This is a genomic window from Kushneria phyllosphaerae (genome assembly GCF_900312995.1).
In the GTDB taxonomy this organism is placed as follows: domain Bacteria; phylum Pseudomonadota; class Gammaproteobacteria; order Pseudomonadales; family Halomonadaceae; genus Kushneria; species Kushneria phyllosphaerae.
Map to the genome: position 1 here is coordinate 398,200 of NZ_ONZI01000004.1, position 57,671 is coordinate 455,870.

The window sequence follows — 57,671 nt, forward strand, 5'->3', positions numbered from 1 at the left end:
ATGGCATGCACCGCTTCATATCGAATGATCTTTTCAAGTACCGCTGCCGGCGTGTTCCAGCCGATGCTTTCCAGCATCAAAAAGCCGCGGTTGAACCAGGAGGCGAACAGGTGGGCAAAATCGTCATCGAGCGGGGCAAGTTCGGGATTGGTCTTTAAATAGCGCAGCAGGTCAGCGCGCATGGCGACCAGCTCATAGGTGCCGCCCGGGCAGAGATTGAGACGCCGCAGCAGATGCTGACGGCGCGGTTCACAGGCGGCAAAAAGCTTCTGGAGGGTGGCGTTGTCTTCGCGCTCGCTCCAGTCGCGATAGGCCTTGTGAATATCGTCGCTGTCGGCGGCGTAGTGCTCGGCCAGCATCTCGAAAAAGGCCAGCCGGTCGGCATCATCAAGGCCGCGATAGCGCTTGAGGGCCTGCTGGGCAATCAGAATCTGGGAGGCTTCACCGCCGCGCTGCATAAGGGTTTCGCAGCTTGAAGCCAACTGCGACAGGCTCGCCTTTTTATCACCGCTGTCGCCGCCGGTACTGCGAAACCGCTCACGCGTGCGGCGCTCGATATTTGATAGCAGCTCCTGGAGAAAATTCATGTTGACGTTCATGGCAGCCCTCATCGATCGCTTGAACGGGCATCCCGGCACCCGAAGATGAATATTGCTTGTCATCAACAGGAAAGTTACTTTTCATATACATGTCACCGTCCTGTTGTATACAACGATCTGCGCACCGGCTGAGGGTGTCAACATGGGAAAAAGTCTATTGAATGAAAGTCCAGGAGGGCGGATTCCTCAGGCGCAGCGGCTTCGGGATCTGCTGGAAGATGCCATCGTCGAGGGCCACTATGCCCCGGGGGATCGCCTCGACCCTGAAGCGCTGGCACGCCAGTATCAGTGCTCGCGCACGCCCATTCGCGAGGCCCTGACACATCTGGCGGCTTCCGGCATGGTGAAGGTGGCGCCCAAGCGCGGCACCTTTGTGGCACGCCTGAGCGTGACCGAGCTGGTAGAACGTTTTGAAGTGATGGCAGAGCTTGAAGGCATGTGCGGCCGGCTGGCCGCGCGGCGCATGAGTGATGAGACGCTCTCGGCACTACAGCAGGCGCAGGCCGCCTGTCGTCAATGCATGCTCAATGGGGATGTGAACGGCTATTACTATGAAAACGGCGAATTTCATCGGCTGATCTATGAAGGCAGTCACAATGATTTTCTGGCCCAGGAGGCCAGACGCCTGCACGCCATGCTAAAGCCCTACCGACGCCTGCAGCTGCATGCAAGGCATCGACTGGAGAGCTCATGGTGCGAGCACGAACGCATTGTGACGGCACTGATCGCTGGCGACGCCGATACAGCGCAGCGGGAACTGAGAGCGCATGTGTTGCTTCAGGGAGAACGCTTCAACGACCTGGTCGCCTCGATGCAGCGTCTGGGGCAAACGCCGGCCTGACATCGCTGTCTCACTGCGCACTTGTGCCCCTGATATCTGCCCTTTTCTCGCTCAGTCCTTCTCGCGATAAGCGGTATAGGTCTGTCTGGCGCGGGAAAAGTGCTGCCTGACAGCCTCTTCGGCGCGCTCGGGATCTCGTGACAGCACGGCGTCAAGAATGGCCTGATGCTCCCCTGCCACCATTTCCAGATAGCGGCGGGCGGCATCGATGTTCAGCTCGTTGTCGACCAGCCGGGCACGCGGAATGGCTTCCTGACTCAGCGGCTCATAAAAGGACATGAAAAACGGATTGTGTGTCGCCTCGATCAGGGCGTGATGGAACTGATAGTCCTCATGACGCGCCTGTCTGCCCTGCTTCATCGCCTCCTTGAAAGCGGCGTGGGCGCTTTCAAGGCGACGCACGTCATCGTCATCATGACGCTCGGCCGCCAGCGCCGCCGCCCGGGGCTCGAGCGTCAGACGAAGCTCAAGCACATGCAGAATATCTTCCACCGTATTGGCACTGATGCGCCGGGCCGGAGATGGCACCGCCTGGCGCGTCTGGATCACGCGCGTGCCGATACCTCGCCTTGTTTCAATCAGCCCCGAGGAGCGCAGATGCGCAATCGCCTCACGCACGGCAGTGCGGCTGACGCCAAACATGTCGCACAGCTCGCTTTCGGTAGGCAGCTTGTCACCCACGGCGATCTGCCCGTTGGCAATCGAGGCCTCCAGCTGCCGGGCAATCTGTGCCGACAGGCTGCCCTGCTGAGTAATGCGTTCAAGTTTGAGCGTCTTCATATGGATCATCTGCTGTTGTGTAGTGGCAGGTGTCAGTCACGCGCGAAAGCAATCCCGTGCAGACCGTACCGCCTGCGGTCGGCCAGAGTGCATTATCCCCTATGACAACGCTACACGGGCGTTAGTGCCGACTCACCCTTCAATACCCGGTTCAGGTTATCAGCGGCCAGATCACACATGGCGTTGCGCGTTTCAAACGTCGAGGAGCCGATATGCGGCAATAGTACGGCATTATCAAGTGACAGCAGTGCTGAATCGGGAGCCAGAGGCTCACGCTCGTAGACATCAAGACCTGCGTAATAGAGCGTGCCATCCTGCAGACAGGCGGTCAGGTCTTCTTCGACCACCACCTGCCCGCGCGAGATGTTGATCAAAATGGCCTTGTCACGCGTGGCGGCCAGCAGATTGCGATCGACCAGGCCTCGTGTGGCTTCCGACAGCGCCACGGTCACGACGATAAAGTCTGATTCGCTGAAAAGCGTCTCCAGCGAGACCTGACGGGCATCAAAGGCTTCTTCAAGCTCCGGACGCTCACTGCGGTTATAGAACATGACCGGCATGTTGAAACCGTGATGGCCGCGCTGGGCAACCGCCTGACCGATGCGCCCCATGCCTACGATACCCAATGTCTTGCCGGTAATGTCGACGCCGAAGTCGGTACGGCCCAGTGACGCCTGCCACTGACCACCGCGAACCTTGCGCTCCATTTCACCGGCACGACGGGCGGCCATCATCAGCAGCAAAAATCCGGTATCAGCGGTGGCATCGGTGAGCACTTCAGGCGTATTGGTCAGCACGATATTACGCGACTGAATCTCTTCCAGCGGATAGGCATCCACCCCGACGGACACGCTGGCGATAACCTTCAGACGCGGCGAGGCGTCCAGAAGCGCCTTGTCGAATTTGACGTTGGAACCGATAAAGGCATCCGCCTCAGCCATGGCGTCCCTGAAGGCCGCCCTGTCGGCATCATTGCCAAGGCGCTGAAAATGCGTCACGTGATGCTCGGCCTGCAGTGTCGCCAGCAGCTCCGGATAGAGTTCGTGTACCACTACAATATTGTGTTGCATGTCATTGTCCTGTCAGTTTGAAACGGCGCTGGCTTTTTTGTCTCGCCAGGAAGCGCGCAGGGAAAAGACGACAAACACCAGCGCCAGTACCAGAAAGGCCACACTGATGGGACGTGTAAAGAAGGGTTCCCAGCTGCCATCAAAGGTCTGCAGTCCGCGCCGCAGATTGGTTTCAGCCACACCGCCAAGAATCAGCCCGATCACGGCCGGGGCGACCCCAAACCCGAAGCGGGCAAGGAAAAAACCAAGTACGCCCAGCGCCATCATCAGATACACATCAAAGTAATCACTGTTGATGCTGAAGACCCCGATGGCACAGAAGATGAAAATCAGCGGCAGCAGGTAGTGCTGCGGTACACGCAGGATGCGCACAAAAAGGCGGATGCCCCACCACTGCACGAAAAGCATCATGATGTTGGCCAGCAAAAAGGCCACGAAAATGCCGTATACCAGCGTGGCCTGAGTACTAAAGAGCATCGGGCCGGGCTGGATGCCCTGAATCATCAGACCGCCAATCAAAACGGCGGTCGCGCCTTCGCCGGGAATGCCCAGCGTCAGCATAGGAATCAGCGCTCCGCCCACCATGGCATTGTTGGAAGACTCGGAAGCAATCACCCCTTCAGGCGCCCCCTTGCCAAAATCTTTCGAATTTTTGGAAAACCGCTTGGCCTGATCGTAGGCCATGATCGAGGCGATACTGCCGCCTGCCCCCGGTACGGCGCCCACACCAGCACCGATAAAGGAACTCATCAGCAAAAGCTTCCAGTTGCGCAGCACTTCACGTAGCCGTGGGAAGGCCCCCTCAAGCGCGTTTTCGACCTTCATGGAAGGACGCTTCCCGTGCATCTTCTCCATATCCAGCAGCAGCTGGGAGACGGCAAAGATACCCACGATCACGGCCAGCAGACTGATACCGGTCAAAAGCGACATCTGCCCGAAGGTCAAACGCATGGCACCGGTCACCTGATCGGCGCCGACCGTGGACATCAGCATGCCGATCAGACCCACGATCAACCCCTTGATGAGTGAGCCGCCGGAGATCGACACGATGATCATCAGCCCCAGAATACTCAGGGAGAAGTATTCGGCCGCGCCGAATTTAAGCGCAACGGACGCAATCAGGGGCGAGATCAGAATCAGGATCACGGCGCTGATAATGCCACCAAGAAAGGACGCCGCCACCGACAGACCCAGCGCCTTGCCTGCTCGCCCACCGACCGCCATGGGCCAGGCATCAAAGGTGGTAGCGATAGAACCCGGCGTACCCGGCATGTTCAGAAGGATCGCGGGGACCGAACCGCCGGCAATGGCGCCACAAAAGGCCCCCAGCAGCAATCCGATGCCGGCGATGGTATCCAGTCCATAGGTCAGCGGCAGTAACAGGGCGACGGCCATGGCGGCCGAAAGACCGGGTAGCGCGCCCAGAATAATGCCCAGAAAGGTCCCGGCCAGTATGGCCAGCAGCGTCAGCGGGCCAAAAAGCTGAACGGTATCCATCAGTGTTTGCATAAAGACTCCTGATATTCAGCTCAAAACCTGACCTTGAGCAGCTCGACAAACACGCCGTAGATGATTCCCGTACCGATCACGGCAAACACAATAACCCGAGCCCAGAATGCGGGTTTTGCCAAAAGGCCCTTGCGGTCGGCAGAGATCATGCAGATAAAAACAGGCATCAGGACAAGGTAAAAAAACGTGGGAATCAGAAACCCCGCCACGCTCATTGCCCAGACATAAGCAGTGCTGAACGCGACAAATAAAATGAGATTCAAAAACCCCTGCCGCGATATTGCCGGCAGGTTATCCGCTTTTTTTCCTTTCAAAAAACAGGCAATGACATTCAAGGCCGCCAGCACAGCGATTGCGAAGGTAATGACACTGGGAAAGGCAGACGGCGCGATGGAGCCGTGCGCACTTCCCGGAATACCCATGGCCGACACACAGAGAATGGCGGCGGCGACGGCCAGCAATAGACTAAAAACGCCTTCCTGAAGATGACCCTTCATGGCAGTGCTCCTTATCTGTTTTCGCTGGCAACCTCTTGCGCCACCGGAATCAGTTCTTCTGCCAGTGTGTCCACGTACTGATCGAACTCAGGGCCAGAACGGAAGTCGACGTGAATGCCCAGCTGCTCAATGCGCTTGACGAAGGTCGGGTCCTTCGAAGCTTTCTCCAGCGCACTGACCCAGCGATCGCGGGTCTCGTCATCCATGCCCTTCGGGGCCGCCACACCGCGCCAGTTGGAAATGTCGATATCGTGTCCCAGCTCTTTCATGGTGGGCACATCCGGCAGGGACTCGCTGCGCTCGCCGCTGGTGACCACCAGCGGGGTCATCTGACCGGATTCCAGCGCACCGCGAAGATCCATTGGATCCATCACGACACCGTCGATATGTCCGCCCATGACAGCCGCCGTGGCATCAGGGGCACCCTGATAGGAGATGGTGTCGAAATCTGCCCCCAGCTCCTTGCCCACCAGCACGCTCATGATGTGCGTGGAAGAACCAATGCCGGCAAAGCCGATTTTTAAACGACGATGATGATCGCCACCGGGCAGGATATCCTCGACGCTATCAATGCCCAGCTTGCTGTTGACGGCCAGCACATAAGGCACGGAATAGAAGCTTGCCAGGTAGTCAAAGTCCTGGTATTTAAAATTGACATTCCCCATGCCCTGCTGGGTAAACACCTTGTTATCGATGGCCACGACCGTATAGCCATCGGGTCGCGACTGGATGGTTTTCATGAACCCGATCGCGCCACCGCCACCCGTCAGGTACTGGGGAATGATGTTGACCCCCAGATCCTTTTCGAGACCTTCCTGCAGCGACCGGATCAGATAATCGGAACCCCCACCGGGAGACGCCGGAGAGATGAAGGTAATATCATCATCAGGGAAGTCGGCAGCCATGACCGTTGAAGAGACTGTCGCCATGCTCACGGCCATGGCGATAGCAGCACATCCTTTCTTCAAAGCAAATTTCTTCATGACCGACCTCATCAGTGTTCAGATTTTCAAAAAGTCATACATCATACATATATGGATAATACCTGTTTTAACCAACGTGAATCTGCTCCTTTAGTTTATGCCTGGACCATCGTATAAAACCAAAAGGGGCCTGCCTTGTGGCAGACCCCTTCGATTTAACACCGGCTGATATCAGCTCGGCCGATCAGCTTTCGCGTTTGCCATCTACCAGACGGTTGAGCTGGCAGGGATTGGCATCACGCAGGGCTTCAGGGCGCAGGGCATCCGGCAGATTCTGATAGCAGACCGGACGCAAAAAGCGCTTGATGGCTGCGGTCCCCACCGAGGTGGTACGACCATCGGAAGTCGCCGGGAAGGGGCCGCCATGCACCATCGCATCGCTGACTTCAACGCCGGTCGGCCAGCCATTGACCAGGATACGGCCGGCCTTGCGCTCAAGAATCCTCACCAGCGGACGCGCACTTTCAAGGTCGGCATCGTCCATCTGGAGCGTGGCCGTCAGCTGCCCTTCCAGATGCTCGGTGACGGCCAGCAGCTCATCACTGTCCACGCACTCGACGATCAGTGACGTCGCACCGAACACTTCATCCTGCAGTTCGGTATCGGCCAAAAACGTCTGCGCCGAAGCCGTGTAGAGACCGGCCTGACACGTGTAGGCGCCCTCACCTGTCGGCCCGCGGCCCAGCTCGGTCACACCATTGTGCTGCGACAGTCGCTGAACGCCTTCCTGATAGGCATCGCTGATGCCGGGCGTCAGCATGGTCTGAGCGTTGGCATCCGCCAGCGCTTCAGTGGCGGCCTGCTTGAAGGTTTCCAGTGCTTCACCCTTGATGGCGATCACCAGCCCTGGGTTGGTACAGAACTGTCCGGCGCCCATGTTCAGTGAGCCCACGAACGCCTTGCCCATTTCGCGACCACGCGCCTTGAGCGCCTCGGGCAGCGGGAACACCGGGTTGATGCTGCTCATTTCCGCGTAGAAAGGAATCGGCTCAGCGCGCGACTGGGCGACTTTCCACAGCGCCATGCCGCCATTGCGCGACCCGGTAAAGCCGGCAGCCTTGATGCGCTTGTCACCGACCAGCGCGGTGCCGACGTCACGGCCCGAGCCGTACAGCAGCGAAAAAACGCCTTCCGGCAGGTTGCAGCGCGCAACGGCCTTTTGAATGGCACGACCGACCAGCTCGGAAGTCCCGGGGTGTGCCCCGTGCGCCTTGACGATGACCGGACAGCCGGCCGCCAGAGCAGATGCGGTATCACCACCGGCGACCGAGAAGGCCAGCGGGAAATTGCTGGCACCGAACACAACGACCGGGCCGAGACCAATGTGACGCTGGCGCAGGTCAGTACGTGGCATCGGCTGACGATCCGGCATGGCCTGATCGACGCGGACATCCAGCCACTCACCGTCGCGTACCACGCGAGCAAACAGTCTCAGCTGACCGCAGGTACGACCGCGCTCACCCTGAATACGCCCTTCAGGCAATCCGGTTTCAGCGACGGCACGTTCGACCAGCGCATCGCCAATAGCTTCAATCTCTTCGGCAACGGTTTCCAGAAATACGGCACGCGCTTCCTGCGACGTTTCGCGATACTGATCAAAGGCCTGCCAGGCCAGCGCGCAGGCCTGTTCGACCTCGTTGCTGCTCCCGCCGTTATAGACCGGTTCCAGCGTCTCGCCAGTAGCGGGATTGATGGCCTGAACCGGATCGCGTGTGCCCTTGATGGCGTGCTGTCCGATAAGAAGTTCGCCTGTCAGTTGCATCTTTCTCTCCTGATGGTTGCGTTGCGTATTGCCGGGTTCAGCGCACCAGCGCGGGGCGCTTGGGATCGAATGCCCAGCCGTCGATCAGATACTGCATGGCCGTGGCATCGTTGCGGGCGCGAACGTCGAGCGAGCGATAAAGCGCGTGCGCCTCATCCAGCTTGCCCTGATCCAGCGTCACGCCAAGTCCGGGCGTGGTGGGCACGTTCAGCTTGCCGTCACGGATCTCGAACGGCGCTTCGGTCAGACGCTGACCGTCCTGCCAGATCCAGTGGGTGTCGATGGCCGTAATCTCGCCCGGGCAGGCCGCGGCCACATGCGTCATCATCGCCAGTGAAATGTCGAAGTGGTTATTGGAGTGCGAGCCCCATGTCATGCCCCACTCGTCACACAGCTCGCCCACCATGACCGCGCCCTGCATGGTCCAGAAATGGCAGTCCGCCAGCGGAATGTCGACCGAGTTCATTTGCGCGGCGTACTGCAGCTGTTTGAAATCGGTGGCAATCATGTTGGTGGCCGTGCGCAGACCGGTACGGCGCTTGAACTCCGCCATGGTTTCGCGACCCGACCAGCTGCCCTCCTGGCCGCAGGGGTCCTCGGCGTAGCTCAGAATGTCCCGAATCGGCTCCAGTACTCGAATGGCCTCTTCCAGCGACCAGGCCCCGTTGGGGTCCAGCGTCAGCCGCGCTTCGGGGAAGATCTCGTGCATGGCGCGAATACAGTCGGCTTCCTGTTCCCCCGGCAGCACGCCCCCTTTCAGCTTGAAGTCGCGAAAACCGTAGCGTTCGTGGGCAGCACGGGCCAGCTCGGCGACGGCCTCGGGCGTCAACGCTTCCTGACAGCGTAGCCGCTCCCAGTCATCGCGGGGGTCATCGGCGCTCAAGTAAGGCAGGTCGGTCTTGTTCGGGTCGCCAAGCAAAAAGAGATAGCCCAGAGCTTCGACCTCATCACGCTGGCGGCCCAGACGGCCCAGCAGATCGGCCACCGGCGTTTCAGTCGCCTGGCCGTAGAGATCCAGCAACGCCGATTCGATGGCGGTCAGCACATGCACGGCGACGCGCAGATCAAAGGTCTGACGGCCCCGCTCTTCCGGCCCCCCCTGTGCCAACAGCCTTTTGGCATTGTTCAGCGTCCCGCGCCAGGCATTGAGCCGGGTGCCTTCTACCAGCGAGCGGCACTTCTCAAGTCCTTTCAGAATGCCTTCGCTGGAGGGGATCTCACCAACGCCCCTGTTGCCGGCGTTGTCCTCAAGAATCAACACACAGCGCACAAACCAGGGGGCATGGCCGCCACTGAGGTTAAGCAGGAAGCTGTCATGACCTGCGACCGGCACAATGGTCATGCGTGTAATGGTTGGCAGTGACATACAAGGCTTCTCCTATGAATGGGACGTCGTTTGGCGACGGTTCTGCCATAAGGTGAAAAACAAAAAGGCCGCAGAGACCAGCAAAAACACCAGACTGATCGGACGCGTGACCAGCACGCTCCAGTCACCACTGGACAGCAGCAGCGCCCGACGGATGTTGGACTCGGCGATCGGCCCCAGAATCAGGCCCAGAATGACCGGCGCCGTACCGAAGTCATAACGGTTGAGAAAGTAGCCCAGCACCCCGAAGCCCAGCATTAGATAGACATTGAAAATGTCGGCATCGACGGCATACACCCCGATTACGCAGAACATCAGGATCAATGCCATCAGCAGCTTGCGCGGTACCTGCAGCACCTTGACGAAGATCTGAATGCCAAACCACTGGATCAGCAGCATGAAGATGTTGGCGACAAAGAAGGCAATGAAGATGCCGTAGATGATCGAGCCGTTATCGGTGAAAAGCGTTGGCCCCGGGCTAATGCCCTGAATCATCAGACCACCCATCAACACGGCGGTAGCGGCTTCACCGGGGATACCCAGTGTCAGCATCGGGATCAGCGCACCGCCCACCAGCGCATTGTTGGAAGATTCGGACGCAATGATTCCTTCAGGATGTCCGGTGCCGAATTTTTCCGGCGTTTTGGACATCTTTTTGGCCTGATCATAGGAAAGAAACGAGCCGATGCTACCGCCAGCCCCCGGGATGGCACCAACGATCGTGCCGATCACCGAGCTTGAGGCCAAAACCTTCCAGTGTCGCAGCGTTTCCATCCAGCGCGGTGAGGCGTGATCCATCTCGTTTTTGCTGTGCTCGGCGCGTTCGGGACCGAAATAATCGACCACGTCCTTGAGCACCTGGGAGACAGCAAACAGACCGATCAGCGCCGGCAGCAGGTTGACGCCGGTCAGCAGCGACAGGTTATGAAAGGTATAGCGCTGGACACCGGCCACCGGGTCGGTCCCGATCGTGGCAATCAGCAGCCCGATCAGACCGGCCACCAGGCCCTTGATCAGGGACTTGCTGGACACGGACGCAATAATGACCAGCCCGAAGACGCTCAGCGCAAAATATTCGGCAGGACCAAAACGCAGCGCAAAATCGGCAATGGGCGGGGCCAGAAGACTCAGTACCACGGCACTGAAAATACCGCCGATGAACGAGGACACAATACAGATGCCCAGCGCCCGGCCTGCCTCACCCCGGCGCGCCATGGGAAAGGCATCCAGCGTTGTGGCCACCGATGAGGGGGTACCTGGAATGTTCAAAAGCGTTGCCGACACCGAGCCACCGGCAATGGCCCCGCACAGGGTGCCCAGCAGCATGCCCATGCCCATGACCGGCGGCATGCCAAACGTCAGTGGCAATAGCAGCGCAATGGCCATTGCGGCCGTAAGCCCCGGCAGCGCGCCCATGATCAGTCCCAGCAGCGTGCCGCCACCGATGACCAGCAGCACATGCCACTGAAAGACCAGTCCGAGTGCCTCTACATAATCTCCCATGTCATACCCCCATCATGCCGATGGTGGGCAACACGATTTCGAACCCCACCGAGAAGATCAAGAAGATGGCGACCGATACCACTGCAGAAAACAGCGCCAGCATGAGCACACGTCCAATGGCGATATTCTCGCCAGGCTGACGTGACAATACGCTGACCATGGCCACGCATATAAAGAGGAACAGTGCCGTGGAGATCACATAGCCCAGCGGCTCAAGCAGGGAGGCATAAAGCACCAGCAAAAGCGCCACGCCACACCAGCCCACTACCGGCACCCACCGCGGAGTGGTGGCAGCAGCATCACTGGACTCACGCGCCAGCAATGTCCCTGCCATCAGACCCCGCACCATCGAAATCAACAGCAAAATGGCAATGGCTGACGAAATGGCCCGAGGGAAAAATGCGGGGGAGAGACTCCCCCCCGCGGCATTGGCCGGCAGATGCCAGGCCTGCTGCAAAAACCAGCCCGCCAATGCCAGAAGCACCAGATGAAACAGTGCATCACTGCGTGTCTTGACCATCTTAAATGCCTCCCGCTTTACTGGCGGATCGCTTTGGCTTCTTCAATCAAGGGCTTGGAGGTTCTTTCGACGAATTGGTCCAGCTCATCGCCATACAGGGGGCTGATGTCAGAGCCCATGCTTTTTGCGGCTTTCTGGAACTGCGGATCCTCAACGGCCTGCTTGACTGCCTCGACCCACTTCGCCTCGATGGCCGGATCAAGCCCTTTCGGAGCGGCAATACCTCGCCACTGGGAAAGCTCGAAGTCATGCCCGGACTCTTCCATGGTCGGCGTGTCCGGCAGTGCGCTACTGCGCTCTTCGCCAGTGGTCACAATGGAAGTCAGACGATCACCATTGATGGCCGAAATCACTTCCGAAGGATTGAGGACCACGCCATCGATATGACCACCCATCGCCGCAGATACCGCTGCAGAACCGCTATCAAACGGAATGACTTCGATATTGAGCCCCAGCGCCTCGCCCAGCATCAGCGAGACGATATGCGTGGAAGACCCCACCCCGGAGGCACCGATACGCAGCGGCTCGCCGCTGGACTTGAGGTCACTGCTCAGACTGTCCAGATCCTGCCAGGCATCGTTTTTGCGTACGGCCAGCACATAGGGCTCTACGAGTACGCGAGCGATGTAGTCAAAGTCGTCCTTCTTGAAGGCCACATTGCCCAGGCCTTCCAGCGTAAAGGTCGCATTGGTCGGAATGGTGACGGTATAGCCATCCGGCTTGGAGGCCACGGCTCGTGAAAAGCCTACCGCACCGCCGCCACCGGACAGGTTGCGCACCACGATGGTGGCGCCCAGGGCCTTTTCAAGCGACGGCTGCAGCGCGCGTACCACGTTGTCGGCGCCACCACCGGCCGACCAGGGCACAATGAATTCGATATTCTTGGAAGGATAGTCGGCCGCCATGCTCATGCTGCTGGCCAGCATCGTGGCAGCACCCAGTACACCCAGTAATCTTTTCATGTCATCGATCTCCCTGGAGGCCCGCACAGGCCACAACCTGTACGAGCCCATGATTATGAATGATCAGCGAACGCGCTCGATCAGCACCTTGAGCTTCTCGACTTCTTCTGCGTTGGGCATGGTCAGCGGTGCACGCACGTTGCCCGCCGGGTAGCCCACTTGAGCGGCACCGGCCTTCACGAGGCTGACCGCATAGCCACGGCACGTATCGCGCATGGCAATGAAGGGGATGAAAAAGTCACTGGTCAGGCGCGCCACGGTGTCATGGTCGCCGGCACGCAGGGACTTGTAGAAATGCACGGCCATCTCGGGCACGAAATTGAACACTGCCGAGGAGTAGGTGTTCACGCCGATGGACAGATAGGCTTCGGCAAAGATTTCAGCCGTCGGTACGCCACCGATGTAGATCAGGCGGTCGCCCACGGTCTTGATGATGGTATTGAGCGACTGGATGTCCCCGCGACCATCCTTGAGCCCGATCAGGTTGGGGCACCGCTCGGCCAGCGCCTTTACGGCCTGTGCTTCCAGTGCGCCGTTGGCACGGTTGTAATAGATGACATTGAGGCTGGTGGCGTTACAGATTTCAGCAGCGTATTCAACGATGCCTTCCTGTGAACACTCGGTCAGATAAGGCGGCATCAAAAGGATACCGTCTGCACCGGCGGCTTCAGCGGCGGCAGCGTGCGCCTTGGCCATGGTGATGCTCTGACCGGCGCTGGCGATGACCGGTACGCGACCGGCGGTTTCTTCCACGGCCACCCGGACGATTTCACCGAACTCCTCAAGGCCCAGGTTAAAGAACTCACCCGTGCCGCCGGCCACAAACAGCGTGGAAATCTCGTATTCGAGCAGCCATGCAATGCGCTTGCGATAGCTTTCGGCATCGAATTGACCGGCGCTATCAAAGTCCGTGACCGGGAAGGAAAGCAGGCCATCGCCTGCGGCACGCGTAACGTCAGCTCGTGAAAACGTCATAATGGGTCCTCTGGATTGGCCTGCCCCGCCGCGCGGTGGAGCGTTGTCGCTACTTTGTCATACATCATACTTTTAAAGCCATTATACGAAGGGCATAGACTGCCCCTCGAATCAGGCCTCAATCACTAAAGATTTCGAGCACTGCAGGTCTCAAACACTACGGGTCTCAGGCACTGAAAGTCTGATGGGCGATGGTCCACTTGCGCGCCTGCTCGGTCAGGGTAATGCCAAGGCCCGGGCGGTCCGGCACAATCATGCGACCATTGCGGGTTTCAAGAACTTCATTGAACAGCGGCGCCAGCCAGTCGAAATGCTCGACCCAGGGCTCGGTGGGATAGGCCGCCGCCAGGTGCAGGTGGATTTCCATGGCAAAGTGCGGCGCCAGCTGCAGTCCGGCCTGAGAGGCCAGCGTTGCCAGCTTCAAAAACTGGGTGATACCGCCGATGCGCGGCGCGTCGGGCTGAATGATATCGGCACTGCGATGCTCGATGAGCCTGACGTGCTCGGCAACGCTTGAGAGCATCTCGCCGGTAGCGATCGGGGTATCCAGCGCCGCCGCCAGTGCGGCATGGCCTTCGGCGTCGTGAGCATCCAGCGGCTCTTCGATCCAGACCAGTTCGTATTTTTCCATGGCGCGGCCAAAGCGCAGGGCGCTGGCGCGGTCCCACTGCTGGTTGGCGTCCACCATGAGCGGCACGTTGTCACCGATGTGGGCGCGCACGGCGGCCACCCGCTCCAGATCGATGCGCATGTCGGGCTGACCGACCTTGATCTTGATGCCTGCAATGCCGCTTTCCAGCGAGTGCGTGGCATTTTTGAGCACTTCATCGATCGGCGTATGCAAAAAGCCGCCGGAGGTGTTGTAGCACTGCACCGAGTCACGATGCGCCCCGATCAGCTTGGCCAGCGGCAGGCCGGCTCGTTTGGCCTTGAGATCCCAGAGCCCGATGTCGATCGCGGCAATTGCCTGAGTGGAGACCCCGCCCCGCCCGACCGATGCCCCGGCCCAGACCAGCTTTTGCCACAGCTTGTCGATGTCGCTGGGGTCTTCGCCGATGATGGCCGGCGCAATTTCGCAGGCATGGGCATACTGCGCATAGCCACCGGCACGCTTGGAATAGCTGAAGCCAATGCCGGTATGGCCATCACGCGTGGTGATCTCGGCAAACAGAAAAGAAACTTCGGTCATCGGCTTTTGCCGACCGGTCAGTACCTTGGCATCACTGATAGGCGTGGCCAGCGGCAGCAGGACATGGGAGAAGGTAATCGAGGAAATGGCATCAAAGGACATGGTGACTCCAAGGCACATGGACCGACCCTGAACAAGGCTGCGGCCAGTTGATGTTAGCGCTATCATTGCGCTTTATATCACCTCGCCTGTCAACCGAAACCAAGGTCTAATGTCCCGGGTCATCGTTGACCCGTGGGCGAACCATCAGGTCAGGAAGGCAGTGCCGACCGTGATGCCAGCGTGGTCTGACGGGCCATGATTTCAAAGCCCACATCCAGTACCTCGCCTACCGGCTCAGGATTGGCCGCGTTAAAACGCTTCAAAAGATGCTCGGCGGTCAGGCGGCCGATTTCGGCCCCGTCAATACGCACCGTGCTCAATGAAGGCCAGGTGGCCGCGGCAAAGCTCATGTCGCCAAAGCCCATGACCGCCAGCGTCTCAGGGACCACCATGGCGCGGCTCTGCGCTTCGGCAATGACGCCCATGGCCAGCGTGTCCGAACTACACACGATTGCCTCACAGTCAGGCATGTCCGCCAGCAGGGAAGCCGTCGCGGTTCGCCCGCCAACAAGGGTTGCCGGGGTATCGGCCCAGCAGGTCATGACCGCAATGCCCGAGTCAGGACGGGCTGCCTGCTCGACTTCAATGCGCGCATTGAAGCCTTCGGCGCGCTGATGTGAGCGCGGGTCATCAGCCATGGCCTGCCCGAAGCGCTGATAGCCACAGGCCAGCAGATAGCCTGCGACCGCAGCCCCGACCTCACGATGAGAAAAGCCGATCAGCATATCGAGCGGGTCATCACTCATGTCCCACATCTCGACCACCGGAATACGTGCGGCCTTGAGACGCGCTCGAGTGGCCTCCGAGTGGCGCGTACCGGCCACCACCAGCGCATCCGGTCGCCGGCTCAGCACGGTTTCCACCACCGCGGCTTCCTCTGTTGTCTGATAGCCGGTCAGACCCAGCAGCACCTGATACCCCTCCAGGGCCAGCGTATCGGTAATCGACTGCACGACGTCGGCAAACAGCGAATGCGCCACGGTCGGCACCAGTACCGCCACCATTTTGCTGCGACTCGATGCCAGGGCTCCCGCCACGCGATTGGGCACATAGCCGGTCTCGATAACGGCACGCTGTACCCGTTCACGGGTGCGCTCGCTGACAAGCTCGGGCTGATTGAGGGCACGCGAGACGGTCATGGCCGCCACACCGGCAGCCGCGGCCACATCGCTCAGGCGCACCGCGCCGGTGGCGCGCGGGTTATCCCGGCCCGAGTGGACAGACCCGTCAGGTCCGGAATCAAAGGAACGTCCCATGTCATTCTCCAGCGAAACATCGGCAATACGGCAAGGCTCATGGTACAGGCAAGACATCGGCCCGGATAATACCGCCGCATCAATTGCACTGTCTGACCTACGCCGCGCTTCCTGTCGCGGAACTGTTCCTGCAACGATAGTCGAAATGATAGCGCTAACAAAACCTGCGTAAGATGGTTTGGCAATCCCACAACCACCGTGGGTGAAGACGACACTGTCCGACAGTCGTCATGTCTTTACCCCGAGAGGGAACGGTTACACATGAAAAAGACACTATCCGTACTGGTCATGGCCACTGCACTGCCCGCCGCCGCATGGGCCGCCGACTACCCGACCAAAAATCTCGACATGATCATACCGGCCTCTCCCGGCGGCGCCGCAGACACCCTGATGCGAGCGCTTCAGCCAGGGCTTGAGTCATCGCTTGGTCGTACCATCGTGGTGCGCAACATGGGCGCCGGCGGCGGCGCACTGGCACTGACCCGCACGGTCACCGCCAAACCCGATGGCTATACCCTGACGCTGGCCAATAACCAGAATTTCACGCTGGAAGGCCTTGGGAACGTCGATTTCAAGTATCAGGATTTTGACTATCTGGCCCGCATTACCGAGGAACCCTATCTACTGGTCAGTAACAGGAATGACCAGTGGCAGGATGCCGGCGCACTGGTCGCCGATCTGAAAAAAAGCGGTAAACCGCTGCAGGTGGGCACCTCCGGGGTGGGCTCTTCTACCTACGTGGTCGCCTCCATGCTGGGCAGTCAGCTCGGTATCCCGGTTCAGGTAGTCCCCTTTGATGGCGGCTCACCGGCCATTTCGGCCCTGATGGGCAGTCATGTGGATGCCGTTGTGGTCAACCCTTCCGAGGTGCTTTCCCAGATTCGCGGGGACCGCCTGCAGGCAGTGCTGTCGACCGGCAGCGAGCGTAGTGACCTGCTGCCGGACGTGAAGACCATGAAGGAGCAGGGTTATGACCTGGCCGTCAGCCAGTGGCGCGGCATCGCAACGCCTGCCGGCGTCAGTGACGATGTCGAAAAGGCCTGGGTTGCAGCCGTCAAAAAGGCCGTTGAAGCGCCGGAGTTCAAGCGTTTTGCCGAGAGCACCGGTGTCGAGGTCAAACCGCTGTTTGGGGAAGATCTGGATACCTACGTCACCGACATGGCAGAGGTCATGATCCCCGCCTCGCAAAAGGTCGCCGAAAACAATAATCAGTGAGGCTGTCCTGTGCGCCGCCCTGTCGGGCGGCGCTTTTCTCATTCCATCGTACGCTTTATTTTCTTGATCAGCGCACCAGCGCCGGGCGTTTGGGATCGAATGTCCAGCCATCGATCAGATATTGCATGGCCATGGCGTCGTTTCGGGCCCCGGCCGGCAGGCTGCGATAAAGCGCATTCGCCTTCTCGATGGCCTCCAGATCGATCTCGATACCCAGACCCGGTGCATCAGTGACCGCGACATGGCCGTCAATGATCTCGGGGGACTCACGGGTCAGGCGCGCGTCACCTTCTTGCCAGATCCAGTGAGTATCCAGCGCGGTCACCGAACCCACGGCCGCAGCACCGACCTGAGCAAACATGGCCAGCGAAATATCGAAGTGGTTGTTGGAGTGAGAGCCCCAGGTCATACCGTGGTCGGCGCAGAGCTGCGACACGCGTACGGCGCCGGAAAGTGTCCAGAAGTGCGGGTCAGCCAGCGGGATATCGACTGAGCGCAGCATCAGGGCATGGGCCATTTCGCGCCAGTTGGTGGCCACCATATTGGTCGCCACCGGCAGGCCGGTGGCGTGACGAAACTCGGCAAGAATCTCGCGACCGGAAAAACCTTCTTCAGCACCACAGGGGTCTTCGGCATAGGCGAGCACGCCGTGAAGATCCTTGCACAGCGTAATTGCCTCCTGCAGGGACCAGGCGCCGTTGGGATCGATGGTCGTCCGTGCCTCCGGAAAGGCCTTTGACAGCGCCGTCACCGCCTCGATCTCACGCTCGCCGGGCAGCACGCCGCCCTTGAGCTTGAAATCGCGAAAGCCGTAACGGTCCTGCGCAGCCTGTGCCAGCTCCACGACGCGTTCGGGCGTCATGGCGGCCCTGTCACGCTGGCGATACCACTCATGTGACTGGCCGGGTGTCGACTGGCGATAATCCAGCGGGGTCTGCTCGCCGTCACCGATAAAGAACAGATAACCCAGCACTTCGACGCTGTCTCGTCGCTTGCCCTCGCCCAGCAGCTCGGCCACCGGCACGCCCAGATGCTGGCCCATCAAATCCAGCAGTGCGGCTTCAAGCGCCGCGACGGCATTGACGCGCAGCTCAAAGGTCCAGGCCCCCTTGCCGAAATCGTTGAAATCGGCCCGCTGGCCGCTGGCTGCCAGCGCCGACACCATCGAGCGCAATTTGCCCAGCGACTGGCCTTCCACCACCTGACGCGCCTGCTCAAGGGAGCGCTGAATGGTCTCGCCGCCGGGCGCTTCCCCGACGCCAGTACGACCGGCGCTGTCTTCAAGAATCAGGATATTGCGCGTAAAAAACGGGGAGTGTGCGCCGCCCACGTTGAGCAGCATGCTGTCGCGTCCGGCAACGGGTATGACCCGCATGGCCACAATGGTGGGTGTCTCGGTATGTTGTGCCATGGCAGTCCCTTGATGGATGAATGATCTCGCTGAGTATCAAAGCCTTGCTGAATACGCCGTTACAGGCACCTCATGAAGCGGTGTTATATACGCTTGGCATTTTTGAAACCGCAGCGCTGCAATTTCGGGCGACTTCAATCAATTAAGGCGGGCGACAAAGATGTCATACATCATACTTTTGGAACTACGCGACCTTGGTACATTGGACTTTGGCCATATTCATCAGGCAAGCCTAAATGGATGTATTAGCCCCCTGAAAATTAAATGAAAAGCCTGCCCCAGGGGGCAGGCTGACGACGCCAAAGCCATGGTCATGAAAGACCGACCATCTTCAAAAGGCGCATTGCCGGGTACGATTTGAATCATCGGAATGGCTGGTTCAATCGTCAGGATGGCCGGCTCAATCGTCGGGATGGCCAGTGCTGGCAAACTTGCCGCCCTGATAAACCACGGCGGGGTCATCGGGGTCGAGCTCTCCTGCAGCAGCTTCGGTTTCCGCACGCCACGGTTCGGAACTGTCCTTCGGCACCCAGCCCAGAAACGAGGACTTGCGGTTGTCCCACCAGCGCTCGCTGTTGTTCGAGACACCATAAATCACGGTACACCCCAGCTTTGGCGCCACAAACGCCCGCTCCAGCAGGGCCACGAAATCTTCCACGCTCATCCACGTGGCCATCATTCGGGTATCGGCCGGCTTCGGGAAACAGGAACCGATCCGCACGTTCAGGGTTTCAACATTGAACTTGTGATAGTAAAGACTGGCGAGATCTTCACCAAAGCACTTGGAGACGCCATAGAGCGAATCGGGACGGCGTGGCGAGTCGGTATCGATATACGTCGTGCGCGGATAATAGCCAATGGTGTGGTTGGAGCTGGCAAAGACGATTCGCGGCCGGCCATGATGTCGGGCGGCCTCATAAAGATTATAAGTACCGACGATATTGGCCTGAAGAATATCCTGCCAGGGCTTTTCAACCGAAATGCCCCCCAGATGCACAACACCATCACAGTCGCGCACCAGGTCACTGACGGCCGAGGCATCAGAAAGCTCGCAGCGCACGAACTCTTCATGATCGTCGTTTACCTCAAGCTCGACAATATCGGACAGGCGTACATGGCGCGCCAGACGTGATAGATGCGGACGCAGGGCCTGACCCAACCCACCGGCAGCGCCGGTCACCAGAAGACGATTCAGCATGCATGATTCCTTGTACGAGAGAGTAAAAAGGCAACGCTACTCGATCAGTCCGGGCAGCCACATCGAGATCATTGGTACGTAGGTCACCAGCATCAGCACGACAAAGAGCGCCAGATAAAACGGCCAGATGGTGCGCACGGCCTGCTCCATCTTGATCTTGCCAATCACACTGCCCACGAACAGACATGCACCAACCGGCGGCGTACAAAGGCCCATGCCGAGGTTGATCATCATGACCACGCCAAACTGGATAGGGTCCATGCCGAACTGCATGGCGATCGGTAAAAAGATCGGCGTGCAGATCAGAATCAGGGCTGCCATGTCCATGATCATGCCCAGTGCCAGCAGTGTCACATTGAGCAATAAAAGGATCACGATCGGATTATCAGAGATGCTCAGTAGCAGATCGGTCAAAAGCTCCGGCACGCTATATAGCGCCAGCAGGTAGGAAAACGCCGAGGCACAACCCACCAGAATCATTACCAGCGACGTCGTGCGCACTGACTGATACACCGCTTTTTTGAAATTGTCCCAGCGCAATTCACGATAGACCAGAGCGGTCACCACGATGGCGTAGATGGCGCCGAAGGCGCCTGATTCAGTGACCGTCAGAATTCCCGAGAGTACCCCGCCGACAATGATAATGGCCGTCATCAGTCCGGGCAGCGCCGCTATCAGGCTGATGATCAGGGTACGCCAGCCCGGGAAGGTCTCGGCCGGGTAGCCCCGTTTGACCGCCACCACATAGGCGGCCACGGCAAGGGCCACACACATCAAAACGCCCGGCACCACACCGGCCATGAACAGCTGGGTGACCGAAATACCGCCACCGGCGGCAACGGCGTAAAGAATCATGTTATGGCTGGGCGGGATGACCACACCGGCAATCGAGGAAGTGACCGTGACATTAACGGCATAATCGGCGTCGTAGCCCTTCTCTTTCATGACCGGAATCAGAATCGAGCCCAGCGCCGAGGTATCGGCCACGGCGGAGCCGGAAATGCCGCCGAAAAGCATCGAGGAGCTGACGTTGACCAGCCCCAGTCCGCCACGCACACGTCCCACTGCCGCCGAGGCAAGCCGCACCAGCCGATCAGAAATACCACCGTGAAGCATCAGCTCGCCGGCGAAGATGAAAAAAGGGATCGCCAGCAGTGAAAAGACCGAGATGCCCGAGAGAATGCGCTGAAAGCCGACAAAAAGCGGCAGGCCTTCATATAAAAAGGTGGTGACGGCGGCCAGACCCACGGCAAAGGCCACCGGGGCCCCGATCACAAGACCGATGGCGAATACGCCAAACAAAATTATCAGACCCATGCTTTTTACACCCTTGTTTTATGGGTAAGGCGCTCGACAATGTTGGCGCCGGCAAACACCACCATCAGGACACCGCAGATGGCCAGAGGCGCTGCCCGCCAGCTCTCCGTCAACCCGATCATGGGAATCGCTCTGGTGGTGTTATCCATCACCAGGATGCTGCCCTGCCAGGCCATGAACCCGCCAAAGGCGAGTACAAAAAGATCAGCAAGATGGCACATGATGGCTCTGGGAATGGCCGGCAGGGCCTCGCGAACCATATCAATGCTCAGATGCGTGTTATGGCGTACGCCGGCGGCGGCGCCCAGACAGGTGATATAGACCACGATGAGCAGCGAGGACTGCTCGACCCATGTTGGGGTGTTGTTGAGCACGTAGCGGCCAAAGACCAACCAGCCAAACGAGACGATCAGAAAGACCAGCAGCACACCCGAAACCATGATGCACAGATGGGCCAGCCCATCGAGCATACGCCCTGCCACGCCCATGCGCGGATGATCCTCGGGTATGTCTCTGATCTGATCGGTAGAACTATCCATGGTGCGTACACTCCCGGGCCCGCCTGACTGAAAACAGTCAGGCGGGCCTTTCGCGGTGGTTGTTTTACTGTGCGTTGCGAATATCGTTGAGCAGGGGCTCAAGATCGGGATGTTTTTTGACGAAGGCGGCGTAGATCGGCTCCATTTTTGCCTGGAAGGCCGGCTTGTCCACCTCATTGATTTTCGCACCGGCCGCGAGGACGTCTTCACGACTCTTTTTGGAACCTTCCGCCCAGAGCTTTCGCTGAAGCGTTGCGGCATCAACTGCGGCCTGACGCACGATCTCCTGATCCTGATCGGACAGCTTGTCCCAGCTGCGCTTGGCGATACACAGGCACTCGGGCAGGATCAGGTGTTCGGTTTCAGAGTAATATTTAGCGATCTCGTCATGACCGCTGGATTCATAGGAGGGGAAATTGTTCTCGGCCCCATCAAGCACACCGGTCTTCAGGGACTGATAGACCTCGCCATACGCCATGGGCGTGGCATTGCCGCCGAGCGCATCGATCATCTCGACGTAGAGGTCATTGTTCATGACGCGAACCTTGAGCCCCTGCATATCCTCGGGTTCATTGATGGGACGCTTGGTGTTGTAGACGCTACGGGCACCCGAATCGAACCAGGACAGTGCCACCAGATTTTTCTTTTCAAGGGCGTCTGCAAAACGCTGACCGATCTCGCCGTCCATGACCTTGTGCATGGCGTCAATGTCCTTGAACAAAAACGGCAGCGACAACACGTCGGTTTCAGGGACGATCGGCCCCATCGGGCCCATATTGAAGTTGGCGAAATTCAGCGCGCCACTGCGCGTCTGCTCGATGGCATCAGGCTGGTCGCCCAGCACACCGTTGTGAAAGATCTTTGCCTTGATGCGCCCGTCCGTATTCTCGGTCACTTCCTTGACGAAGCTGTCGAGCGCCACGCTGTTGGGATAGCCCTGTGGGTGAACGTTCCAGCCACGCCAGTTATCGGCATGTGCCGGCAGTGTCATGCCGGCCAGTACGCCAACCACGGCCGCGGCCTGAAGACAGTGAACGGGGTTCAGAGATAATCTGATCGACATGGCATGCTCTCCTGACGGTAAGTAATCAAAGCATTTCGCCGGGCAGCGCTGTTCCCGTCACGCTGGGCAGAAGATAGCCATGTCAAAGGGGAGTTCAGCGACCTACCAGAGGTCTGCCGGCTGTCGGATAAACAATACCTGACCTGCAGGGAACGGCATGGCAGGCAACAATTTGTCATACATCATATCTATCTCACCACTATACGATGTGTCATTGAACCATGTATGTAGAACATAGGTGTTGACTTTGCATGGCAACCTGTTAGCGCTAACATATGAATACCTTCCATTAAAAAAGGGAAGGCCCTTATAGGCCCTCCCTTTTAAAATCAGTATTTTGCAGACAGTTCAACCGATCCTAGCGACGCGCGATAATCCAGATGGCGTGAATAATGCCAGGAATATAGCCCAACAGTGTCAACAGGATGTTGACCCAGAACTGAAGCCCAAGCCCAACCTGAAGAAAAACGCCCACCGGCGGCAGCAAAATAGCGAAAATAATTCTGACGATATCCATATCTCGACCTCACTTCATTTCCAGAAAGTGTTGTTAAAGCACCAGTCATGCTGGCGACCAGATGTCTTACCAGCACTGCGTCCTGCTGGCGTGGTAGATACGGATATGAGGGCTTTTGATGTCAAAACCAAGACCGACACATGATTTGACATCAGGTCTTCCTGACATTGGGTATTCAAAAAGCCCTGTGTTCATATCCCTACCAAAGGACGCAAGTGTAGACGCACATTGATTATGGCGCGATCAGCTCAACCTAGGCTGGCCGTTGGAGGCCATGATGCCGCCGTCAACCGGCAGATTCACACCGTTGACAAAGCGCGCATCATGGCTTGCCAGAAAGACGATGACGTCACCGACTTCCTCGGCTTCAGCCGCACGGCCCAATGGCATGCGATCGGCGAAGGCCTTCATGAGATCCTCATTACCGGTAATGCCGCCGGTCAAATCACTTTTGGTGATACTGGGGCATACCGCGTTGACGCGAACGCCCTCATGTCCATAGTCAAGCGCCATGGCACGTGTCAGGTTGGTCACTGCGCCCTTGGAAGCGTTATACATGCTCATGCCCCAATCACCGCCCAGCCCTGAAACGGAAGAGACATTGACGATGGACCCCTTCGTTTTCAAAAGCTCCGGAAGCGCTGCACGACTGGCATAAAACACACCGTCCACGTTGATGCTCATCACCTGTTTCCAGTCATCGATGTCGGCCTCGTGCACTCTTCCACCCGGCGCGACACCGGCATTGTTGACCAGAACATCAAGTCGACCGAACCGCTCAATCACATCGGCCACCAGTCGATTCATGGCATCACCGTCAGAGACGTCTGCGCTGAGCACCAGCGTCTCGCTTTCAATGCTGTCGGCTACCCGCGCCAGCTTCTCTTTTGTGCGACCAATCAGCACCACTTTCGCACCTTCGCTGCCAAAACGACGCGCTGTCGCCTCACCGATGCCCGAACCTGCGCCGGTGACCATGACTACCTTGCCATCAAAGCGTTTCATCGTGCCTCCTGTTGAGAGTGCATGGGTGTCAGGGCTTTGGACGTCGAACGGCCTCCGATCATGAAGCCTTTCTAACACCAATCCAAACCGGGCTACCTGCCTCCCTCGGCTATTTATTTCATCCGCCGAAGATAACGGTATACATTTAGCAGGGCGATTTCTGCAGGCTGGCCTGAGAAACGTTGCTGTGCGGTTCAACACTTCGGGTCAGCCACACATTGCCGCCGATGATCGAGTCATGGCCGATGGTGACACGCCCCAGAATGGTTGCCCCCGCATAGATGACCACATCGTTTTCCACGATCGGATGGCGAGCATGGCCCTTTTCAAGCTGACCGCTTTCATCGGCCGGGAACCGCTTGGCGCCCAGGGTGACCGCCTGATAAATGCGCACCCGATCACCAATGATCGCGGTTTCTCCGATGACCACACCGGTGCCGTGATCAATGAAAAAGCCCGAGCCAATGCTCGCACCGGGATGGATATCGATGCCCGTGGCCGAGTGCGCCGCCTCGGACACCATTCGAGCCAGCAGCGGTGCGCCGGTTGAATAGAGCTGATGCGCCAGGCGGTGATAGATGATGGCGGTGATGCCCGGATAGCATAAAAGCACCTCATCCACGCTGCGTGCTGCCGGGTCGCCGCGATAGGCGGCCATGATGTCGATATCCAGCCAGTGGCGAATGGTCGGCAGCATGGCGCCAAAATCCCGCACGATGGTGACGGCCTGATCGGAGTGATCCTGCGGAGCTTCGCCACGGCGCATGGCCGTATGATCCAGCTCGAGCAACACCTGATCGAGCAGCGCATTAAGTGCGGCATCCAGCGTATAGCCGACAAAGTAGTCTTCGCTGTGATGACGCAGATTGGAGGGCCCCAGCCGCATGGGGAATACCGCCCCGATCACGGCTTCGACCACCTCGTTGATAATTTCACGCGAGGGCAGACTGCGCCCGCCGGACTCATTGGTCCGGCCATGATCGGCGCGCCACTGCTCGCGGGCATCCCGAAGTGAATGCACCACGCTATCGAGCTGCCAGTCGATGGCGTGGTCCGCCTTGCTGTAATGATTTAACCGTGCCATGTGAGTATCCCGGAGTGCCGGACGACACCGCAGCTCGAAGACACCGCGATGCGTCACGTCATGGATCAATATGCTGTTGAGCGTAGCGCAGTCGACCTGACACGGCCCGCTGATCTCGCCCTGATGTTTATCAGAAAAAAAGCCGCGCGTCGCATCGACAGGAACAATGTGTCCTTAAGTGGGCGCTTGAGCGCCGCTTTTCAATGAAGAGCGGCGCGCATCAGGTTGTGTTCTCCACCGGCCGTGCCCACCAGCTCGGCAAGAGGGTCTGAATGTCGCCGCGTCGAAAACGATCATCAATAAGATGAATAACCCCACGATCCTCGGGCGAGCGAATCACGCGACCGGCGGCCTGCACGACCCGCGTCATGCCGGGATACAGATAGGCATAGCGATAGCCGTCGCCGAACAGCGTCTCCATGCGCGCCTTCATCTGCTCGTTGACCGGATTGAACTGCGAAAGTCCAAGGGTGGCCACAAAGGCACCGATTAACCGCTCGCCGGGCAGGTCGATGCCTTCACCGAAGATCCCGCCCAGCACGGCAAAGCCGATGCCCTGCCCTGTCATTGTAAATCGCGCCAGAAAGGCATCACGCTCGGCCTCCGACATGCGCCGGGCCTGTGCCCACTGAGGGACGTCGGGGGCATGATTGGCCAGCGCTTCACTGACCTGCTCGAGATAGTCAAAGCTGCTGAAAAAGGCCAGATAGTTGCCGGGGCGCTGGTGAAACTGGCGCGCCATCAGTTCGGCAATGGGCACAAGGGATGCACGGCGATCGCGATAGCGCGTGGAGATATGCCCCGCAAGATGGACTTCGAGCTGCCCGGCCTCGAAAGGCGAGGCCATCTCGAGCCATGGCGTCATGGCGGCAAGCCCCAGCTGATCACGGTAGTAATGCCCAGGTGAGAGCGTGGCAGAAAACAGGATAGTGGCATGAGCGGCCTCAAAGCGCGGCGCCAGCAGTGGCGCCGGCACCACATTACGCAGTGACAGCGTCGCGCTGCGCCCGCGCCGTTCGATATCGAACAGGTAGTGACCGGGATCAACCTCGCCGGCCAGTTCGGCGATACGCCCGATCTGCATGGCATCAAACCAGGCGTCCAGTAGCGCACTTTCAATGCCGATCGGCGTATCGACCATCAGATCGCCCACGCTTGTGACAAACTGCGATAGTGCATTGAAGAGCTTGCGCGGTGGTGCCTCCAGGCACACGTAATCACCGTCATGTTCTCGCAGCAACGCCTTCCACTGGCGCCACAGCCGATCCAGCGGGCGCTTAAGTGCCGCCGGGGCATCGCGCCGGGCCGCCGCAAAACGGCCCTGATCAAACTCGGCGCCGTACATGGCCCGCCCGCGCTCGACAAGATTGTGGGCTTCATCAATGAGCAGGCTGACCCGCCACTGATGCTGTCGTGTCAGGGCGTAGAGCATGGCGCTGGTATCGAACCAGTAATTGACATCACCGATCACAACGTCACACCAGTGCGCCATCTCCTGCCCCAGATAATAAGGGCAGATGCGATGGGAAAGTGCGACCGCCCTGAGACTGGCATGATCCAGCCAGCCCTGCTGTACGGCGGCCTGACGCGCAGCAGGCAGTCGGTCATAAAAGCCGCTGGCCAGCGGGCAGCTCTCACCATGACAGGCAAGCTCAGGATGCTCGCAGGCCTTGTCGCGCGCGATCAGCTCCAGGGTTCGAACGCCCGGGGCATTGCCCTCCTCCTCATGGGCCGCCTCGTCCTTATGAGCAGCCTCGTCCTTATGAGCAGCCTCGTCCTCGCAGGCAGCTGCCATGCCCAGCGTGGTGAGCGCCTCCAGCGCCAGTCGGCGCCCGGTAGTGCGAGCGGTGAGAAAAAACAGGCGATCAAGGCGCTGTCCCGGCATGGCCTTGAGGGCCGGAAAGAGCGTGCCCAGTGTCTTGCCGATACCGGTGGGCGCCTGCAGCATCAGATCGCGCCGGGTACTGATCGCCTTGAACACGCTCTCGGCCAGCGCGCGCTGACCGGGGCGAAAATCGGTGTGCGGAAAGGCGAGCTGCGAAAGCGTCCGTGAACGGGCCGCCTCATGTGCCAGTTCCTGCTCGGCCCAGTCAATGAAGTGCTCGCACTGCGCGACAAAAAAGACTTCCAGCTCGGCGCGCGCCATCGTCTCCACCAGCACGCTTTCCTGCTGCTGTTCAATATCGAAATAGACCAGCGCGACTTCGATTGTCTCCAGCGCCCGCTCACGGCACATCAACGCCGCGTAGACCTTCGCCTGCGCCCAGTGCAGCGCCCGCTGATTGGCCGGCATGGCCTCAATATCGCCGCGACGAGTCTTCACCTCCTCCAGCCGCTGGCGTACCGGATCATAGCCATCGGCGCGCCCCCGTACGATCAATGCGCCATAGCGGCCTTCCAGTGTCACTTCATGCTCGTAGTGCTCGCCCCGGCGCGAGGCCACCACCTGGTGACCGGCAATGCCCTGCTGCGCGGTAGGTGCCGGCGTAAACCGCAGATCAAGGTCTCCCGCGCGCGCGGTGAATTCACACAGTGCCCGCACCGCCACGCGATAGCGCGGCGTGTCGTCGCCGTTTGATGCTGCGATGGCCCCCTCTGTGCTCAAGTCATGCCCTCATCATCGCCCCAGCGCACATGACAGACCGTGACCGGCATATCGTGACGGCCACAAAAGGCAATCCAGCGCTTCTGATTGTCCTGCAGCCGATCCCCCGGGCCTTTCACCTCGATCATTTCATAGCGAAGCGTGCCTTCAGGCGCATGCGGGTAAAAGCGAATCAGATCCGGCATGCCGGCGCGATTGGCGCGAATATCGGTCAAAAGCCGTTCAAACCAGCAGCGCAAATGCGCCGGCGGCAGGCATTGCAGCGACAGTGCCAGCAATTGATCATCCAGCGCGCCCCAGTGCACAAAAGGCGACTGGATGCCCTGTTTCTCACGGTAGCGCTGCACAATAATCTCGCGCCAGGAGCCCTCTTCAAGCCGCGCCAGACAGCGCATGAAGTGCTGCTCGCGCTGCGGATAAAACTCCGGGCGCATCAGGTCGGCAGGGCCACTCTGGAACGGGTGAAAAAACGCCCCCGGCAGCGGGGCAAAAATGGCCTCCCAGCACAGCAGACCAAAGAGCGCATTGATCAGTGTGTTTTCGACATAAAACACCGGCGCCTCGGGCGATGCCAGATGCCCACGTACGGCACGCTCCACGCAGCCACTGCGTGGCAGGATCAGATCACACCGTCTGGCAGAGGTTTCTGCCTCGCTCGGAGGCTTTTCCAGGCCCAGAGTGCGATGCAGGCGTGGCTGAATACGGGCGGCCTGTTGACGCTCGGCTTCACTGGTCGGCGCCTGTTGCGCCGCAATGCACAGCGCCAGCGCCTGATCATGTTCCGCCAGCTGCTCCAGCACCCGTATGTGACGAATACGCGCCTCGCCGTGGCCACTTTGCGCGTAGAGCCCGGCAGCGCGAGCAAGCTCTCCCTGACGCTCACAGTGTCGTGCAATGGCATAAATGACCCGCCCTCGGCGGGCCTCCAGCCAGAGGCTGTCCTCAAGGCGCACCGGCAACGCCGCCAGCACCTCATCCATGTCGTGGCCGGCATCGAAACGTTCCCGGCAGTCATGAATCTGCCAGTAGCGCTCGATATCCTCGCGCCGCTGAAACGCGCGGGACTCAGGTGTGAAGGGCACCACTTCAAAACGATAGATGCCCTGATCCGCCAGCACGAACTCGGAAAACTGCTGGCGCAGGTTGCCAAAAAACATCAGGCGCAGGCGTTCACACACGGCCATGACGGTCAGGCGAACCACCTCAGAGGTCAGGGGCTGCCCTGTCAGCGAGTGCCAGCCATCAAACGTCAGCGCCTGATCAAACACCGGTGTCAGAGCTTCTTTTAAAAGCGCCTTGCGATCGCGGGGCCTGGGGAGATGGTCACGGAACATGCCCACCAGTTCATCTCGTGTAAAAAGCTCGAAAAGCTGATCCAGCGTCAGGTCGGGACGAGCGTCCACCAGCGCGTGCTCGACCAGCGGGGCAAGCGCGGCACGAGTCTCTCCGATCTCGTCGTAAGCAAGACGATCGATGCGAAAAAGCTCGCCCTTGCGCATGACCATGCGTACCAGCAGTGCTCTGGAAGGCACGGGCAGCGCCTGAAAACGTGCAATGAAGTCACGCTCATCCTCATCAAGCAGATCGTCGTAACGCTCGCTGACCCAGGTCAGTACGTTGTCAAAATTGACCAGATAATAGCGCGGGTCGTTGAGCGAATCCGCAACGCTCAATAGGGGGGTATCGCCGGATGAGGTGACGGCAGGAGTACTGTTCATGTATCCATGATATCAGCGTGCCCGGGCCGGTGGCGAGAGATGTGACCCTGCACTGTTGCGCCCTGTCACGGCGGGTATACACTCGCTTCTCATGTCGACAATGGTATCGGCTTCACAACAAGGACAACGACAATGAAAAGACTGTTAAGCGCCACCTGTATGGCTACCCTGCTGATCTCGGGTGGCGCCATGGCCAAAACCCCGGACAACGTTAAACTGGCCATCGATGTGCCCTATGAACCCTTCGTGTATCGCGCGCCCAATGGGCAGCTTGAAGGGTTTGAGATTGACCTGGGCAACGAACTCTGCAAGCGCGCCAAACTCGACTGCAGCTGGGTCGAGCAGCCCTGGGACGGCATCATTCCGGGACTGATGGCACGCAAGTACGACGCGATCCTGTCTTCCATGGCGATCACACCCGAGCGCGAGCGTCAGGTGCTCTTTTCGATTCCCTATTACAACACGCCAAGCATCTGGATCACGGCCCGTGACCGCGATATCAGCATTGAGGATCATGACAGCCTCAAGGGGTTGAGCGTAGGGGTACAGCGTGGCTCCATTCGCGACGTCTATGTCACCGAAATGTACGGCGATGTGCTCGACATCCGCCGCTATGGCTCCTCTCAGGACGTTGAAAACGACCTTGAAAACGGTCGACTGGATCTGGCCTTCGAGGACTACCCGCTGGCCATCGAGAGCATTGACTTTCGCGATGATGACAGTCCGTTCAAACAGATTGGTCCTGAAATCAGTACGCCCAAACGCATTTTTGGCAGCGGCGCTGCCATGGCCTTTCGAACGCGAGACAAGGCGCTGGCCGAAACCTTCAATCAGGCCATTCGCGATGTCTACGCCGATGGCACCTTTGACAAGCTGATGCAGCAGTATTTTGACTATGACCTGTCCACGCCACCGGACAGCGCCAAACCCTGAGCCCACCGGTTTTGCGGTATTCACTCCCTGTATCTGGTGGCGCCCGGCGCCACCTTCATGAAAAAGGCCTCCGGACAATATCGTGGAACATCGCATTCATGAACTGAAGTCGGCCGTGCCCGGCACCGTCACTCGGCTACACAGCTTTCATTACGGCCCGCAGGACAGCGACCGCAGCGTCTACATCCAGGCATCACTGCATGCCGATGAGTTGCCGGGCATGCTGGTGGCCTGGAAACTCAAGCAGCACATGGCAGAACTGGAAGCTGCCGGGCGTTTACACGCACGCGTGTGCATCGTGCCGGTCGCCAATCCCATCGGGCTGACCCAGCAGCTGATGGATGTACCGCTGGGGCGCTATGAGCTGGAAACGCTGAAAAACTTCAACCGTCACTATTCGGACATGACGGCTGTGGTTGCCGAGGATCTGGAAGCAGTGCTGGGCGATAAGGAAGCTGATAATACCTGCCTCATCAGGGCACGCTTTCTGGCCGCGCTGGAAGATACATCACCGGCCAATGCCCTTGAGTCGCTGCAGCTGACCTTGCAGCGTCTGGCCTGTCAGGCCGATTATGTGCTGGATCTACACTGCGACTTCAACGCCGTGGCGCATTTGTACACGACCCCGGCGGCCTGGCCGACGTTTGAACCCCTGGCACGCTATTTCGGCGCGCGCGCCAGCATGCTGGCCACCGATTCCGGCGGCCAGTCCTTTGACGAGTGCTTTACGCTGGTGTGGGAGCAGCTGCGCGAGGGGTTTGGTGAGCGCTTCCCGATCGGCTACGGCACGCAGTCCATCACCCTGGAGCTTCGCGGCCAAGACGACGTTGATCATGATCTGAGTAATCACGACAGTCGCGCCATCGTTGACTGGATGATGCAGCTTGGGCTGATCCATGGAGAAGCACCGCCACTGCCATCGCTGCCCTTCCCGGCCACGCCGCTGTCGGCCATGGAATTTCTCACGGCGCCCGAAGGCGGACTGCTGGTCTTTCACGCCCACCCCGGTGATCAGGTGGTCAGCGGCCAGCTGGTGGCCGAGGTGATCGACCCGATCAGCGACGTGGTCCATGAGGTTCGCGCCTCGCAGGACGGCATGATCTATGCCAGAAGCCAGCGGCGCATGGCCACTGCCGGCATGATCGTGGCGGATCTGGCCGGCCATGAAAGTCGTCGCAGCGGCTATCTTCTGGCGCCCTGACCGTCGGCATTATTGCGTGACGCCTTACATACGGTCGACCCCGTCATGCTTTCCTGATGTGACAATTTTGTGATGCCGAAATGCAGATAATTCTGGCGAAATGGCCAACATGAGATAACTTTAAGAAAGTACAAGGTTCATCCACACATCGGAGTCAGGACACCATGTTCAAGAATCAGATTGAAGGCGAAACCAAGAACGCAGTAGGCAAGGCGCAGGAAGCCTATGGTGACTTTACCGATGATAACGAGCACCGCACCGAAGGCCGCCTGCGCAGCGCCGCAGGTCAGGTACAGTCCCAGTACGGTGAAGTCGTCGACAATGCGCGCGAATTCACGGTCAAGCAGCCGGTCGGCGCACTGGCCATCGCGGCAACCGTTGGTTTTGTACTGGGCGCGCTGATCACACGTCGCTGATCACTGCTCAAGTACCATTACTAAAGTACAATGGCCATGAAAAAAACCGGCTCCTCTGGAGTCGGTTTTTTTGTGCCTGCATCACACAGATCATGCCCGACACCTGCGTCAGAACGCTTCACGTCCTATCCCATGCCGACATGAAAGCCAGGCAGTCATCAAGGGCACGCAGGCATGAATAATGTGATTAGAAACGACGTCATAAATGATTCGAGCAATAAAAAACCGCCCGGGAAAACGGGCGGTGAACAGGAAACCAGAAATGATGATCTGAAGTATAGCCGGCCATGAGGGAACTGCCAGGTGTCGTGGCGCATCAAACCGGCTTTTCTACCAGTCCAGGGCCTGTTTAACAAAGGGAATGGTCAGCCGACGCTGCGCCGAAAGCGATGCGCTGTCGAGCCGGGTCAGCAATGCCAGCATATCCCCCAGCCTGCGCGGGCCACGATGGAGCAGATAACGAGCGACCTCATCGGGAAGCTGCATGCCACGCTGATGGGCTCTCAGACGTAACACCTCCAGCCGGTCTTCATCGCTTAGCGGCTGGAGATGAAAGGTCATCCCCCACCCCAGTCTTGATGCCAGATCCGGCAGGGCCACCGGCAAGGCACGGGGTGACGCCTGAGCGGCAATGATCAGGCGGCAGTTGGCATCCCGAAGGCGATTGAAACAGTGAAAAAGCGCTTCTTCCCAGCGCCTGCGGCCGATCACGCGCTCAAGGTCGTCAATGGCGATCAGATCAAGCGCCTCAAGATCTTCCAGCATGTGCGGTGGAAAGTGCCCCAGATCATTGAGGGGCAGATACAGCGCTCTGGCGCCTCGATCGCTGGCTTCAAGGCACGCGGCCTGAAGCAGATGGGTACGCCCGCTGCCGGAAGCTCCCCAGAGGTAAATAAACTGCTCGCCGCTGTCATCAAGCTGATGACGCAGATGGGTGACAAGGCCTGCATTGGCACCCGGCCAGAAGCCTGCGAACGTGACATCATCACGCGCACCAACACCTAGTGGGAGCTGTAGGGTATCCGGACTCATTACGGCGTCCATGCTCAAAACAAGGGGAACAGCAGCCACATTATCATGAACCCGACAATTCGGGGCAGCCTATCAGCACGGCCCCATCCTGCGGATGTAGTTGCGATGCGATTGGTCATGGCCGATGGTACAATGCCGTCCTTCTTGATTATCGCTCTGGCCCCGGCCGGAACCCCGTCTCATTTTCAGTGACAGGACCCCAACATGACCGAGCCTTCGTCTCGTGAGTCCCTCTCCTACAAGGATGCAGGTGTTGATATCGACGCCGGTAATGCGCTGGTCGAACGCATCAAGCATGTCGCCAAAAGTACAATGCGACCGGAAGTAATGGGTGGACTTGGCGGTTTTGGCGCGCTGTGTCAGCTTCCCAGCGGCTATCGTGAACCGGTATTGGTCTCCGGCACCGACGGCGTCGGCACCAAGCTCAGGCTGGCCATGGATGTGGGACGTCACGACACCATTGGCATCGACCTGGTGGCCATGTGCGTTAATGACCTGGTGGTTGCCGGCGCCGAGCCGCTGTTCTTTCTCGACTATTACGCCACCGGCAAGCTCAACGTCGAGATGGCCGCCGATGTCGTCACCGGTATCGGTGAGGGGTGCCGTCAGGCCGGGTGTGCGCTGGTGGGCGGCGAAACGGCCGAGATGCCGGGCATGTACGAGGGCTCCGATTACGATCTGGCCGGATTTTGCGTCGGCATCGTTGAAAAGTCGGAAATCCTGGATGGCTCGAAAGTCGGCGAAGGCGACGTGGTGCTGGGTCTGGCGTCCAGCGGCCCCCACTCCAACGGCTATTCCCTGATTCGCCGGGTGCTGGAACGCAGCGGTGCGACGCCCGACACCCGGCTGGAAGACGGCCAGACCCTGCGCGATGCGCTGATGGCGCCGACCCGCATCTACGTTAAATCGCTGCTGGCCATGCTGCATGACAGCGATGTCACCGTACATGCGCTTTCTCATATTACCGGTGGCGGCCTGCTCGAAAACATTCCTCGCGTTCTGCCGGACAACACCAGCGTCCATATCGATGCACAGGCCTGGCCGCGTCCGGCCGTCTTTGACTGGCTGCAGCGCGAAGGCAACATCGACGAGACCGAGATGCATCGCGTCCTCAACTGCGGCATCGGCATGGTAGTCGTCGTTCCGTCCAGCCACGCCGACCAGGCCGAGACCTATCTGGAAAGCACGGGAGAAACCGTGTACCGGCTGGGACATGTCAGCCGTTCGGACGAGACACAGCCAGGCGTTGTGCTTGAAAACGCGCGTCAGTAATCAGACAGGAAATATCATGTCCGACAGCGACACTTTTGATCAGGACTTTCAGCCCGAGCAGCCTGATCGCCAACGGCTGGTCGTTCTGATCTCGGGTAGCGGCAGTAACCTGCAGGCGTTGATTGACGCCGAAGCGCATGATGAGCTGGGCGGCGAGATTGCGGCCGTCATCTCCAATCGCGGCGATGCCTACGGACTGGTACGGGCACGCGAAGCAGGCATTCCGGCCGTGGTGCTTCCTCATCACGAGTATGACTCCCGCGAGGCCTTCGATGCGGCACTGGTCAAGGTCATTGATCGACACGCGCCGGATCTGATCGTGCTGGCCGGTTTCATGCGCATCCTGACGCCTGCGTTTGTCCAGCGCTATCATGGCCGCATGCTCAATATTCACCCGTCCCTGCTGCCGGCGTATCGCGGCCTGAATACGCATGCGCGCGCGCTGGCCGACGGGGTATCGGAACACGGCGCCAGCGTTCATTTCGTCACCGACGAGCTGGATGGCGGCCCTGTTGCCATACAGGCGGCCGTCACCGTGGCCCCTGATGACGATGAAGCAGCGCTGGCAGAACGGGTACTCACACGTGAACACGTGATCTACCCGATGACGGTGCGCTGGTTCATGCAGGGACGTCTCAAGCTGACCGCGGACGGTCCGCGCCTGGACAGCCATCCCCTGCCGGCCGGCGGTCTGCGACTGTCACCCGAGGATGTGACGGAAGAAGACCTCTAATACCTCAGAGCCTTCTGTCCAATGATCGCCATCACCGGCTCTGGTGATGGCGATTTTTTTATCCCACCAGTGTCGATACCGTGTTGCTTCCTGTAGGTGCGAAATAGACGGCGTCACGTTGAATGGTCGGCGGCAATCCAGGGGCAGTGCCACTCAAACCCGCATGGGGGCGATGTCCACGCACCTGGTGGCTTTTCTCCAACGCCCGAATCCTCTCCTGTCATGCGAACCATTTTCGACTTGTCGCTTCGAGCTGGTCTGCCAGGCTTGTGTCCTGATCCATCACTTGATGATCTTGTTCGGAAAACAGGGAAGCTTTCACATGAAATATCGTCCGCTTGGTAACTCCGGCCTGCTGGTCTCTGAAATAGTGCTTGGGACCGTTCCCTTCGGTGGCAGCGGTGGCTTTGAAAAGGCCGCCAGTGTCGATGTTGATGGCGCACGACGCCAGTTTGATATGGCGCTGGATGCCGGTGTCAACCTGATCGACACGGCAGATCTCTACTCCAAGGGAGAAGCCGAAGAGCTGGTGGGTCGGGCCCTTGGCGACAAGCGCAACGACATCATTCTGGCCAGCAAGGCGAGAAGCCCGATGAGCGACAACCCGAACCATAGCGGGTTCTCGCGCTATCATTTGATCAATGCCTGCGAGGCGAGCCTCAAGCGTCTTGGCACTGACCGCATCGATCTTTATCAGATGCATAACTGGGACGGCGTAACCCCGGTGGAAGAGATGCTTTACGCGCTCGACCATCTGGTGCAAAGCGGCAAGATTCGCTATTACGGCACTTCCAACTTTACCGGCTGGCAGATGATGAAAACCATCGGCAAGGCCGAACTGCACAACCTGATGCCGCCGATCAGCCAGCAGATCTATTACACACCCGAATCACGCGAGGCGGAATATGAGCTGATGCCGCTGGCGATCGATCAGAATGTCGGCACGCTGGTGTGGGGTCCGCTGGGCGAAGGCGTCTTTAACGGCAAGCTGCGCCGCGGTCAAAAGGCACCGGAAGGGACGCGTCAGGGCAACGGCTGGCCCGAGCCCTATATCCACGACATGGAACGTGCCTATGACATTATCGAGCTTCTGGCCGAAATCGGTGAGAAACATAACGCCTCGATCCCCCGTACCTGCCTTGCTTGGCTCAAGGACCGTCCGGGCGTGACGTCACTGATCATTGGTGCTCGCAATGAAGCACATCTCAAGGATGATCTGGCCGCGGCCGAGATGACACTGGATCAGGACGATATCGATCGCATCGAAGCGGCCACGCGTCCGGCGCCCCAGTACCCGTACTGGCATCGAGTGGTGTCCGGCATGGACCGCATCGACAAGGCAGAAAAGCCCTTTATCGATCACTATCGCAAGACCATCGATAACCGCAGCGACCAGCGCTGAGGGCTCAGACAGATCTTACTGCCCCTCCCTGAGGTGTAACATCAGGATAGAGAAAGACAGAAAAGCCCATCTTTTGGATGGGCTTTTTTATGTCTCTGAAAGCATATGATATTGCCATAAAAAAAGGCCCCCAATGAGGCATTGGGGGCCTTTTTGCGTCGATACCCGAAGGTATTCGATCATGCCAGAGGCATTAACGCTTGGGCTTCGGACGGCCCTGGACTGCCTTGAAACGCGGGTTGGTCTTGCAGATAACGTAAACGCGACCACGGCGCTTAACGACCTGACAATCCTTGTGGCGAGTCTTGGCTGACTTGAGTGAGCTGACGACCTGCATGCTACCTCCGTCTCCCTGAATGATCAGGGGCGATTGAATCCGTGATTTCAACTTTGTCGCCAGCAGGATTGACGCTGCTGACGACAATGTCATTTATATATCTGAACAGACCTCTGCGGCCATCCAGCGGATGGCCGGGAGCGGGCTATCAGTCCTGATTCATCTGCTGCTTGATCAGGTCACCGATAGTGGTCGGACCGGAAGTCTCGGTCTCCTGCTCACGCATGTTGCGCATGTTCTGACGCGTGTCGTCCTGATCCTTGGCGCGGATGGACAGGTTGATGACGCGGTTCTTGCGATCAACGCCAACGATGCGCGCTTCGACGCTATCGCCTTCATTGATCACGGTACGTGCATCTTCAACGCGGTCGCTGCTGATCTCGGAGGCCTTGAGCACGGCGATAACGTCAGTTGCCAGTTCAACGTAGGCTTCACGGGCATCAACTTCCGTCACACGACCGGACACGAGTGCGCCCTTGTCGTTGACCGCCAGGTACTCGGACATCGGATCGCTTTCAAGCTGCTTGATACCCAGCGAGATGCGCTCACGTTCCGGATCGATCGACAGGATGACCGCCTCGGCTTCTTCACCCTTGCGATAGCGACGAACGGCTTCTTCGCCGGTTTCGTTCCAGGAGATGTCAGAGAGGTGCACCAGACCGTCGATGCTGCCATCCAGACCGATGAAGATACCGAAGTCGGTGATCGACTTGATGGTACCGGAGACACGATCGCCCTTGGCAAAGCGCGAGCTGAAGTCTTCCCACGGATTGGAAGTGCACTGCTTGATGCCCAGCGAGATACGACGACGTTCTTCGTCGATATCCAGCACCATGACTTCAACATCATCACCAACCTGAACCACCTTGGACGGATGGATGTTCTTGTTGGTCCAGTCCATTTCAGAGACGTGAACCAGACCTTCAACACCTTCTTCCAGCTCGGCAAAGCAGCCGTAGTCGGTCAGATTGGTCACACGTGCGTTGACCTTGGTGCCTTCGGGGTAACGATTCTTGATGTTGACCCACGGATCTTCGCCCAGCTGCTTCAGACCCAGCGATACGCGATTGCGCTCACGGTCAAACTTCAGCACCTTGACATTGATCTCGTCGCCCACGGCCACGATTTCGCTCGGATGCTTGATACGCTTCCAGGCCATGTCGGTGATGTGGAGCAGGCCATCAACGCCGCCCAGATCAACAAAGGCGCCGTAATCGGTCAGATTCTTGACGATACCATTGATCTGCTGGCCTTCCTGCAGTGTCGCGAGCAGCGCTTCACGCTCGGCACTGTTTTCGGCTTCAAGCACGGCACGACGAGAAACGACAACGTTGTTGCGCTTCGCATCAAGCTTGATGACCTTGAAGTCGAGTTCCTTGTTCTCCAGATGCGCGGTGTCGCGAACCGGACGGACATCGACGAGCGAGCCCGGGAGGAAGGCACGGATGGAATTGACATCGACGGTGAAACCGCCCTTGACCTTTCCGTTGATCACGCCCTTGACGACTTCGTTTTCCTCGAAGGCTGCTTCCAGCTCTTTCCAGGCTTCGGCACGCTTGGCCTTTTCGCGAGACAGGCGCGTCTCACCGAAACCGTCTTCCACGGCTTCCAGCGCAACCTTGACTTCATCGCCGACCTTGATGGTCAGTTCACCATTGTCGCTACGAAACTGTGCCGCAGGGATCTGCCCTTCGGATTTCAGCCCGGCGTTGACAGTGATCCAGTCACCTTCAATGTCCACCACGGTCGCCATGACAATGGCACCGGGTTCCATGTTGATGTCCTGAAGAGACTGTTCAAACAGTTCTGCAAAGCTTTCGCTCATGGTATTCCTATAGTGATCAACAAAAAGCAACCAGGACGGCTGCATTCTCCACGCCACCAGCAAGCGCGGGCCAATGACAAACTCCCCGGGGACGTTAACGCTGGTTAGACGTGGCAGGGTTTACAGATGTTGACCGCTGCCACCCCATGACGTCTTGCCGGGGCCTCCGGAAATTCAGGCGCTCATTGCGTGCTTTTCAAACCACGCAGGGAGAGAAGTGCTTCAATGTGTGCCACGACATCCGGGATCGAAAGCTCGGTCGTGTCGATGGTGACCGCATCTTCAGCAGGCCTTAATGGCGCTACTGTTCGCTGCATGTCACGCGCGTCCCGAGCCTCTATCTCCTTTAAAAGGCTCGAAAGGCTAGCATGTTGGCCGGCCTGTCGCAACTGATCATGCCGTCTTCTTGCCCGTTCCTCGGCACTGGCCGTCAAAAATATCTTGAGCGGCGCCTCGGGAAACACCACGGTACCCATGTCGCGACCATCGGCCACCAGACCCGGGGGTTTGGCAAATTCACGCTGACGGGCCAGCAAGGCATCACGCACGCCGGTAATGGCTGCCACCTGCGAGGCACGCCCGCCAACATGCTCATTGCGAATGTCGGTGCTGACATCCTCCCCTTCCAGCATGATGCGGGTGTGTTCGTTTTCACTGACAAACGTCACGTCCAGCGCACGTGCCACCGATTCAAGCGCAGGCGCATCGGTCATATCGATATCACGACGCATGGCCGCCAGCGCCGTCAGCCGGTAAAGCGCCCCGGAATCCAGCAGGTGCCAGCCCAGATCCTGGGCCACCAGTCGGCTGATGGTCCCCTTGCCGGCCCCACCCGGGCCGTCGATGGCGATGACCGCCGCATTGGCCTGCTGACTCATGCGCCCTCCGAAACAGCCTCGACCTGCATACCGACTTCGCCGGCCAGTGCAGGAAAGTTGGGAAACGAGGTGGCCACATTGGCGCAGTCACGAATGGTGATATCACCTTCGGCACGCAGGGCCGCCACCGTGAAGGCCATGGCAATGCGATGATCCCCCAGGCTTTCGACTTCCCCGCCATGGTAGCGGCCACCGACGATGTCGATGCCATCTTCCACTACGGTATTGACCACGCCCAGCACGTCCAGACCGTCGGCCATGGCCTTGATCCGGTCGGACTCCTTGACCCGCAGCTCGAGCGCATCGCGAAGGCGTGTCGTGCCGCTCGCGTTGGCGGCAGCGATAAAGAGCACCGGAAACTCATCAATGGCCAGCGGCACCTGGTCCACCGGAATATCGATACCGTGCAATTCGGCGTGACGTACCCGTATATCGGCAACCGGTTCGCCGCTGACCTTGCGCTCATTGAGCAGCTCGATACTGGCCCCCATCTCCCGCAGGATATTGATGACACCGATACGGGTGGGATTGATCCCGACATGCTCCAGGGTGAGATCCGCCCCGGGTGTAATGGAGGCGGCCACCAGGAAAAACGCTGCAGAAGAGATGTCCGCCGGCACATCAATGAATCCGCCCGTGAGGCTACCACCACCTGCGATGTGGGCGACATCCTCATGACGGCTCACCGGGTAACCAAAGGCGGTCAGCATGCGCTCGGTATGATCGCGGGTCGGCGCCGGTTCGCGCACACGGGTCTCGCCGGTGGCATACATGCCGGCCAGCAGCAGACAGGACTTGACCTGGGCACTGGCCATGGGGAGATCATAGTCAATACCGGCAAGAGGCTGCCCTCCACGTACCGTCAGCGGCGGTCGTCCGCCCTCTCCGGTATCGATGACCGCTCCCATTAGTCGAAGCGGATCCGCCACCCGTCCCATCGGACGGCGGTTGAGCGAATCATCGCCGGTCAATGTGACGTCAAACGCCTGGCCGGCCATGAGCCCTGCAAACAGACGCATGCTGGTCCCGGAGTTGCCCAGATACAGCGCCCCCTTTGGCTGTTTCAGTCCGTGCAGGCCAACACCGTGAATGACCACGCGACCGGCCTGAGGACCTTCGATGGCCACACCCATTTCACGAAAGGCCTGAAGCGTGGCCAGACTGTCCTCGCCTTCAAGAAAGCCCTCTACGGTGGTCACGCCTTCTGCCAGTGCGCCCAGCATGATGGAGCGATGCGACATCGACTTGTCGCCGGGGACTCGAATGGTGCCCCTGACCTGACCGCCGGCGCTTGCACGGTACACAACGTTTCTGGTTTCCATGACCTGATAGCTCTTCTGGCTGAGTAATCTGTCGAAATAATGTCGCGCATGACTTGCGCGGGAAAAGATGCCGAGCATGGCATCACCGTCGCTACCGGCCACGGCAGCACGAAGTTCACTGACGCCGGTCTCGAACTCCGAAAGCGCCTGCAGGACCGCTTCCCGATTGGCCAGATAAATATCGCGCCACATCACCGGATCACTGCCGGCAATGCGGGTAAAGTCGCGAAAACCACCGGCCGCGTAGCGAAAGATGTCGAGCCGATCATCCTGACGGGCCAGCGTATCGACCAGTGAAAACGCCAGCAGATGCGGCAAATGACTGGTACGTGCCAGCACCTCATCGTGGCGCCCGACCGTCAAACGCTCGATGTGTGCACCACAGACCTGCCACAGATGCTCGATACGATGCAGTGCCTGTGGGTCGGTATCCACCTCGGGCGTGAGAATGACACGATGGCGTTGATAAAGCGTCGGGTTGGCTGCCTCGACGCCGCTTTTTTCCGCTCCTGCAATGGGATGGCCCAGCACCAGCCAGCTCGGCACCCGTCCCAGAGCAGAGCGAATCTGATCACGAATGGCTGACTTGGTACTGCCCACATCGGTCACAACCTGCCCGTGACGACGCAGCTGACTCAGCTGCGCCATGACCGGTGCAATGGCCATGACCGGCACGGCCAGCACAATCAGTGAGACATGCGGCAAAAAAGCCGCTGCGTCCGGGCCGCCATCATCAATCAGCCCCATGCGCCGCCCAAGGGCGACCTCATTGGGGTTGAGATCAACGCCGTAGCAGCGTCCCGCATAGCCGGCAGCGCGCAGGGCCGCCAGCAGAGAACCGCCGATCAGCCCCAATCCGATGACCAGAATGCCGGACTCTTCTGACAGTACGGCCGGCGTCCCTGAAATGGCCCGCTCGTTCAAATCACACCCATCGGATAGGATCCCAGTACGCGCACATCGGCAGCCCGCTGACGAACCTCTTCCAGCGCAGCCTGAACCCGTGGCTCTTCCTGATGCCCCTTGAAATCAATGAAGAAGACGTAGTTCCAGAGGCCATGCCGTGAAGGCCGGCTTTCAAGACGCGTCATGTCGACATGATGGCGGTGGAAAGGCTCCAGCAGGTCATGCAGGGCACCGGGCTGGTTGCGCATGGCAGCCACCAGTGAGGTCTTGTCTTCACCGCTGGGCGGCACATCGTGGTTGCCGATGATCAAAAAGCGCGTCGAGTTGTCCGGCATGTCCTCGATTTTTTCTTCAAGGCGCTCAAGGCCGTAAAGCCGCGCGGCCATGTCACCGGCGATGGCGGCAGTATGCCATTCGCTCTTGACCCGGCGAGCCGCCTCGGCATTGGAGGACACGGCCACGCGCTCGGCATGCGGATAATGGGCATCAAGCCACTTGCGACACTGTGCCAGTGACTGCGAGTGGGAATAGATGCGGGATACCTTGTCCCGGCGCGTATTGCTGCCGACCAGCAGATGATGGTGAATGCGCAGCACCACCTCACCGCAGATCCGCAGGGAAGTATCCATGAAGGAGTCCAGCGTGTGATTGACCACGCCCTCGGTCGAGTTCTCGACCGGCACCACGCCATAGTTGGCCGCGCCCGCCTCGACTTCACGAAAGACTTCATCAATGGCCGGCAGCGGTTTGCACACGGCACTGTCACCGAAATGCTTGAGCGCGGCCTGCTGGGTAAAGGTGCCCTCCGGGCCGAGATAGGCAGCACGCACCGGCTTTTCCAGCGCCAGACAGGCCGACATGATCTCCCGGAAAAGGCGTGCCATCTCTTCACCCGGCAGCGGCCCCTGATTCAGAGCCATGATGCGCTTGAGCACCTGGGCTTCGCGTTCGGGACGATAGAACACCGCTTCAGGGTCTTCGGCCAGCTTGACGTGCGCGACCTGCTGGGCGCAGGCGGCACGCTCGCTGATCAGATCAAGAATCTGCTGGTCCAGCGTGTCAATGCGATCACGCAGGGCGCCAAGATCCACGTCCTGATCGTTTTTATCATGAGATGAAAGATGATCCGACATGTGCTCTACCCGTAACGACGCTCGAAATCCTGCATAAAGGCCACCAGTCGATCAACGCCCTCTTCCGGCATGGCGTTATAAAGGCTGGCACGCATTCCACCCACGCTGCGATGTCCCTTGAGGGTCAAAAGGCCCGCCGCCTCGGACTCGGTCAAAAACGCCTTGTTGAGCGATTCATCACCAAGCACGAAAGGCACGTTGGTCAGCGAGCGATTGGCCGAGACGATCGGGTTGGAATAGAAACCGCTGCCATCAATGGCGTCATAAAGCTTTTGCGCCTTGCGACGATTGATCTTCTCGATCGCCTCGACCCCACCCTGTTCCTTGAGCCATTCAAAGACCAGCCCGGACAGATACCAGGCATAGGTGGCCGGCGTATTGAGCATGGAGCCGTTATCGGCAAATGCCTTCCAGTTCAGCATGGAAGGCGTTTCGCGACGGGCACGATCCAGCAGATCATTACGCACGATCACGATGACAATGCCGGCAGGACCGATGTTTTTCTGCGCGCCGGCATAGATGACACCGAATTTCGAGACGTCTATCGAACGCGACAGGATCGACGAGGACATGTCACACACCAGGGGCACATCGGCCTGTGGCACGTAATCCATCTGCAGCCCGCCGATGGTCTCGTTATCGCAATAATGCAGATAGGCGGCATCACTGGACAGATACAGCGCATCCTGACCGGGTACAGCGGTATAGCCGCTGGCTTCGGCCGAGGCGACGACATGCGCCGCGCCCAGATGCCGACCTTCCTTCAGGGCCTTCTGCGACCAGATGCCGGTATCCAGGTAGTTGCCGCTTCCCCCCTGTCCCAGCAGGTTGAGAGGCACACATCCGAACTGCTGTGTGGCGCCCCCCTGCATGAACAGCACACTGTAATTGTCCGGCACCTGCATCAGCTCACGCAGGTTGGCCTCGGCACGCTCTGCCACAGCGATGAAGGCCTCACTGCGATGACTCATCTCCATGACGGAAAGGCCACGCCCTTCAAAATCGAGCATCTCATCGCGTGCGCGCTCAAGCACGGCGGTGGGCAGCGTGGCGGGGCCGGAACAGAAATTGAAATGTCGGGTCATGTCAGGTCTCGACGGGCTTGAAAAAATAACGGCGCCTTTCCATGAAAGGCGCCGATGGTTCTACTCTTCGCGTGCCGAATCGGTCTCGCCGTCATCGGTGGCATCCGGTGCCTGGTCGGCCCCCTCGCTCAATGCCTCCTCATCCCCGGCGAGCACCTCATCATCATTTTCCAGCTCGTCATCCTTTTCAAGCTCATCAAGACGAACCGTGGACACCAGGCTTTCGCCCTTGACGGTACGAATCAGGGTAACGCCCTGGGTGTTACGCGAGCTGATGGAGACCTCACTGACGCGCGTACGGACCAGCGTGCCGCGATCGGAGATCATCATCATCTCGTCGCTTTCACCCACCTGGATGGCCGCCACCAACGCGCCGTTGCGGGCCGTGGTCTGCATGGCGATCACGCCCTGCCCGCCACGTCCACGCAGCGGGAACTCCTCGAGACGAGTTCGCTTGCCGTAACCGTTAATGGAGGCCGTCAGGATATAGCACTGACCTTCGCTGATCTGGCTGGCTTCCACTTCGCTTTCATCGTCGGCGCTTTCATCGATGGTGGTCGTGCTGGGAATGATCAGGCTGATGACACGAGCGTCGCCCAGCAGGCGCATGCCGCGCACGCCGCGCGCCGTACGGCCCATGGCACGTACATCGTTTTCATCAAAGCGGATCGCCTTGCCGTTGGAGGACAGCAAAATGGCATGATCGCTGCCGGAGGTAATGGCCGCCCCTACCAGACGGTCGCCCTCATCAAGATCAAGGGCGATCAGACCGGCACTGCGCGGCCGCGAGAACTGATCCAGCGTGGTGCGCTTGACCGTGCCGTTGGCGGTGGCAAAGAAGATATAGCTGTCGTCGCGATACTCCTTGACCGGCAGAATAGCCGTAATCCACTCGCCTTCATCCAGCGACAGCAGATTGACCAGCGGACGGCCGCGCGACCCGCGCGAGGCCTGAGGCATTTCATAAACCTTGAGCCAGTAGACCTTGCCACGATCGGAGAAGAGCAGCACGGTGTCATGGGTCGAAGCCACCAGCAGATGCTCGATGACGTCTTCATCCTTCATGCTGGTCGCCGACTTGCCACGTCCACCGCGCTTTTGCGCCTGATAGTCGGACAGCGGCTGAGTCTTGGCATACCCGCTGCGAGAGATGGTGACCACCATGTCCTCGGCGGCAATCAGATCTTCCATCGTGAGATCACGACGGCTGTTCTGGATTTCGGTACGGCGCCCGTCACGATACTGGTCACGAACGGCTTCCAGCTCTTCGCGAATCACTTCCATCAGACGGTCGGCCGACGACAGGATGCGGGTCAGCTCGGCGATGGTATCAAGGATGCCCTTGTACTCTTCCAGCAGCTTTTCGGTCTCAAGACCGGTCAGGCGGTGCAGGCGCAGCTCAAGAATGGCCTGCGCCTGACCCGCCGACAGCTGATAGCGGCTGCGATCATCAGAGAGCCCACAGCTCTCCTCGATATCATCAGGCTTGCAGGAGGTCGCGCCGGCACGGTCCAGCATGTCGATGACCTGACCCGGCATCCAGTCGCGTGCAATCAGCTTCTCTTTCGCTTCGGCCGCATTGGGCGAGGCCTTGATCAGCTCGATCACTTCATCGATGTTGGAGATGGCGACCGTCAGGCCTTCCAGAATGTGGCCACGTTCCTTGGCTTTTCTCAGCTCGTACAGGGTGCGGCGGGTCACCACTTCGCGGCGATGGCGAATGAAGGCTTCCAGCAGCTGCTTGAGATTCAGCGTTTTGGGCTGACCGTTTTCCAGCGCCACCACGTTGATGCCGAACACGGTCTCAAGCTGGGTCTGGGAAAAGAGGTTGTTGACGACCACGTCGCCGGACTCGCCGCGACGGGTTTCAATGACCACGCGCAGGCCGTCCTTGTCGGACTCGTCACGCAGCTCGGCAATGCCCTCGATGCGTTTTTCCTTGACCAGCTCGGCGATCTTTTCAATCAGACGCGCCTTGTTGACCTGGTAGGGAAGCTCGGTCACGACAATGTGATCACGGCCGGTGCGCTCATCGTGCTCGACGGTGTGGCGGGCGCGCACATGGATACGCCCGCGACCGGTACGGTAGGCATCCAGAATGCCGGCGCGACCGTTGATGATCCCGGCGGTCGGGAAGTCCGGCCCCGGAATGTACTCCATCAAATCGTCAATACTGAGCGTATGGTCCTCGATCAACGCCAGACAACCCTCGATGACCTCGGTCATGTTGTGCGGCGGCACGTTGGTCGCCATGCCGACAGCGATACCAGAGGCACCGTTGACCAGCAGGTTGGGGACACGCGTTGGCAGCACCTCGGGAATACGCTCGGTGCCGTCGTAGTTGTCGACCCAGTTGACCGTATCCTTTTCCAGATCCGAGAGCAGCTCATGCGACAGACGTGCCATGCGCACTTCGGTGTAACGCATGGCGGCTGCGCTGTCGCCATCGATCGAGCCGAAGTTGCCCTGGCCATCCACCAGCATGTAGCGCATGGAAAAGTCCTGAGCCATACGCACGATGGTGTCATAAACGGCGCTGTCACCATGCGGGTGATACTTACCGATGACATCACCCACGACACGCGCCGATTTCAGATAGGACTTGTTCCAGTCGTTGCGCAGTTCATGCATGGCATACAGCACGCGACGGTGTACCGGCTTGAGTCCATCCCTGACATCGGGCAGTGCTCGACCGATGATGACGCTCATCGCGTAATCAAGGTACGACTGCTTCAGCTCGTCCTCGATATTGACTGGCAGAATCTCTCTGGCGATCTCACCCATGGGTCGTCAAATCCTGGTCCTGTTCAAGAAGCCCTGCTGCCTGAGCGCCCCGGCCACAGGGGCCATAAAGCGCTCAGACGCGAACACCCGTAATGCAATCATGACGCACACATGATTGCGCACGAATGATCCAATTGGTTGGCACCGATTGTACCACAACCCCACTGCTCTCCGGCAGACAGTGATGCAATCCGAAGGTGATTTGGCTACCCGCTGACGATGGCCCTGTCAGGCCCGCCATTGAGGGCGGTCATTATCGGATAGTCCAGGAGTATGGGATCAGGCTACGCAAGCGCTGGCACCCGCGCCTGCCATTCGACATAATGTGCGCCTTCAAGGAAAGGACGCTATGTGGTTCAAGCATTTACAACTTTATCGCCTGCTCGATGAGCAGGACTGGTCACTGGATCAGCTCACACAAGCCCTCGATCCCTGGCGCTTTACGCCGGTCACCGAGACTCAGGCCCGCCGCGTAGGCTGGGCAGCGCCAGCCGGCCGTCATGGCGATCAGCTGGTGCACGAGATTCAGGGTCACCGTCTGATGACGCTGTTGCGTCAGGAGCGGCTGCTGCCGAGCGCGGTGGTCAAGGAAACGCTCGAAGAGCGCGTCGAGGCGCTGACGGCGCAGCAGGGTTATCCGCCCGGCCGCAAGGACAAGCTGGTGCTCAAGGAGCGCATTGTCGAAGAGCTGCTGCCGCGAGCCTTCACCCGTACCTCGCGCACGGATCTGTGGTGGGATACCAAACGCCGCTTGATCGGCATCAACGCCTCGAGTGCCAAACGCGCCGAGGAGATCCTCGACGTGCTGCGTGAATCGCTCGGCTCGCTCAAGGTGATTCCGCTGGCACCGCAGACCCCGGCCGGGCGCACCATGACCACCTGGTTGACCGACCCGACCACTCGTCCGGAAGGCATGGTACTGGGCGATCAGATCGAGCTTCGCGCCAAGGGCGATGACGGCATTCTTCGTGCCCGCAGCATCGACCCGGATGGTGAGGAAGTACGCATGTCACTGGATGTGGGCCGTCAGGCCAGCAAGCTGGCGCTGAACATCGAAGAACAGATGACGCTGGTGCTGCAGGAAGACATGTCCATCAAGTCGATCCGCTTTGCCGATGCCGTGCTCAAGGAGATCGACGACACCGACAGCGACGACAACCCTGTCCTGCAGATGGAGACCGAGTTTGCGCTCATGGCCCATGTGCTGGGCGATACTGCCGAGCGCCTGATGCAGTGGCTGGGTGGCGAAGCGACGCCGGCGCCTGCAGCTCCATGAATCAACCGTCTGACGACCCGGAAATCGAGATGACCGCCTCCCCGGATGCGCTACCGCCCGTAGACGACTTCGAGGCCATACGCCCCTACAACGACGATGAGGTCGTTGATACGCTGGCTCGTCTGGTCCGCAATGACGAGTTCATCGACACCATTACGCGCTACCGGCTGCCGAAACTTGCCCGTGTCGCGCCTCGTGTGGCGCGGGCACTGGCACGCCACGGGCTCAGACGCGCAGTACGCAACATTCATACGGTCAGTGATTTTCAAAATCACATTTCCCATTACATGGCACGCATGATCCAGAACACGACCAACACCTTCAGCGTGGAAGGTCTTGAGCATCTGGATCAGCAAAAGGCCTATCTCTTTATCGGCAACCACCGCGATATCGCGCTCGACCCGGCATTTGTCAACTATGCGCTCTATCACAGCGGGCGCAGTACCGTGCGCATTGCCATCGGTGACAACCTGCTGCAAAAGCCCTATGTGACCGACCTCATGCGGCTCAACAAGAGCTTTATCGTGCCCCGCTCGGCACGAGGCAAGCGGGCCATGCTGGCGGCCTATCAGCAGCTTTCCAACTACATTCGTCACTCGATTGTCGATGACAATCATCCGATCTGGCTGGCACAGCGTGAAGGTCGCGCCAAAAATGGCGTGGATCGCACTGACAGTGCGATCATCAAGATGCTGGGCATGGCTCGACGCATGAAGGACAAGGACGCCTCGGTCAACGACACGATTGCCGAGCTGCGCATCGTGCCCGTCTCCATCAGCTATGAGTTCGATCCCTGCGATCAGCAAAAGGCGCGCGAGCTCAAGGCCCGCCATGATGGCACGGCGTATGAAAAGATCGCCTACGAAGACATCCTCTCCATCGCCGCCGGCATTACCGGCCACAAGGGACGGGTCAGGCTGGTTTTCGGCACGCCGCTGACGGGCGATCAGGACAATTACGACAGTGCCGCTCAGGAGATCGACCGTCAGGTGCTGAACAACTACACGCTCTTCCCAAGCCACTATCTGGCCCTGGAAGCCACCGGGCATGCGCCCGAGCTTGTCGATGTCAACAACATCACCCCGGCCGACCGTCAGGCCTTCAACAAGCGTCTTGAGCAGGTGCCGGAAGATCTACGCCCCTGGTGGCTGTGTCAGTACGCCAATCCGGTGCTCAACCGGGCCGGACGCGATCCGCTCTAACCCTTCTGTCTTGACAGTTCTGCCCCGCGGCCTTTCCTGACGCCCTGCGCCCTGTTTGCAGGGCGCAGGGCAGGAGGTCCTACTTGCGCCAGAAGGTTGGCGTCATCAATACCAGCACGGTCAGGATTTCCAGACGCCCCATCAGCATGCCGATGCTTAACATCCACTTGGCGGCATCCGGCAGCGAGGCAAAGTTGCCTGAAGGACCAATCACGTCCCCCACCCCCGGGCCGACATTGGCAACCGCTGTTGCCGCACCGGACAGGGCCGTCATCAGATCCAGCCCCATCAGTGACAGGCCCAGCGCCAGCACCGCCACGGTAAAGAAGAAGAAAAAGGAAAAGGCGATAACGCCGCGAATCTGGTCATCGGTCAGTACGCGCCCGTTATAGCGCTGCACAAAAACGCCGTTGGCATGCACCAGATAGCGCAGCTGATTGACCAGCATGATCAGGCCCACCTGGAAGCGAAAAACCTTCATCCCCCCACTGGTTGACCCCGAGCAGCCGCCGACAAAGGTCAGATAGAAAAAGGCCACCGAGGACAGTGGGCCCCACATCGTATAGTCATCCGAGGCATAGCCGGTGGTGGTCACAACAGACACCACGTTAAAGGCCACCTGCGTCAGCGCATCGAAAAACTCCATGCCGCGCACGGTGCGATACAGGGTCAGCAGCGCAATGACCACCACCAGAAGCGCCAGAAGCCCCCTCACCTGCTGATCCTTCCAGAGCACGCCCGACCGTTCACGCGCCATGCGGATATAAAGCACGAAGGGCAGCGCACCGGTCAGCATGGAGAGCACGCTGAGCCACAAAATAAGCGGTTTGTCGGCGTATTGACCAAAGGAGGCGTCGTAGTTGGCAAAGCCGCCGGTAGCTACAGACGTCATGCCATGCACCACGGCGTCCAGCGGCAGCATGCCGGCCAGCCAGTAGCTGACAATCGAGACGATCGTGAAGCCGACATACACCAGACCGATCGCCTTGGCGACCGTACCGGCCCGAGGCAGCACCTTGTCCGACCAGTCGGAGGATTCGGTCTGAAACAGTCGCATGCCGCCCACGCGCAGAAAGGGCAGCACGGCAATCGCCATCACGATGATCCCGACCCCGCCGACCCACTGCATCAGACCGCGCCAGAGCTTGAGCCCATCGGAAAGGTGTTCAATGCCGACCAGCACGGTCGCCCCGGTCGTGGTAATGGCCGAGACCGACTCAAATACCGCATCGGCCATCGACAGACGCGGCGCGCCGAACTGCATGGGCAGGCTGGAAAAGGCCGACATCACCACCCAGCTGGAGGTGGTCAGGATAAACATCTGCCGGGGGCGCAACTCGATATGCACCCCCCAAGTCAGCAAAATGAACGTCACGCCGGTGCCAAAGGTCGCGGCAAAGGCCCATAGAAAGGGCCACATCTGCCCGTCGCCTTCCAGCGCCAGCAAAAACAGCGGAATCAGCATGAACAGCGACAGGACCAGTAACAGCATGGCCAGAATGCGCAGAATGGGGCCTATTCCGGCCGGATTACGAAAAAGCGGCAGACGCAGCATGCATTGCATCCAGAATGGTCAACAGGTGCGCGCTACTATAGCGGTTAAGGAAAAAGGGCGCAGCCGGAAAGGCTTATAAAAACAAAAGCCGGCGCGAGGCCGGCTTCAAACACAACTCTTAAACCTTTGGATCATCACCAGCTTTCGTACACGCTTTTGGCATGTATTGAGCTTCAATGGTCGCATCGCAAGACCATACGCCATCCTTGGCTCTCTTCAATGCAATATTTTTACCGTTTAATGAAGAGCTAGATTGCGTATTGAAGTCAATCTGTACGGATGCAACGCCGCTATTGCCATCATTTGTTGCTGGAATGGTCAACGCGCCCATTTTCACATCAGCAGGGGTAATACCAATGAAACCTTCTGTGTCCTTGGTCATGCTGAGGGTTTTTCCTCGGAGAACTGCTTCTTCGATATTAACCTGTGTACTCTTGAGCGTCGCCAGTGCAGAAGCCGCCTCAGACCTCGCCACATAGTCCTGATAGCGCGGCACGGCAATGGCCGCCAGTACACCGATGATGGCGACCACGATCATTAGCTCGATCAACGTAAAACCACCCTGCCTGCCTGCCATTGACGTGTCCTTCCCGATTGAATGCATGTGTCCCTGCTCGAAAAGCAGGATAACGGTATATTTTGCGTCTGGATGTTGAGAGACGCAGAGCTTTTAACGACAAAAGCACCGGGAACTTTAGAGAAGGGATTGACCGCCGATAACATGGGGCAAGTTGCCAATCCCTCTGATCATATGGATTTACGTGCATGCCGGATGCCCTCTCTCAACTGTCTGCCAACCCCCTGCGCAGCCTCGCCCATCAGCTGGTCGAGGATGGTCTGCTGGAAGCCAACCAGGCGCTGGCACTTGAAGGGCAGGCACACCGCGAAAAGCGCGCACTGCTCAAGCTGATCATCGAAGAGACCGGTATATCGCAGCGCGATGCAATCCAGAGTGCCGGCTGGGCCTTTGGGCTGGGCTGTGTTGATCTGGACGCCATTCCCATCGCCCGCCTGCCGCCGTTGCAGGGGCTGACGGAATCCATGATTCGCCGGCTGGGCGTGTTACCCCTGCTGCGTCAGGAGCGCGCCCTGGTCGTGGCGGTGGATGACCCCTCTCGCCTGCCCGAGCTCGATGAGCTGCAGTTCGTGACCGGTATGAGCATAGAAGGCGTTCTGGCACCTGCCGAGCAACTCGCCACCAGGCTCGAGCAGTATCTGCAGGTCCATGGCGAAGGCGCGCTGGCGCTGCTGGAGGGCCAGAACGCCATCGAGACCCTGGCGCTTGAGGAAGGCGATCTGGCTCTGGATCAGACAGAAGACGCCTCCTTTCAATCCAGCGACGATGCGCCGGTGGTGCGCTTCGTCAAACAGGTCCTGCTGGACGGCATTCGCCGGGGCGCTTCCGACATCCATTTCGAGCCATTTGATGAAAGCTTTCGGATTCGCTTTCGCGTTGACGGCATTCTTATGGAGGCCTCTCGTCCGCCAGCGCAACTTCGACAGCGCATTGCCGCCCGCATCAAGGTCATGGCAAAGCTTGATATCTCGGAGCGACGCCTGCCCCAGGATGGCAGCGTACGCCTGAAACTGTCGAGCAAACGTCACGTCGAGTTTCGCGTGAACACCCTGCCAACGCTGTTTGGCGAAAAGATTGTCATGCGTCTGCTGGACCCGGACAGTGCCCGCATGGGCATTGATGCGCTGGGCTTTACGCCCGAGCAGCGCAATATTTTCGAACAGGCCATCGCCCGACCTCAGGGCATGATTCTGGCCACCGGGCCGACCGGCAGCGGCAAGACCGTCACGCTCTATACCGCGCTTAATCTGCTCAACACCGAAGCGCGCAACATTGCCACCGCCGAGGATCCGGTCGAGATCAAGCTTGAAGGCATCAATCAGGTCAACGTACGCCCCAATATCGGCTTTGATTTCGCCGCGGCCCTGCGCGCCTTTCTGCGTCAGGACCCCGACGTGGTCATGGTGGGTGAGATTCGCGATCTGGAAACCGCCGAAGTCGCCATCAAGGCGGCGCAGACCGGGCACCTGGTACTGTCGACGCTGCACACCAATTCTGCGGCCGAAACCCTGACCCGACTGGGGAACATGGGCGTGGCAGGGTTCAACATTGCCACCTCCATCAGTCTGATCATCGCCCAGCGGCTGGCGCGCCGACTGTGTGAGCGCTGCCGACAGCCGGTGTCGCTGCCCCGCGAAGTGCTCAAGCATCAGGGCCTTGATGATGCACAGATCGACCAGGCCACGCTGTATCAGGCCGTGGGCTGTGAGCACTGCACTCATGGCTACCGAGGGCGCGTGGGCATCTATGAAATGGTGCCCATCTCATCTGCCATGAGTCATCTGATCATGCAGGATGCCGGCGCCATGGCGCTGGCAGAGCAGGCAAGGCGCGAAGGACATCATGATCTGCGTCGCAGCGGCCTTCAAAAGGTGCTGACAGGTCTGACCACGCTGGAAGAACTCAACCGGATCATTCAGGAGTAACTGTTGCGATGGCATTTTCTGCCCTGTCAAAACGCTCAGCGGCCTCATCGGGTCAGGCCATCACCTTTCGGTGGATGGGCAAGAATGGCCGTGGCGAACGGGTCAGGGGTGAAATGCATGGTGTCAGCGAACATGACATTCGCCGCCAGCTGTCATCACAGGGCATCGTCGTCACCCGTCTGATCCGCAAGCGCAGTCTGCCCGGCATGGGCCATCGTATCAGAGGGGGAGACATCACCCTGTTTGCCCGTCAAATGGCCACCATGATCCGTGCCGGCGTACCGCTTTTGCAGTCTCTTGAAGCGGTCGCCAACGGCACCAATCGACCGGCGTTGCGCCACTTTATCGAGACCGTCAAGCAGGACGTTTCAAACGGCATGAGCTTTTCACAGGCACTGGCGGCGCATCCGCGCCATATCGATCAGCTGTTCGTTCATTTGATCGAGGCCGGAGAACAGGCCGGTGCTCTGGATCGCATGCTGGATCGCGTGGCCACCAACAAGGAGCGCCTGGATAACCTCAAGGGGCGCGTACGCAAGGCTCTGTATTATCCTGCCGCCGTGGTGGCCGTGGGCATCGCCGTGACAGCCCTTTTATTGATCAAGGTCGTACCACAGTTTGAAAGCATGTTTGCAAGCTTTGGCGCCGAACTGCCGGCCCCGACCCGAATGACCATTGCGCTTTCGGATGCAGCGCAGCGTCTCTGGTGGCAGGTACTGCTGGCCACGCTGGCCCTCGTTTTTTTTACACGTCGTATGCTGGCACGCTCGCCGGCTCTGGCGTTTCAGGCCAGCCGCCTGTTGCTCAAGCTTCCGGTCATCGGTCCGGTCATTGAAAGGGCGGCCATTGCGCGATTTTCAAGAACACTTGCGACCACCTTTGCCGCCGGCGTGCCATTGATGTCAGCATTGGAAACAGCGGGCGGCGTCTGCGGTAATCTGGTGTTTGAGCAGGCCATTGAGCGTGTGCGCCAGGACCTCAGTACCGGACAGCAGCTCAATTTTGCCATGCGCACCACGGGACTTTTTACGCCCATGGCGCTTCAGATGGTGGCCATCGGCGAGGAGTCCGGCGCGCTGGAGGCCATGCTTAACCGCGTGGCCGATTTTTACGATGCCGAGGTCGAAAGCCGGGTCGATACCCTGACCACTCTGATGGAGCCTCTGATCATTGTGGTGCTCGGCTCGCTGGTGGGCGGCGTGGTGGTCTCGATGTACCTGCCCGTCTTTGACCTTGGCAGCGCCATATAGGAATCTCGACATGACTCCGCTGAGCGACCCCTTTTTACTGTGTCTTGTGGCACTGTTGGCGCTGACACTGGGCAGCTTTCTCAACGTGGTGATTGCTCGCCTGCCCATGATGCTGTCACAGCAGTGGACTCGGGAAGCGCATCAGACGCTTGCGCTGACGCTACCGGCACAAAAGCGCTGCAATCTGCTCGTCCCGCGCTCCCACTGCCCTGAATGTGATACGCCCATTGCCTGGCATGACAACATTCCTCTGGTGGGCTATCTGAAACGCCGGGGGCGCTGCGCGCAGTGTCGATGCGCCATCAGCGTGCAGTATCCGCTGGTCGAGGCAGCCAGCATGGCACTGGTGCTCTGGGTGGCATGGCACCATGGCCTGACACTGGACACGCTGGCGATGGCGCTTGCCTGTCTGACACTGCTGGCGCTCGCCGTCATCGACTGGCGTACCATGCTGCTGCCGGACGTGCTTACCCTGCCTCTGCTATGGGGCGGCCTGTTATATCAACTGATCAGCCACCCTGACAGGCTGGCCGAGTCCGTCATTGGCGCGATGGCCGGTTATGGTGTTGCCTGGGGGTTTTACTGGCTTTTTCGCCTTGCGACAGGCAGAGAAGGTCTGGGTCGTGGGGATTTCAAGCTGCTCGCCGCCCTGGGGGCCTGGTGTGGCTGGATGTCCCTGCCGCTGATTCTGGTGCTCTCGGCGACCACGGGTGCCGTGATCGGCATCATGATTCAGCTGGTCATCCCGCGTCTGCGAGGCGCGCCGATGCCCTTCGGGCCCTTTCTGAGTGCGGCCGGCATGCTGATACTGCTGGGAGGTGATAGGGTCATTGCGCTGTATTACAACATCATTGGCCTTGCGATCTAGCTTTTATCCATTTTCGCCTTCGGGCATCACAACGCTTATCTTTGGGAGCTCTCATGTTGATTATCGGCCTGACCGGCGGTATTGCTGCCGGCAAGACCACCATCGCCGAAGCCTTTGCCAGGCGCGGCGCGGCCTGGGTCGATGTGGATCATCTGGCCCACGAGGTCGTCATGCCGGGTGAACCGGCTCTGGCCGATATCCGCGAGCGCTTTGGCGACACCATCATGACAGAACAGGGCGAGCTGAATCGGGCGGCCCTGCGCCAGATCATTTTCGATGACACTCAGGCGCGCCAGGACCTTGAAGCCATCACCCACCCCCGCATCCGGGAAAGACTGACTCAGCGCCTTGAGACGCTGTCCGGGCCATATGCCCTGCTGGTCTCGCCGCTGCTGCTGGAAACCGATCAGCATCAGCTGGTGAACCGGATTTTGGTGATCGATGTGCCCCCCGAGGAGCAGATCCGAAGGACCTGCGAGCGTGATGGCGTGTCCGAAGCGCAGGCGCGCGCCATCGTGGATGCCCAGATGTCACGCAATCGACGACTTGCCAGCGCCGACGACGTTATCGACAATGTTGGCAGCTTTCACGTGGTCGATGCCCGAATCGAGCGGCTCGATCTTTTTTACCGCCAGCTTGCCAGTCAGTACAACGCCAATGAGTGATGATAAACAGACACCTGTCGTACCCTGCCCTCAGTGCGGCAAGCAACTTTACTGGACCAGTGACAACCCCTGGCGACCGTTTTGTTCCAAACGCTGCAAGATGATCGACCTGGGCGCCTGGGCCGATGAATCACACCGCATTGCCGGAGAGCCGGCCATGGATGATGCAAGCCTCGACGAGCTCATGAACCGCATCGAACGCGGCGACCAGTAGCGCTCGGCGCTCGATGGTTGCAGCACTTTTGCAGGCCATGAATAAAAAAGGGCCACCCCAATGGGGTGGCCCTTTTGTCTGTCGAGCGCGCTGGCCTAACGCCAGAATTCCCGAATCGAGGCAATCCCCTGCGCACCCACGGCACGCGCCCGATCACCGTCATCACGCGAGGTGCCGCCCAGGGCATACACCGGCATGGTCACTTCTTCAACCATCTGTTGCAGATCATGCCAGCCAATAGTCACCGCCCCCGGATGACTGGGCGTTTCTCGTACCGGCGACAGCGTTGCGAAATCACAGCCCAGTCGCTGGGCCTGAGCCAGCTGCTCATCGTTATGAGTGGAGGCTGCCAGCCATTTGCCTTCCTCGATGGGACGATGCGTCAGCGCCATCAGCTCACGGCTGGGCAGGTGTAGACCGTCGGCATTCACGGCCCTGAACGTCTCCAGCGAGCAGTTGAGCACCAGTGACGCTCCGTGCTCGCGACACGTGGCCAGCGCCCGCTCGGCGCGAGCTCGGTAAACGCTTTCTTCCAGATCATGGGCACGCAGCTGTACCAGCTTGATGCCATCTTCCACCAGCGCACGCTTGAGCTTGCGGTCAAATTCATCTTCATCGCTGGCTTCCCCCGTGATTAGATAATCATGGGGCAGGGTCACGGCACGAATGATGGGACCGTTGGCGGCCGGGAAGGCGTAACGGCCGAAATCATCCGGACTGACCCAGCGCACCGCCTGCCCTTCACGCCCCCAGGGCTCGCCCTCGAAATCATGGGTTTCCCAGACGTCGAGCAGGATGTGCTTGTCGGGATACTCATGATGCACGCGAATCAGCGGCTGAGCGCGCTGAATGCTGATGCCCAGCTCTTCACGCAGCTCACGACGCAGCGCTTCGAGCCCGGTTTCATACGGGGCCAGCTTGCCACCGGGGAATTCCCACAGTCCGCCCTGATCGGCAATCGATGGCCGCCGTGCAATCAGCACCTGGCCCTGATCGTTGAAAATGGCCGCAGCGGCGACATGTACCCTTCTTTTCGGCATGCTGGCATGACCTTTCATGATGCGTGAATATCAATCGGTAAAGGGGATGGTACAATCCTGCCACCCCGAAACGTAATAGCGACAGTGCCCCTGACGTGCGTCAGCTGCGGTAGTCGGCATTGATGGAGACGTAATCGTGGGAGAGATCCGATGTCCAGACCTGCTCTCTCGCCGTGCCCCGCCCCAGATGGATCGTGATGTTGATCTCTTCTTCTGCCATGACGGCGGCACCGGCCTCCTCGCGGTACTCCTGC

The 57,671-nt window shown here is 59.2% G+C and carries 51 protein-coding genes (2 of these 51 only partly in view); 15 read left to right on the plus strand and 36 right to left on the minus strand.

The window, feature by feature from the left end; translation table 11 throughout:
* Positions 1 to 587, minus strand: partial view of a malonyl-CoA decarboxylase gene (locus KSP9073_RS15035; protein WP_108843987.1) — the beginning only. 763 nt of this gene lie to the left of the window's left edge; only the first 587 of its 1,350 coding nucleotides appear in the window; it begins with the start codon at positions 585 to 587; its stop codon lies off the left edge, out of view.
* Between the two features lie 154 nt (positions 588 to 741).
* Between KSP9073_RS15035 and KSP9073_RS15040 the strand changes: the two genes are divergently transcribed.
* A complete protein-coding gene (locus tag KSP9073_RS15040) occupies positions 742 to 1,440 on the plus strand; it encodes a GntR family transcriptional regulator (RefSeq protein ID WP_108843988.1) in 699 nt (232 codons plus the stop codon).
* Between the two features lie 51 nt (positions 1,441 to 1,491).
* Here the strand turns inward: KSP9073_RS15040 and KSP9073_RS15045 are convergent, their stop codons facing one another.
* The 13 genes from KSP9073_RS15045 to KSP9073_RS15105 form a co-directional block, all read right to left on the minus strand.
* Positions 1,492 to 2,220, minus strand: coding sequence for a FadR/GntR family transcriptional regulator (locus KSP9073_RS15045; RefSeq protein WP_243409259.1), 729 nt, complete (start codon positions 2,218 to 2,220; stop codon positions 1,492 to 1,494).
* 110 nt (positions 2,221 to 2,330) lie between these two features.
* Positions 2,331 to 3,290, minus strand: coding sequence for a 2-hydroxyacid dehydrogenase (locus KSP9073_RS15050; RefSeq protein WP_108843774.1), 960 nt, complete (start codon positions 3,288 to 3,290; stop codon positions 2,331 to 2,333).
* Between the two features lie 12 nt (positions 3,291 to 3,302).
* Positions 3,303 to 4,799: a tripartite tricarboxylate transporter permease gene (locus KSP9073_RS15055; protein ID WP_108843775.1), complete on the minus strand. Its 1,497-nt coding sequence runs from the start codon at positions 4,797 to 4,799 to the stop codon at positions 3,303 to 3,305.
* A 20-nt stretch (positions 4,800 to 4,819) separates the two neighbouring features.
* Entirely contained in the window at positions 4,820 to 5,296 is a 477-nt protein-coding gene (locus KSP9073_RS15060; RefSeq protein ID WP_108843776.1) for a tripartite tricarboxylate transporter TctB family protein, read from the minus strand.
* Between the two features lie 11 nt (positions 5,297 to 5,307).
* Positions 5,308 to 6,279 carry a tripartite tricarboxylate transporter substrate binding protein gene (locus KSP9073_RS15065; protein ID WP_165814273.1) on the minus strand — a complete coding sequence of 324 codons (972 nt, stop codon included), beginning with the start codon at positions 6,277 to 6,279 and terminating at the stop codon, positions 5,308 to 5,310.
* 184 nt (positions 6,280 to 6,463) lie between these two features.
* Entirely contained in the window at positions 6,464 to 8,041 is a 1,578-nt protein-coding gene (locus KSP9073_RS15070; protein WP_108843778.1) for an aldehyde dehydrogenase (NADP(+)), read from the minus strand.
* A gap of 37 nt (positions 8,042 to 8,078) precedes the next feature.
* Entirely contained in the window at positions 8,079 to 9,407 is a 1,329-nt protein-coding gene (locus tag KSP9073_RS15075) for an enolase C-terminal domain-like protein (protein ID WP_207771494.1), read from the minus strand.
* 12 nt (positions 9,408 to 9,419) lie between these two features.
* A complete protein-coding gene (locus tag KSP9073_RS15080; protein ID WP_108843779.1) occupies positions 9,420 to 10,910 on the minus strand; it encodes a tripartite tricarboxylate transporter permease in 1,491 nt (496 codons plus the stop codon).
* A gap of 1 nt (position 10,911) precedes the next feature.
* The gene (locus KSP9073_RS15085) at positions 10,912 to 11,430 is read right to left on the minus strand and encodes a tripartite tricarboxylate transporter TctB family protein (protein WP_108843780.1); all 519 of its coding nucleotides are present in this window, start codon (positions 11,428 to 11,430) and stop codon (positions 10,912 to 10,914) included.
* A gap of 17 nt (positions 11,431 to 11,447) precedes the next feature.
* Entirely contained in the window at positions 11,448 to 12,392 is a 945-nt protein-coding gene (locus KSP9073_RS15090; protein ID WP_165814274.1) for a Bug family tripartite tricarboxylate transporter substrate binding protein, read from the minus strand.
* A gap of 63 nt (positions 12,393 to 12,455) precedes the next feature.
* Positions 12,456 to 13,367 (minus strand): 5-dehydro-4-deoxyglucarate dehydratase, encoded by a 912-nt coding sequence (gene kdgD / locus KSP9073_RS15095; RefSeq protein WP_108843782.1) that lies wholly within the window; start codon positions 13,365 to 13,367, stop codon positions 12,456 to 12,458.
* 166 nt (positions 13,368 to 13,533) lie between these two features.
* Entirely contained in the window at positions 13,534 to 14,658 is a 1,125-nt protein-coding gene (locus KSP9073_RS15100; RefSeq protein ID WP_108843990.1) for an L-talarate/galactarate dehydratase, read from the minus strand.
* Positions 14,659 to 14,807: 149 nt separating this feature from the next.
* Entirely contained in the window at positions 14,808 to 15,914 is a 1,107-nt protein-coding gene (locus KSP9073_RS15105) for a LacI family DNA-binding transcriptional regulator (protein ID WP_108843783.1), read from the minus strand.
* Between the two features lie 261 nt (positions 15,915 to 16,175).
* Between KSP9073_RS15105 and KSP9073_RS15110 the strand changes: the two genes are divergently transcribed.
* On the plus strand, positions 16,176 to 17,129 hold the full coding sequence (locus tag KSP9073_RS15110) for a tripartite tricarboxylate transporter substrate binding protein (protein ID WP_108843784.1): 954 nt from the start codon (positions 16,176 to 16,178) through the stop codon (positions 17,127 to 17,129).
* 67 nt (positions 17,130 to 17,196) lie between these two features.
* Here the strand turns inward: KSP9073_RS15110 and KSP9073_RS15115 are convergent, their stop codons facing one another.
* The 10 genes from KSP9073_RS15115 to KSP9073_RS15165 all read right to left on the minus strand — a co-directional run bounded on the left by KSP9073_RS15115 (position 17,197) and on the right by KSP9073_RS15165 (position 29,586).
* Positions 17,197 to 18,540, minus strand: coding sequence for an enolase C-terminal domain-like protein (locus tag KSP9073_RS15115; protein WP_108843785.1), 1,344 nt, complete (start codon positions 18,538 to 18,540; stop codon positions 17,197 to 17,199).
* A gap of 400 nt (positions 18,541 to 18,940) precedes the next feature.
* Positions 18,941 to 19,738 carry an NAD-dependent epimerase/dehydratase family protein gene (locus tag KSP9073_RS15120; protein ID WP_108843786.1) on the minus strand — a complete coding sequence of 266 codons (798 nt, stop codon included), beginning with the start codon at positions 19,736 to 19,738 and terminating at the stop codon, positions 18,941 to 18,943.
* A 36-nt stretch (positions 19,739 to 19,774) separates the two neighbouring features.
* The gene (locus KSP9073_RS15125) at positions 19,775 to 21,055 is read right to left on the minus strand and encodes a TRAP transporter large permease (protein ID WP_108843787.1); all 1,281 of its coding nucleotides are present in this window, start codon (positions 21,053 to 21,055) and stop codon (positions 19,775 to 19,777) included.
* 5 nt (positions 21,056 to 21,060) lie between these two features.
* On the minus strand, positions 21,061 to 21,594 hold the full coding sequence (locus tag KSP9073_RS15130; protein WP_207771496.1) for a TRAP transporter small permease: 534 nt from the start codon (positions 21,592 to 21,594) through the stop codon (positions 21,061 to 21,063).
* Between the two features lie 64 nt (positions 21,595 to 21,658).
* Positions 21,659 to 22,657, minus strand: coding sequence for a TRAP transporter substrate-binding protein (locus tag KSP9073_RS15135; protein ID WP_108843788.1), 999 nt, complete (start codon positions 22,655 to 22,657; stop codon positions 21,659 to 21,661).
* 358 nt (positions 22,658 to 23,015) lie between these two features.
* Positions 23,016 to 23,174 carry a YqaE/Pmp3 family membrane protein gene (locus KSP9073_RS15140; RefSeq protein ID WP_108843789.1) on the minus strand — a complete coding sequence of 53 codons (159 nt, stop codon included), beginning with the start codon at positions 23,172 to 23,174 and terminating at the stop codon, positions 23,016 to 23,018.
* 243 nt (positions 23,175 to 23,417) lie between these two features.
* Positions 23,418 to 24,179 carry a meso-2,3-butanediol dehydrogenase gene (gene budC, locus KSP9073_RS15145; RefSeq protein ID WP_108843790.1) on the minus strand — a complete coding sequence of 254 codons (762 nt, stop codon included), beginning with the start codon at positions 24,177 to 24,179 and terminating at the stop codon, positions 23,418 to 23,420.
* A 145-nt stretch (positions 24,180 to 24,324) separates the two neighbouring features.
* Positions 24,325 to 25,263: a serine O-acetyltransferase EpsC gene (gene epsC / locus KSP9073_RS15150; RefSeq protein WP_108843791.1), complete on the minus strand. Its 939-nt coding sequence runs from the start codon at positions 25,261 to 25,263 to the stop codon at positions 24,325 to 24,327.
* Positions 25,264 to 25,483: 220 nt separating this feature from the next.
* Positions 25,484 to 27,868: an ATP-dependent DNA helicase gene (locus KSP9073_RS15160; RefSeq protein ID WP_243409260.1), complete on the minus strand. Its 2,385-nt coding sequence runs from the start codon at positions 27,866 to 27,868 to the stop codon at positions 25,484 to 25,486.
* Entirely contained in the window at positions 27,865 to 29,586 is a 1,722-nt protein-coding gene (locus KSP9073_RS15165) for a VRR-NUC domain-containing protein (RefSeq protein ID WP_108843793.1), read from the minus strand. Before KSP9073_RS15165 ends, KSP9073_RS15160 begins: the two co-directional genes overlap by 4 nt.
* Positions 29,587 to 29,718: 132 nt before the next feature.
* Here KSP9073_RS15165 and KSP9073_RS15170 point away from each other — a divergent pair, with 132 nt between their 5' ends.
* The 3 genes from KSP9073_RS15170 to KSP9073_RS15180 all read left to right on the plus strand — a co-directional run bounded on the left by KSP9073_RS15170 (position 29,719) and on the right by KSP9073_RS15180 (position 32,136).
* Positions 29,719 to 30,519 (plus strand): transporter substrate-binding domain-containing protein, encoded by an 801-nt coding sequence (locus tag KSP9073_RS15170; RefSeq protein ID WP_108843794.1) that lies wholly within the window; start codon positions 29,719 to 29,721, stop codon positions 30,517 to 30,519.
* A gap of 82 nt (positions 30,520 to 30,601) precedes the next feature.
* Positions 30,602 to 31,720, plus strand: a complete 1,119-nt coding sequence (locus tag KSP9073_RS15175; RefSeq protein WP_108843795.1) for a succinylglutamate desuccinylase/aspartoacylase family protein — start codon at positions 30,602 to 30,604, stop codon at positions 31,718 to 31,720.
* A gap of 164 nt (positions 31,721 to 31,884) precedes the next feature.
* Positions 31,885 to 32,136 carry a CsbD family protein gene (locus KSP9073_RS15180; protein WP_108843796.1) on the plus strand — a complete coding sequence of 84 codons (252 nt, stop codon included), beginning with the start codon at positions 31,885 to 31,887 and terminating at the stop codon, positions 32,134 to 32,136.
* Positions 32,137 to 32,466: 330 nt separating this feature from the next.
* Here KSP9073_RS15180 and hda read toward each other — a convergent pair whose 3' ends face one another.
* Positions 32,467 to 33,168, minus strand: a complete 702-nt coding sequence (gene hda / locus KSP9073_RS15185) for a DnaA regulatory inactivator Hda (protein ID WP_108843797.1) — start codon at positions 33,166 to 33,168, stop codon at positions 32,467 to 32,469.
* Between the two features lie 204 nt (positions 33,169 to 33,372).
* Here hda and purM point away from each other — a divergent pair, with 204 nt between their 5' ends.
* The 3 genes from purM to KSP9073_RS15200 all read left to right on the plus strand — a co-directional run bounded on the left by purM (position 33,373) and on the right by KSP9073_RS15200 (position 36,575).
* Complete coding sequence (gene purM, locus KSP9073_RS15190) at positions 33,373 to 34,440, plus strand: phosphoribosylformylglycinamidine cyclo-ligase (RefSeq protein ID WP_108843798.1); 1,068 nt, start codon at positions 33,373 to 33,375, stop codon at positions 34,438 to 34,440.
* Between the two features lie 16 nt (positions 34,441 to 34,456).
* Positions 34,457 to 35,173 carry a phosphoribosylglycinamide formyltransferase gene (gene purN / locus KSP9073_RS15195; RefSeq protein ID WP_108843799.1) on the plus strand — a complete coding sequence of 239 codons (717 nt, stop codon included), beginning with the start codon at positions 34,457 to 34,459 and terminating at the stop codon, positions 35,171 to 35,173.
* 322 nt (positions 35,174 to 35,495) lie between these two features.
* The gene (locus tag KSP9073_RS15200) at positions 35,496 to 36,575 is read left to right on the plus strand and encodes an aldo/keto reductase (protein WP_108843800.1); all 1,080 of its coding nucleotides are present in this window, start codon (positions 35,496 to 35,498) and stop codon (positions 36,573 to 36,575) included.
* A 193-nt stretch (positions 36,576 to 36,768) separates the two neighbouring features.
* On the opposite strand, the gene ykgO is transcribed toward KSP9073_RS15200, so the two are convergent.
* The 7 genes from ykgO to gyrA all read right to left on the minus strand — a co-directional run bounded on the left by ykgO (position 36,769) and on the right by gyrA (position 46,845).
* The gene (gene ykgO, locus KSP9073_RS15205) at positions 36,769 to 36,912 is read right to left on the minus strand and encodes a type B 50S ribosomal protein L36 (RefSeq protein WP_086623079.1); all 144 of its coding nucleotides are present in this window, start codon (positions 36,910 to 36,912) and stop codon (positions 36,769 to 36,771) included.
* Between the two features lie 148 nt (positions 36,913 to 37,060).
* On the minus strand, positions 37,061 to 38,737 hold the full coding sequence (rpsA, locus tag KSP9073_RS15210; RefSeq protein WP_108843993.1) for a 30S ribosomal protein S1: 1,677 nt from the start codon (positions 38,735 to 38,737) through the stop codon (positions 37,061 to 37,063).
* Positions 38,738 to 38,919: 182 nt separating this feature from the next.
* A complete protein-coding gene (gene cmk, locus KSP9073_RS15215; RefSeq protein ID WP_108843801.1) occupies positions 38,920 to 39,615 on the minus strand; it encodes a (d)CMP kinase in 696 nt (231 codons plus the stop codon).
* Positions 39,612 to 41,861, minus strand: coding sequence for a bifunctional prephenate dehydrogenase/3-phosphoshikimate 1-carboxyvinyltransferase (locus KSP9073_RS15220; protein WP_243409261.1), 2,250 nt, complete (start codon positions 41,859 to 41,861; stop codon positions 39,612 to 39,614). Before KSP9073_RS15220 ends, cmk begins: the two co-directional genes overlap by 4 nt.
* The gene (gene pheA / locus KSP9073_RS15225; RefSeq protein WP_108843802.1) at positions 41,858 to 42,976 is read right to left on the minus strand and encodes a prephenate dehydratase; all 1,119 of its coding nucleotides are present in this window, start codon (positions 42,974 to 42,976) and stop codon (positions 41,858 to 41,860) included. The genes KSP9073_RS15220 and pheA overlap by 4 nt, the downstream gene beginning before the upstream one ends.
* A 5-nt stretch (positions 42,977 to 42,981) precedes the next feature.
* A complete protein-coding gene (gene serC, locus KSP9073_RS15230) occupies positions 42,982 to 44,061 on the minus strand; it encodes a 3-phosphoserine/phosphohydroxythreonine transaminase (RefSeq protein WP_108843803.1) in 1,080 nt (359 codons plus the stop codon).
* A 60-nt stretch (positions 44,062 to 44,121) separates the two neighbouring features.
* Positions 44,122 to 46,845 (minus strand): DNA gyrase subunit A, encoded by a 2,724-nt coding sequence (gyrA, locus tag KSP9073_RS15235; RefSeq protein ID WP_108843804.1) that lies wholly within the window; start codon positions 46,843 to 46,845, stop codon positions 44,122 to 44,124.
* 349 nt (positions 46,846 to 47,194) lie between these two features.
* Between gyrA and KSP9073_RS15240 the strand changes: the two genes are divergently transcribed.
* Both KSP9073_RS15240 and KSP9073_RS15245 read left to right on the plus strand, forming a co-directional pair.
* A complete protein-coding gene (locus KSP9073_RS15240) occupies positions 47,195 to 48,121 on the plus strand; it encodes a recombination-associated protein RdgC (RefSeq protein ID WP_108843805.1) in 927 nt (308 codons plus the stop codon).
* A gap of 29 nt (positions 48,122 to 48,150) precedes the next feature.
* Positions 48,151 to 49,323 carry a 1-acyl-sn-glycerol-3-phosphate acyltransferase gene (locus KSP9073_RS15245; RefSeq protein WP_108843806.1) on the plus strand — a complete coding sequence of 391 codons (1,173 nt, stop codon included), beginning with the start codon at positions 48,151 to 48,153 and terminating at the stop codon, positions 49,321 to 49,323.
* 79 nt (positions 49,324 to 49,402) lie between these two features.
* On the opposite strand, the gene KSP9073_RS15250 is transcribed toward KSP9073_RS15245, so the two are convergent.
* Positions 49,403 to 50,878, minus strand: a complete 1,476-nt coding sequence (locus KSP9073_RS15250; RefSeq protein WP_108843807.1) for a TrkH family potassium uptake protein — start codon at positions 50,876 to 50,878, stop codon at positions 49,403 to 49,405.
* 118 nt (positions 50,879 to 50,996) lie between these two features.
* Positions 50,997 to 51,455: a pilin gene (locus tag KSP9073_RS15255; protein ID WP_207771497.1), complete on the minus strand. Its 459-nt coding sequence runs from the start codon at positions 51,453 to 51,455 to the stop codon at positions 50,997 to 50,999.
* Between the two features lie 188 nt (positions 51,456 to 51,643).
* On the opposite strand from KSP9073_RS15255, the gene pilB reads away from it, so the two are divergent.
* From pilB to yacG, 5 genes are read left to right on the plus strand one after another with little or no spacing between them, the layout of a single operon-like run.
* A complete protein-coding gene (pilB, locus tag KSP9073_RS15260) occupies positions 51,644 to 53,380 on the plus strand; it encodes a type IV-A pilus assembly ATPase PilB (RefSeq protein ID WP_108843809.1) in 1,737 nt (578 codons plus the stop codon).
* Positions 53,381 to 53,388: 8 nt separating this feature from the next.
* Positions 53,389 to 54,630: a type II secretion system F family protein gene (locus KSP9073_RS15265; RefSeq protein ID WP_108843810.1), complete on the plus strand. Its 1,242-nt coding sequence runs from the start codon at positions 53,389 to 53,391 to the stop codon at positions 54,628 to 54,630.
* A 10-nt stretch (positions 54,631 to 54,640) separates the two neighbouring features.
* Entirely contained in the window at positions 54,641 to 55,498 is an 858-nt protein-coding gene (locus tag KSP9073_RS15270) for a prepilin peptidase (protein WP_108843811.1), read from the plus strand.
* Between the two features lie 53 nt (positions 55,499 to 55,551).
* Complete coding sequence (gene coaE / locus KSP9073_RS15275) at positions 55,552 to 56,163, plus strand: dephospho-CoA kinase (protein WP_108843812.1); 612 nt, start codon at positions 55,552 to 55,554, stop codon at positions 56,161 to 56,163.
* Positions 56,156 to 56,377, plus strand: coding sequence for a DNA gyrase inhibitor YacG (gene yacG / locus KSP9073_RS15280; protein ID WP_108843813.1), 222 nt, complete (start codon positions 56,156 to 56,158; stop codon positions 56,375 to 56,377). The genes coaE and yacG overlap by 8 nt, the downstream gene beginning before the upstream one ends.
* 95 nt (positions 56,378 to 56,472) lie before the next feature.
* Here yacG and KSP9073_RS15285 read toward each other — a convergent pair whose 3' ends face one another.
* Positions 56,473 to 57,417 (minus strand): Nudix family hydrolase, encoded by a 945-nt coding sequence (locus tag KSP9073_RS15285; protein WP_108843814.1) that lies wholly within the window; start codon positions 57,415 to 57,417, stop codon positions 56,473 to 56,475.
* Between the two features lie 100 nt (positions 57,418 to 57,517).
* Positions 57,518 to 57,671: the 3' end of a bifunctional glutamate N-acetyltransferase/amino-acid acetyltransferase ArgJ gene (gene argJ, locus KSP9073_RS15290; RefSeq protein ID WP_108843815.1), read on the minus strand. Its footprint extends 1,055 nt past the window's final position; 154 of the gene's 1,209 nt are visible here — the last part of the coding sequence; its start codon lies beyond the right edge, outside the window — the gene reads right to left on this strand; it ends in the stop codon at positions 57,518 to 57,520.

What these genes read in the sequence shown, in the direction of transcription:
- KSP9073_RS15040 (WP_108843988.1), top strand. Translation starts at nt 742, where the DNA reads ATGGGAAAAAGTCTATTGAATGAAAGTCCAGGAGGGCGGATTCCTCAG.
- KSP9073_RS15045 (WP_243409259.1), bottom strand. Translation starts at nt 2,220, where the DNA reads ATGAAGACGCTCAAACTTGAACGCATTACTCAGCAGGGCAGCCTGTCG.
- KSP9073_RS15050 (WP_108843774.1), bottom strand. Translation starts at nt 3,290, where the DNA reads ATGCAACACAATATTGTAGTGGTACACGAACTCTATCCGGAGCTGCTG.
- KSP9073_RS15055 (WP_108843775.1), bottom strand. Translation starts at nt 4,799, where the DNA reads ATGCAAACACTGATGGATACCGTTCAGCTTTTTGGCCCGCTGACGCTG.
- KSP9073_RS15060 (WP_108843776.1), bottom strand. Translation starts at nt 5,296, where the DNA reads ATGAAGGGTCATCTTCAGGAAGGCGTTTTTAGTCTATTGCTGGCCGTC.
- KSP9073_RS15065 (WP_165814273.1), bottom strand. Translation starts at nt 6,279, where the DNA reads ATGAAGAAATTTGCTTTGAAGAAAGGATGTGCTGCTATCGCCATGGCC.
- KSP9073_RS15070 (WP_108843778.1), bottom strand. Translation starts at nt 8,041, where the DNA reads ATGCAACTGACAGGCGAACTTCTTATCGGACAGCACGCCATCAAGGGC.
- KSP9073_RS15075 (WP_207771494.1), bottom strand. Translation starts at nt 9,407, where the DNA reads ATGTCACTGCCAACCATTACACGCATGACCATTGTGCCGGTCGCAGGT.
- KSP9073_RS15080 (WP_108843779.1), bottom strand. Translation starts at nt 10,910, where the DNA reads ATGGGAGATTATGTAGAGGCACTCGGACTGGTCTTTCAGTGGCATGTG.
- KSP9073_RS15085 (WP_108843780.1), bottom strand. Translation starts at nt 11,430, where the DNA reads ATGGTCAAGACACGCAGTGATGCACTGTTTCATCTGGTGCTTCTGGCA.
- KSP9073_RS15090 (WP_165814274.1), bottom strand. Translation starts at nt 12,392, where the DNA reads ATGAAAAGATTACTGGGTGTACTGGGTGCTGCCACGATGCTGGCCAGC.
- kdgD (WP_108843782.1), bottom strand. Translation starts at nt 13,367, where the DNA reads ATGACGTTTTCACGAGCTGACGTTACGCGTGCCGCAGGCGATGGCCTG.
- KSP9073_RS15100 (WP_108843990.1), bottom strand. Translation starts at nt 14,658, where the DNA reads ATGTCCTTTGATGCCATTTCCTCGATTACCTTCTCCCATGTCCTGCTG.
- KSP9073_RS15105 (WP_108843783.1), bottom strand. Translation starts at nt 15,914, where the DNA reads ATGGGACGTTCCTTTGATTCCGGACCTGACGGGTCTGTCCACTCGGGC.
- KSP9073_RS15110 (WP_108843784.1), top strand. Translation starts at nt 16,176, where the DNA reads ATGAAAAAGACACTATCCGTACTGGTCATGGCCACTGCACTGCCCGCC.
- KSP9073_RS15115 (WP_108843785.1), bottom strand. Translation starts at nt 18,540, where the DNA reads ATGGCACAACATACCGAGACACCCACCATTGTGGCCATGCGGGTCATA.
- KSP9073_RS15120 (WP_108843786.1), bottom strand. Translation starts at nt 19,738, where the DNA reads ATGCTGAATCGTCTTCTGGTGACCGGCGCTGCCGGTGGGTTGGGTCAG.
- KSP9073_RS15125 (WP_108843787.1), bottom strand. Translation starts at nt 21,055, where the DNA reads ATGGGTCTGATAATTTTGTTTGGCGTATTCGCCATCGGTCTTGTGATC.
- KSP9073_RS15130 (WP_207771496.1), bottom strand. Translation starts at nt 21,594, where the DNA reads ATGGATAGTTCTACCGATCAGATCAGAGACATACCCGAGGATCATCCG.
- KSP9073_RS15135 (WP_108843788.1), bottom strand. Translation starts at nt 22,657, where the DNA reads ATGTCGATCAGATTATCTCTGAACCCCGTTCACTGTCTTCAGGCCGCG.
- KSP9073_RS15140 (WP_108843789.1), bottom strand. Translation starts at nt 23,174, where the DNA reads ATGGATATCGTCAGAATTATTTTCGCTATTTTGCTGCCGCCGGTGGGC.
- budC (WP_108843790.1), bottom strand. Translation starts at nt 24,179, where the DNA reads ATGAAACGCTTTGATGGCAAGGTAGTCATGGTCACCGGCGCAGGTTCG.
- epsC (WP_108843791.1), bottom strand. Translation starts at nt 25,263, where the DNA reads ATGGCACGGTTAAATCATTACAGCAAGGCGGACCACGCCATCGACTGG.
- KSP9073_RS15165 (WP_108843793.1), bottom strand. Translation starts at nt 29,586, where the DNA reads ATGAACAGTACTCCTGCCGTCACCTCATCCGGCGATACCCCCCTATTG.
- KSP9073_RS15170 (WP_108843794.1), top strand. Translation starts at nt 29,719, where the DNA reads ATGAAAAGACTGTTAAGCGCCACCTGTATGGCTACCCTGCTGATCTCG.
- KSP9073_RS15180 (WP_108843796.1), top strand. Translation starts at nt 31,885, where the DNA reads ATGTTCAAGAATCAGATTGAAGGCGAAACCAAGAACGCAGTAGGCAAG.
- hda (WP_108843797.1), bottom strand. Translation starts at nt 33,168, where the DNA reads ATGAGTCCGGATACCCTACAGCTCCCACTAGGTGTTGGTGCGCGTGAT.
- purM (WP_108843798.1), top strand. Translation starts at nt 33,373, where the DNA reads ATGACCGAGCCTTCGTCTCGTGAGTCCCTCTCCTACAAGGATGCAGGT.
- purN (WP_108843799.1), top strand. Translation starts at nt 34,457, where the DNA reads ATGTCCGACAGCGACACTTTTGATCAGGACTTTCAGCCCGAGCAGCCT.
- KSP9073_RS15200 (WP_108843800.1), top strand. Translation starts at nt 35,496, where the DNA reads ATGAAATATCGTCCGCTTGGTAACTCCGGCCTGCTGGTCTCTGAAATA.
- ykgO (WP_086623079.1), bottom strand. Translation starts at nt 36,912, where the DNA reads ATGCAGGTCGTCAGCTCACTCAAGTCAGCCAAGACTCGCCACAAGGAT.
- rpsA (WP_108843993.1), bottom strand. Translation starts at nt 38,737, where the DNA reads ATGAGCGAAAGCTTTGCAGAACTGTTTGAACAGTCTCTTCAGGACATC.
- cmk (WP_108843801.1), bottom strand. Translation starts at nt 39,615, where the DNA reads ATGAGTCAGCAGGCCAATGCGGCGGTCATCGCCATCGACGGCCCGGGT.
- pheA (WP_108843802.1), bottom strand. Translation starts at nt 42,976, where the DNA reads ATGTCGGATCATCTTTCATCTCATGATAAAAACGATCAGGACGTGGAT.
- serC (WP_108843803.1), bottom strand. Translation starts at nt 44,061, where the DNA reads ATGACCCGACATTTCAATTTCTGTTCCGGCCCCGCCACGCTGCCCACC.
- gyrA (WP_108843804.1), bottom strand. Translation starts at nt 46,845, where the DNA reads ATGGGTGAGATCGCCAGAGAGATTCTGCCAGTCAATATCGAGGACGAG.
- KSP9073_RS15240 (WP_108843805.1), top strand. Translation starts at nt 47,195, where the DNA reads ATGTGGTTCAAGCATTTACAACTTTATCGCCTGCTCGATGAGCAGGAC.
- KSP9073_RS15245 (WP_108843806.1), top strand. Translation starts at nt 48,151, where the DNA reads ATGACCGCCTCCCCGGATGCGCTACCGCCCGTAGACGACTTCGAGGCC.
- KSP9073_RS15250 (WP_108843807.1), bottom strand. Translation starts at nt 50,878, where the DNA reads ATGCTGCGTCTGCCGCTTTTTCGTAATCCGGCCGGAATAGGCCCCATT.
- KSP9073_RS15255 (WP_207771497.1), bottom strand. Translation starts at nt 51,455, where the DNA reads ATGGCAGGCAGGCAGGGTGGTTTTACGTTGATCGAGCTAATGATCGTG.
- pilB (WP_108843809.1), top strand. Translation starts at nt 51,644, where the DNA reads ATGCCGGATGCCCTCTCTCAACTGTCTGCCAACCCCCTGCGCAGCCTC.
- KSP9073_RS15265 (WP_108843810.1), top strand. Translation starts at nt 53,389, where the DNA reads ATGGCATTTTCTGCCCTGTCAAAACGCTCAGCGGCCTCATCGGGTCAG.
- KSP9073_RS15270 (WP_108843811.1), top strand. Translation starts at nt 54,641, where the DNA reads ATGACTCCGCTGAGCGACCCCTTTTTACTGTGTCTTGTGGCACTGTTG.
- coaE (WP_108843812.1), top strand. Translation starts at nt 55,552, where the DNA reads ATGTTGATTATCGGCCTGACCGGCGGTATTGCTGCCGGCAAGACCACC.
- yacG (WP_108843813.1), top strand. Translation starts at nt 56,156, where the DNA reads ATGAGTGATGATAAACAGACACCTGTCGTACCCTGCCCTCAGTGCGGC.
- KSP9073_RS15285 (WP_108843814.1), bottom strand. Translation starts at nt 57,417, where the DNA reads ATGCCGAAAAGAAGGGTACATGTCGCCGCTGCGGCCATTTTCAACGAT.